We start from the raw sequence: 56,615 nt of genomic DNA, 5'->3' as shown, positions 1-56,615 counted from the left end.
CTACGGGGCGATCGAGGGCAGCGAGCGCCTGCGCAAGCTGGTCGCCGCCCTCTACGAGAAGCAGGCGGTGGAAAACGTCGTCATCACGCATGGTGCGATCGGCGCGAACGCGTTGGTGCACGGCACGCTCGTCGAGCGCGGCGACCGCGTCATCTCCGTGCTGCCGACCTACCAGCAGCATTACTCCATCCCGGAGAGCATCGGCGCCGACGTGCAGATCCTCCGGCTGACGGAGGCGACCGGTTTCCTACCCGATCTTGAGGAACTGAAGCGGCTGGCGACGCCGGGCACGAAGCTCATCGCCATCAACAACCCCAACAATCCCACCGGCGCACTGATGGATCGCGCCTATCTGGAGAAGGTCGTCGAGATCGCCCGGGCCGCCGGCGCCTGGATCCTCTGTGACGAGGTCTATCGCGGCACGGACCAGGAGGGCGACGGCATGACCGCCTCGATCGCCGATCTCTACGAAAAGGGCATCAGCACTGCCAGCATGTCGAAGACCTTCGCGCTTGCAGGTCTGCGTCTCGGCTGGATCGCCGGACCGGTAGACCTGCTGCACGCCGTCTCGATCCACCGCGACTACAACACGATCAGCGTCGGGATGCTGGACGACCACTTCGCCGCCATCGCGCTGGAGAACCGCGACAAGATCCTTGCCCGCAGCCGCGCCATCACCCGCAGCAACCTCGCAACACTTGCGGCCTGGGTCGACGGCGAGCCGCTGGTCTCCTGGATCAAGCCGAAATCCGGCACAACCGCGCTCCTGAAGTACCACCTGCCTCTCTCCTCCGTGGAGTTCTGTGAAGGGCTGCTGGCGCGCACCGGCGTGATGCTGACGCCCGGAAGCGCCATGGACATGGAAGGTTATGTACGGATCGGCTTCACCAACAACGGCACGGTGCTGGCGGAAGGGCTGAAACGCATCTCGACCTTCCTGCGGGAACAGCAGGCAGCGGCCGCCTGAGCAGGGCCGGGTGCCGATGTCGCCCTGCTCTGTCCAAGTGGACAATTGTCTCAATAGACGGCCTCGTCAGGTGTTTGCACCTTTTTCGGCATAGGCAGGCCCGCGCACGGCCGGCATAGAGCCGGTATGCTTGGAGAATTCGCCGATCGGTCGCGGCCGGCCGACGAGATAGCCCTGCACCTCCTGGCAATCTTCGGCGCTGAGGAAGGCGAGTTCTTCCGCCGTCTCCACGCCTTCCGCAAGGACCGGCAATTCGAGGCCGCGGCCAAGGCCGAGCACGGCCTTCACGATCGCCGCCGCCTGCCCGTTTCCGTCGACCGAGCGGATGAACGATGCATCGATCTTGATCTTGTCGAAGGGAAACGCCCGCAGGTTGGAAAGCGAGGAATAGCCAGTTCCGAAATCGTCCATGGCGATCCGGACCCCGAGAGCCTTCAACTGGCGTAGCGTCGCAAGGGCCCGGTTGAAGTCACGGATGAGAGCGGTCTCAGTGATTTCCAGTTCGAGGCGATGGGGCGCAAGGCCTGTCTGGAGCAGCGTTTCGTGCACCAGCTGGGCGAAATGGGCACTGTGGAGCTGGATCGGCGAGACATTGACGGCAATGCCGAGCGGATGCGCCCAGCCCGCCGCCTCCCGGCAGGCCTCACGCAGCACCCATTCGCCGATCGGCAGGATGAGCCCGCATTCCTCCGCGATGGGAATGAACACGTCCGGTCCGATACGACCCCGCTCGCGGCTGTTCCAGCGCAGCAGCGCCTCGAAGCCGACGACCTCCCGGTCCGCGGTACGGGCCTGCGGCTGGTAGACGAGAGAGAGCTCGCGCCGCACGATGGCGTGCCGCAGGTCGTGTTCGATGCGGCGACGTTCGCGCACCTGCTCGCCCATGGCGCTCTCGAAGAAACGGTAGATGCCGCGCCCGTCCGCCTTTGCGCGATAGAGCGCAGTGTCGGCATGGCTCATGAGCGACGTCCGGTCGGCCGCGTCCGCCGGAAAGAGCGCGATGCCGATGCTCGTCGAGATCAGGCCGTCCGTGGCGGAAGCATTCTCATTTTCCGTCCGCAATGCATCAAGCACGCTCTCGGCGATCCGCCCCGCCTGCATGGGATTGCTCAGACCAGGCGCGATGATGGCGAATTCGTCACCGCCAAGCCTTGCCATCAGCTGGCCCTTGCGCAGGACCCTTGAAGCCGACAGCGCCACCTTCTGAAGCAGCTTGTCGCCAGCGGCATGGCCGAAGAGGTCGTTGACCTCCTTGAAGCGATCGAGATCAAGGCAGAGCACCGCCAGATGCGACCCGCCCAGACGCCCGTTCGGCTGATGGGCGGCGATCTGCTCGTCGAGCTCGCTGTTGAAGCTGTTTCGGTTGGCAAGGCCCGTCAGGGTATCGTGGTGGGCAAGGAAGTGGATGTTGTTTTCGGCCTTCTTGCGGGCACGCAGGTCCCTGACGGCGATGGCGCTGTGCGGCGCGTTGGCAAAGCCGATCGGCCGGGAAACCACCTCGACATCGATCATTGCCCCGTCAATCGCGCGCAGCCGCGTTTCGAAAGCCGTGTTCGGCCTGTCCGCGAGCTGGCGACGGGCCGCCGCATCGGGCAGGAATGTCGCAAGCGCGGCGCCGATCACCTGCTCCTGCGGGCAGGCGACGAGTGTCTCGAAGCTGGCATTGGCCGAAACGACCACCCCCTGCCGGCAGACCAGAAGGCCCTCGAAGGCGGCATTGGCCAGTGCCCGCATGCGCTCCGATTCCCGCTCGGCAAGCCGGCGGTCGCGAATGTCGAGCGCCAGCGCGGCGAAGGTCAGAAGCAGGATGGTGAACGCCGCGATCGAGACCAGCACGGCCAGCCAGCCCGTCGGGATAGCCAGCGGGGAGACTTGATAGCGTGGATCGGGAACGATCGCCGCCGCGCCCATGGCCGTGAAATGATGGCTGACGATGGCAAGGGTCAACAACAACGCTCCCCCGGCGAGTGCCGCCTTGCTGCGCTCGCGCAGACCGACCGGCAGGGCACAGGCGCCGATCACCGTACCGAGTATGATTGAGGCGGCGACCAGCACCGGGTCCCACTCGATGCGGCCGGGAATTTCGAAGGCGGCCATGCCCGTGTAGTGCATCACCGCGATGCCGCCGCCGACAACTGCCCCACCCAGCCAGCGTGCAAACCGGATACGGGCCAGCGCGACCGAAAGCCCGAGGCGCGTCAGCAGGATCGCATCCAGCAGCGAGACCGCCGTGAGTGCGATGTTATAGCCGGTCGGCATGGCCGGGGAGAAGGCGAGCATTGCGATGAAGTGCGTGGCCCAGATGCCGAAACCCGTCGCCGTCGCGGCAACCCACAGCCAGATCGTCCGAAGCGGCCCCTGCGTACGCAGCACATGGTGCAGGAGGCTGATCGCAGCGAAGGAGGCCAGGGTGCAAACCAGCCCGGCGAGGAGCACGAGCCGCAGATCGTGCTCGTTCACGAGGCAGCCATATACCGTCAACATTCGCTAAAACTCCATCCTGTGCATGCTCGAGGTGACACCAACCGGCAATCCGCTGCCTGATGCGGCCTGCAACGAAGCCCGGGACCGGCATCCCTTTCGGGCTTGCCGGTCCCGGATATCTCAGAACTCCTGCCACTGATCGCCCTGTGGAGCATGGGCGAGGGCGGCAGAGCCGGAGAACGCACTTGCGACCTTGCGGGTCAGCGCCCGGACGGGAGAACTCCCGGAAGAGGGAACGACGGCAACCGGAGCATGCTCCCGCTCGTGCAGCTTGAACTGGGCCAACAGCTGAGAAAGAGCAGTGACATCGCTGGAGAGGCTGTGCGTTGCCGCCGTCGTCTGTTCAACCATGGCCGCATTCTGCTGCGTGCCCTGGTCCATGGAATTGACGGCCGTGTTGATTTCCGAAAGTCCGATCGACTGCTCACGCGCCGCCTCGACGATGGCGACGACATTGCGGTTGATTTCCTGTACCTCCGTCGCGATCGTGCCAAGCGCGGCACCCGTTTCGCGGACCTTCTGCACGCCAGCCTGCACCTGCTGGCTGGAAGCGCCAATGAGGTTCTTGATATCCTTGGCGGCCGCCGCCGAACGCTGGGCGAGTTCACGCACTTCCTGCGCGACCACTGCAAAGCCCTTGCCGGCTTCCCCGGCTCGGGCAGCCTCGACGCCGGCATTGAGCGCCAGGAGGTTCGTCTGGAAGGCGATCTCGTCGATCACGCTGATGATGTTGGTGATCTCGCCGGAGGATTTCTCGATCAGCTGCATCGCCTCGATCGCGTCGCGCACCACGATGGCGGAGCGCTCCGCCCCTTCCCGGGTGCGGGCCACGAGTGTGCCGGCCTCTTCCGCTCGACGGGCCGAATCCTTCACCGCGGTCGTGATTTCCTCCAGCGCGGCCGCCGTCTCCTCGACGGATGCGGCCTGCTGTTCAGTCCGGCGGGCGAGATCGTCCGCGCCCGAGCGCATCTCGTTTGCACCGGCATTGATGCTGCGGGTGCTTTCCTCGACCCGCTTCAAGGTGTTCTGCAGCTTGACCATCGAGTCGTTGAAGTTGGTGCGCAAGCCATCGAGATTGAGACCGAAGGGCTCGTGGGCGCGGTGGGTCAGATTGCCGTTGGACAGCTGTTCGAGGCCCGTGGCGAGCGCGTCCACGGCGGCCTGGATGGCGGCGGCCTCGCGTGCCTTCTGGGCCTCGCGCTCCAGCCGCTCGTTTTCCGAGAGGCTGCGGTTCGATGCCGCTTCCTGCTCAAGCCGGATGCGCTCGACGGCGTTGTCGCGGAACACCGCAACGGCGGCGGCCATCTGGCCGACTTCGTCCTTGCGGCCAAGTCCCGAAACCGGCGCTTCCGTTTCTCCGTCGGCAAGGCCCAGCATGCGCTGACGAAGGGCATCCACCGGCCGGGTAATGCCGTAGATGGTTATTGCGAGCGATGCGGCCAGTGCGGCCACCAGGACGAAACCGAGCGCTATGAGCGACGACTTGATCGTGAAATCCGTTCCATTCGCCAGGACTTCGGTCTGCGCATCGATGGATGCGGTGTTCTCATCGATGAATGTGCCGAGCATCTTGCGAAGCTCGATAATCGCGACGTCCTGCTGGGCGAGGATGGGGCGGGCCGCGTCATTCTCATTGCGCGAACCGAACTCAACGGCCTTGCTCAACTCTGCAAAAATCGCCTGAGCCTTGCCAATCATGCCATCAATAGCGGTCGCCGCTTCCGGCAGGCGCTGCTTGGCTGCCTCGAAGCGCTCGATCGCCTGCTTCGAACTGTCTGCAAAACTGCCGAGGAGTTGCTGCATTTCCGGTGCCTTCGCATCGTAAGCGAGGACCTTGTAGGCGACATAGGCCGCGGTGTGCACACTCGTATTGGCCCGCGACAGGAGCAGGGTCGCACGGTTGTCGCTCGAGACAAACGCGCTGTAACTCTCATCGGCGCGATGGTAACTCCAGGACAGGTAAGCAATGCTGGCAATGACGATCGCGCTTAGCGCGACGACTGGAACCAGCACTTTCGTTATGATCTTGGCATTCTGCAGAAAGGACATGAGTGCCTCGCGAGGATGGAAAAACGGTGGTGCAACCGCCTCATCCGCGCATCAACGAGCCGCCCGGCCCATCGCGGGCAGGCAACCAATGCCACATTGTTTTCGGGAAATGTGGAACTCCGACTGAGCAGATGGGGTAATCGACTAGGAAAAATATTACATCCATTTGTTAATTCGGGCTTAAACAGGAAATATTACTCGGAAAATACCATAGATTGCAAAAATTTAACTGTACATCTCATTGAACATTGAGTTTATCTCATTCACCTGAACCAAATTCACCGGTATAGAACAGCAATTTACTTCCTAAGATTGCATTATTATAAAAATACACGTATTCTGTCCGTTTCCACTACCAATGCGATCAAAGTCGACCTCATATTCCCGAAAAGAGGGAATGAAGGGTATCAACCGCGCCTCTACAGGGAATACAGAGTGGGGACGCTACCGGCGTGCAGTCTTGAGAACCCAGGAGCAAAACCCGTCGATCAGCGGCTCATGACGCCGGGCGTGTTTGATGTTCATGTAATAGGCCCGTCCCGAGGGCATGCGGTGGCGGGAGGCGAGCACGACCCGTCCCTTTTCCAGTGCCCGTTCCGCGAGAAAATCCGGAACCAGCGCGCTACCAACCCCGGCCATCGCCATTTCCAGCCCGAAGACATAGTGGCTGGAGCCGATGAACGTGGATCGATCCACGGGTGTCGGCCAGAGATTGCCGGCCGTGCGGGAAAAGGCCAGCCAGTCGTCTCCAAAGACCGCCTCCTCGACATCATGCGTGATGAGCTGACTTCCTCTCCCGTGCTCGGGGGAAACCGCGATCAGCGTCTCGTCAAACAGCTTGCAGGACCAGTAACCCGATTTCAGCGGAGTGGTCGAAAAGAACACGTCCGCGATGCGGTCGCTGAGATCCATGTCTTCCGCATCCATCTTGACCCGCAGATGGTTGCGCCAGCCGGCCTGTGCCGAGCCCTCCAGCCGCGGAATGAACCAGCCGAGCCCGAAGCAGCTGCACATGGTGACCCGCAGGAAGCGACTGGAAGCTGCAATACCGTTTCGGACGGAAGAATCGATCTCCGAGAAAGCATATTTCAGGCTTTCGGCGATCTGCCGCCCCCGATCGGTGAAGGCGATGCTGCGGCCCTGCTTGACGAAAAGCTCCTCGCCGATCTGCTCCCTGAGACTGCGCAGCTGATGGCTGATCGCACTCGAGGTTATGCCCAGCTCCCGTGCCGCGCCCGCCAGCGAGGCATGCCGGTAGACACATTCGAACACCTGCAACGACCGAATATTGTAGTGCATCCGCGAACCCGCTCTCCCCTCGCCCACCTAACGAAGGAGAAAACTATCCGGGATACGCCCTCCGACAATAGAGGAACAGAGCTTCACAGATGTTTTGCAGGATTTATTCCTTATTTATGAATATCTCACTCAACAGTTGAGTCGATATAACCACCCAGGCCGTGCCGGGATACCGATTTGCGCCCATAGCGTGCCAGATGAGCGGCATGCCTTGCTTCAAACGCAGCTGCCTGCCGACATCCTTCGCCGGAAGTTCGTCATCATCGTCCCCCGCCACATTCAGCCCGAAGCGCCCTTGCCTTCTGCACGGTCAGGAGGTGGCCGCCGCCTTGCGGTCCCTGCCTGCACCGGCAATGGTGGTCAGCGCCGAGCGGATGGCCGATGGCGACGATGCCTTTGCCAGCGCACAGGTGGCCGTGGCGAGCGAGCCGACGCGGATCGACTGGCCCCCACGGGCATTGGCAAGCGCGAACATGCTCTCATCCGTGAGATCGTCGCCGATCGCGATCGGCAGGCGCCCCGCAAAGGCAGGCTGTTCCAGGTAGCTGGCAACAGCTTCTCCCTTGTCGGCACGCGAAGGGCGGATCTCGAAGACCATCTTGCCGGGCTGCAGCACCCAGGCGCAACCCGCCTCCTCGGCAAAGTCGCGCATGATCCTCTCGAGCGCCGTGTCATAGGCCGGCGCAAGCCGGTAATGGGCCGCGACGGCAGCGCCCTTGTCCTCGATGAGCACGCCCTCCATCCACGCCGTCTGCTCGATGAGACGTTGCTTCAGCGCAGCGAAGGCCGGTGTCGCGGAGACGACCGACGTCGCTCCGTCCGCGCCTCTGAACTCCGCACCATGCAGGCCGGCGATGGGAAAGCGAAAGGGGGCAAACAATCCATCGGCGAAGGGAAGACTTCGCCCGGTAACCAGCGCCAGCGCGCCGCCAAGGCGGGCGGATACGGCATCAAGGTCCGCCGGCAGCGACAGGGGGACCTGAATGGCATCGGGTGTCGCGGCAAGGTCGAGCAGCGTCCCGTCAATATCGAGGAAAAGCGCCCAGCGCTCGGGCTCGTCGATGAGGCGGCGGACAAGATGACGGGCTGCGGCATCCGAAGGCCGCAATTTCTCCAGTTCGTTCATCGGCAAGCAAGTAGATCGCAACCGCCGCGAGGCAAGGGCTGACGCCGAAACGGCGACCGGAACAAGTCTTTCCCCGGCGCATTGTGCCTTCGCACCGGGCAGAGGAGCCGACATGAACAATCAGAAGAAGAAGCCGCGACCGATCGAAGAAAACAGCGCCCCCGTCGCTCATGGAGCCGATGACCTGCCGGTCGTCAGGGTGACGAGCTACAATCTCGAACTGCGCGACAAGGACGGCTTCATCGGCGACAAGGCCAACAAGGCCGCCTTCCGCAACACGATCGAGGCGTGGCGCAAACGGGTCCGCACCGGCGGCCCGGATCCGCTGGGCGACGTGCCGACGGACGGTCTTTCCAAGAAGGAGATCGACGCGCTGCTTGAAGAGGGAGAAACGGAGGCCGCTTCCCTGGTGCTGGCGGCAATCGACGACTTTGCGACGGAACTTGCCGGCATTCTTGCGCGCTATCTCAGGGAGGAGGCCTGGAAAGGCACGGAGCGGATCGTGGTCGGCGGCGGCTTCAAGGACAGCAAGGCGGGCCTCATGGCGATTGCCCGTGCCCAGATCCGGCTCAAGGCCGAGGGGCTGAAAGTCAATCTCGTGCCGATCGCGCATCATCCTGATGAAGCCGGGCTTATCGGCGCCGTGCACCTCATCCCTTCCTGGATGCTGAAGGGCCATGATGCGATCCTCGCCGTGGATATCGGCGGCACCAACATCCGGGCCGGCATCATCAAGCTCAATCTCGACGACCAGCCGGATTTCTCCAAGGCCAGGGTCTGGAAATCGGAACTGTGGCGGCACGCCGACGACGAACCCCGCCGCACCGCGACCATCGAATATCTCGTGCGGATGATCGAAGCGCTCATCGCCAAGGCGGCGAAGGCCAAGCTTGCCCTCGCGCCGGTCATCGGCATCGGCTGCCCCGGCATTATCGCCGCCGACGGGTCGATCGCGCGGGGTGGCCAGAACCTGCCGGGCGGCAATTGGGAGAGTACGCATTTCAATCTTCCAGAAGCCCTGCGCAAGGCAATCCCGGATATCGCCGGCCAGCCGACCTTCGTCATCATGCACAACGATGCCGTCGTGCAGGGCCTGTCGGCAGTACCACGAATGACGGATGTGGCGCGCTGGGCGGCCGTGACGATCGGTACCGGGCTCGGCAATGCCAGTTTTGCTCGCAAGGAAACCTGACGCCGTCCATGCGTGAATGCCGCGGCATCGCTGCAGACGCCATTATGGCTCGTCGGTCACATCGTCCAACACGGGAGCACCGCTTCGGGCGAGATCCCCTAGGCTGACCGCGCGACACCGCTTGCGGCGATCGTCCTGTCGCGGCCAGCGGCCTTCGCCGCCAGCAGCGCGGCATCGGCCCGTGTCACGAGTGTCTCGACCGAGCCGCCCTCGGGCGACGCCGCCACACCGATCGAGACGGAAACCTTTCCGAGGATATGACCCGCATGGGACAGCGCGACACTGCTGATCTTTTGCCGCAGCATCTCCGCAAGCTCGATACCCTGCTGTTCGCCGAGCGACGGCAGGAGGGTGGTGAACTCCTCTCCGCCGAAGCGAAAGGCATCGCCGACAGGCGCACAGGTATCGCGCAGCGTCTGCCCGACGAACTGCATGACGAGATCTCCCGCATCATGGCCGTACTGGTCGTTGAAGCGTTTGAAGTGGTCGATGTCGATCATCAGGCAGGCAAGTCGTTCGCCACCGTGCTTCCGGGCATGCCGATGCAGCGTTTCCTCCAGAAAGCGGCGGTTGAAGAGCCCGGTGAGCGGATCGCGGATCGCAAGCCTTGTCAGCTTCTCCCGCAACTGAAGGTTCGCGATCGCCAGGCCGACATTCTCGGCGATGAGTTCGAGATAGAGCCGCGGCCCCATCGCACCGAGAACCTCCCCACCCGGCTCCTCCAGATAGAGCAGCCCGATCATTTCACCCAATGCGGTCAGCGGAACGCAAAGGGCCGTCACACCGGGAGGGGCGACATGCTGGCAGGGAACGTCCGAGCCGCTGTCATTGCTGTGATGCGCCCGTCCACGGCGCAGCCCCCAGCATTCGGCGGCAGGAAATACCGCCGCCGAATGCTCAGGGTCGAGCCAGGCCCCCACGCGCATCAGGGAGGCATCTTCATCGCTGAGAATGTAGAGCCCGCCTGCAAGCCTGGGAAAGATCTGTGGCGCGAAGCGGACGATCACGTCCGTCAGCTCCTCCTGGTTCTGGCAGGCCTGCACGCGGTGCATCATCTGCAGGATCAGGTCCTTGGTATGCTGGTCCGCCCGCCGTTCGGCATCGAGCCTTTCCCGCTCGATCAGGTTCGTGCGGAAGACCTCGATGGCTTCGTTCATCTCGCCAATTTCATCCGCACGGCGGTCGATTGGAACCTCGACGCTGTAGTCCTGCCTGGCGAGCCGGCTCACGATCCCCGTCATTCGCCGCAGGGGCATTGCCACCCGTCGCCGCAGGACGAAATAGAGCACCGCGACGAACAGCGCGCCTGTCAAGGCCAGCATGATCTTGGCGACAAGGCTCCACCAATTGCTGCGCAAACGGGCGGCTTCGAGCTCGGATGCCGTCCGCGTCGCCGTCAGATCGCGAAAATGGGCGACCATCTGGAGCAGCTCTCCCTGGACCCGCTCGTGCTCCGGGCCGAACAGGGCCGTCTGGGCCGCCGCCTTGTCACCGCGCTGGAACGCCTCGACCGCCGCCGACTCGATCTTGTCCAGTGCCTCGGCATTCGCATCGACCGCCAGCAGGGCCTGCGCCTCGGCCGCCGTCAATGTCCGGGCGGCAAGCTTCGACGCCGCCGTCTCCCGCCGTCGCTCGGCCTGTTCTTCCGCATGAAACGCCTGCAGGTGGCGCTCCTCGCCACGCATCACATAAAGCCGCGCCTCGTCGCTCCTGACCTCCGCACCGAGCGCCAGTTCTTCGGCCAGCGTATCGAGCACGAGATGCTCCTCGGCCGCCGCGCGCTCCTGAAGCGCGCTGCGCGACGACATGATGAACGACGCACCGGACAGCGCCGTCAGGATGACGGTGATGCCGTAAGCCCAATTGGTGATTGTGGTTATCCGCATCCTCTTACAGTGTCAGGTGCTGCTTGAGCGAGGATTAAGGAAAGATAGCATTTATAGTAATCGGGCAGGCCAGTGGGCGGGGCCATTCCGCCGCACGGAAGGCCGAACGAGCGTCCGGCCTCCACGCTTCGGCGTCAGTTCGTGAACAGCAGCAGCGAGAACACGCCGAACAGGGTGAGGTGCATGAAGCCCTGCATGGCCGAGGTACGCTGGCCGAGATAGGTCAGCAGCGTCAGAACCAGCGTCAGGGCGAGGAGTACCGTTTCCGTCGGAGTGATGCCGAGCACGACGGTCTTGCCGGCGACTAGCCCCACGGTCAGCACCGCAGGCACGGTCAGGCCGACCGTCGAGACGAACGCCCCGAGGCACAGGTTGATCGCACGTTGGGTCTCGTTGTTGAACGCGGCCTTGACCGCCGTGATCGATTCCGGCGTGAACACGATGATGGCGATGAGCACTCCGCCGACCGCGACCGGCGCACCCGCGCTTGCCACGCCGTAGTCGATGACAACGGCAAGGTCATGGGCGAGAAGCACGATGGGCACCATCAGGGCGATGAGCAGCACCGCATGCACCATGTTCTGACGGCGGTCGGCGGCATCGCCGGGAGCAGGCTCGGCGGGAAGGCCCCGCGCCGGCGACAGACGGATGGAAAGCGCGCCCGCCTCCGGCTGCATGAAATAGCTGCGGTAGCGCCCCATCTGCAGCAGCAGGAATGCACCATAGAGCAGGACCGTGAACACCGAGAGAGCAATGGCCTGCGAGGGCCAGAAGGTTCCGTCGCCGGTGCTCAGCGTGTTAGGCAGAAGCAGGGCTGTTCCGACGAGCACGACGGTCATCGAGATGAAGGCCAGAGCCCCCTGCGCATTGTATTCCTGCTCACCATAGCGCAGCCCCCCGACGACGAGGCATATGCCGGTCACGAGGTTGAGGATGATCATCATGACGGCGAAGATGGAATCGCGGCCGATCGTCGGCGCCTCGTTCGGCCCCATCATCACGGCGGCGATCAGGATGACCTCGATGGAGACGATGGAGAGCGTCAGGATGAGCGTGCCGTAGGGCTCGCCGAGGCTGTGCGCCAATTCATCGGCCTCGCCGACGACACCGAAGGCAGCCATGAGGATTGTGGCAAACAGCACCAGAAAGCAGATGCCGGCCACGACCGGCGTCATGTCGGGCGAAAGCCAGGCCTTGCCACCGAGCTGGAAGGCGGCGACGACCAGCCAGGCCACGACGATCTTGAAAATGGTGTTCTTGGGAACGGAGAGGGAGGGCATTACCAGCGACCTTCTAAGGGGCCGTCCCCGATCGTGTCGTCACGGCCGGGTCGTCCCAGCCGAAGCCCTGCAGGCGCTGGCGACTGTTTACCGTTTCGCGCCGTCAGCGTCCATAGAAACTTGCGCATGGCACCCTCCCGGTATCGGCCGATCCCACGCTCAGTTTTCGAACAGCACGAAGGCGGCCCAGACAAGCGGGTCCTGCGCCGTGGGTATGCGGCCTTCGATGGCGTCGCGCCGGGTGCTGCGCAACGCTTCGGCATAGGCTTGCCCGTCCTTCAGGTGCTCGTAGAAGCGCACCATGAAATCGGCGGTGCCATCGTCGGCGACGGGCCAGAGCGTCAGCAGGGAGCGCCTGGCACCGGCGAGATTTGCCGCGGTCGGCAGGCCGCGCAGCCCCCCGACGAACGCCTCGTCGCCGCGCCCGGTTTCGCAGGCCGAGAGTACCAGCAGATCGAGGCCGGAGAGATCCCAGCCCATCAGTTCGAAGGCGTAGAGCCGCCCGTCCTTCTCGTCGCGACGCATGGCGCGCGTATCGCCCGACCGGGCGAGGATGACCTCGCTCTGCCACAGCGTATCGACATTGCTGGCACCGCCATTCTTCGCGCTGCCATAGGCGCCGTGCGTCGCCAGATGGGCGACGGTCGCCCCCGTCATGCGCTCGCGCAGTGCCGCCTCGCCAACAGCAGCTCCCGAAAGGGTCTCGATCCTCAAGCCCGGGCCGGACAGGACTTTGCCGATCGCCTCCACCTCGCGCAGCGTGCCCGGCAGCGGCATGGCACCCGCCTCCTCGCCCTTTGCGTAGTCGATGCCGCCCGCCAGCACGACCCGGCCCTCGGAGGGCAGCGCACGGTCCTCGACAGCCCGGTATAGCGCTTCCGGCTCGGTCAGCAGCCTGAGCGTGAAGCGCTCTTCGAGCAACCTGCCCGCAGGATCCTCGAGCAGGGAGAAGGGCAAGGCAAACAATTGTCCATCCGGCACGATGAAGACGGTCTTGGCACCGGCAATGTCGGCGTCGATCGGCGCGATCAGCCCGTCATGCAGCCGGGAAAAGGCGCGCTTGCTCGCCTGCACCAACAGCCCCCTGCCCTCCCCCGTGCTGCGATCGCGCGTCTGGAGCGCGGCCACCATATCCTCGCCGCCCACCAGCAATCTGCGCGGATCGCCGAGCCCCCGCAGGACCGGCGCCGCACCCTTGCGCCAGACGATGGCGTAAAGCCGCGCATCTGCGATCGGATCGGCGCTTTCACGGTCCACGCGCCACTTGCGGGTCGTGAAATACTGGACGAGCACCTGATCCCTGCCCAGGAGATCACCCGGGGTCGGCAACGGCTGGTTCAGAACCTTTTCTCGATCCAGCTGGTAGCGCGCAACGATACGCTCATGCAGCTGCTGCTCCAGCGCCTTGGTGTCGGAGAGATAGGCATAGGCGAGATCCTGCTCGACATCGGCGGCGAAGATTTCACGTGCAATGCGCGACAGGCGCGTGATGCGGTCAAGCAGGCGCACTGTCTCGGTATCCGAGCGATCAACCATGCGGGCAACTTTCAGCGCATTGTCCGCATCGGCAGTGGCGAGCGAGGGCCAGCGCCGGGCGGCATCGGCAAAGGCGGGTACGGCGGAGGTGTGCTGTTCGGCAAAGCGCGCATAATCGTAGAGCATGTCGTCCGCCATGGCGCGCACCGCCTCGCCGACCTCCCGACCGCCCGCCACGGAGACCTGCAAGTGCACCCAGCGCAGCATGTCCTGGTCGATAGCGGCGAATTCCTCCGCAGCCGTGGCGGGGTCCGTCGCGGCCTTCGCATTGGCAAGGGCGATGCGCCCGGCAACGGCGAGCGGGTGACCGGTGCTCATCTCGCCCCCGGCAATGCTGTAGGCCTGCTGCAGGTGCTTGATCTGCCGTTCCACGTTGCCTGCCTTGGCAAAATGATCCGCCAGCAAATTGGCCGCCTTCATGCTGAGGATCGCCGGATAGTTGGAATCGGTGACGAGCGCCTCGATACGCCCGAGCGCCGCCGCATCCATCGGTCGGGCGCCCGAGAGCAGATCGGTATAGGCAAGCCAGGCCTCCATGCCGGCAATCGTCACGGGATCGCCAAGCGCCTGCGATATCTCCAGGCACAGCGCGAAGTAGCGACGCGCCTCGGCATAATCGCCGAGATCGAGATAGTTCTGCGCGGTGTTGTTGGCACTCACCAGCGTGTTGAAATGGTTCTGGCCGTAGTGGCGGGTGCGGTTTTCCAGCACCTTCAGGTCGTATTCCAGCGCCCGGGAAGGCGAGCCCATGCCGCGCAGCATGTCGGCGAGATTGTTGGCGATGCGCCACGTGATGGTATCGTCGTCGCCAAGCGACTTCTGCGCGATTTCGTAGTTGCGCCGTTCGAGATCGATTGCCGTGCCATACTGCCCGACTTCCGACAGTGCGCTTGCCAGCTTGTCGGTTGCATGGATCAGCTCCGAGGATTCATGGCCGTAGAAACGCGCATAGAGATTGGTCGCCATGGAGTAGAGCGGCACGAAATGCTGTCCACTGTCGGGCACTGCGGTGCGGAACTCCGCATAGGCAAGGTAGAAGTCCGCAAGCTCCTTCACCTCGGCGCGGATGGCGGTTGTTTGCTCCGCCTCCCGGAAGAGCTCCGCTGCGTCGTCGTTGAGGCCGCTCGCCTGGAAGCTGCGTGCGGCCTGCGTATAGTGCCGCAACGTCACGGCATGCAGCTCCGTCCTCGCCGAAGCGGCCAGCGCAGCGCGCAGCCTTTTGCGGCCCTCCTCCAGGCGCTGGCTCTCCAGCAGGCTGTAGGCGGTGCGCACCCGGGCGTCGACGTCCTCCGCGCTGTCCCTGCCATGGGCCTTGCGAATCCGCTCTTCGTAGAGTTCCGCCAGCGCATCCTGCCGGTCCTTGTCGCCGAGCCGGCCTTTCGCGTCCATCAGAAGTTCAAGCAGGAGATTGGCCCGGGTTTCCTCCACCGGCTCGAGCGTTGCGAGCAGTTCCCCCATGCGCGGATAGTAGTCGGCATCGACGCGCGCCGCATCGCCCATGCGCATCGCATAATCGGCCGCCGAGACCGCATAGCTTGCGGCAAGCCAGGTCTCTCCCTCCGTTTTGAACTGGGCGCTCGCCGCCTCCGCCTTGCGGCGCGCGCCCTTCAGGTCGCCGCCCTCCGCAAGCGCCTTCATCTCCGCCGCGATGACGTCCGACCGCGCGATGGCCGCCTGCGTCGGGGCCTTTGCAGAAGCCGGCATGGCGAGGAAGATGAAAAGGACGAGGGAGAGAACGATACGGAGGGAAAGCTGCATGAGGACACTTCTTGACGATATCGAACGGCTTTGCCGGTCGCGGGCGCGACCCAGATAAGACGATCAACATAACCGGCTTATTTCAAATTCAAGACCGGAATGGATCTCGCTCTTCGTTTTCGGCAACGGTCAGGCGAGCCGCCGGTCTTCATGCTCGCGGTTCCGGCAGACGGTCAGGCAAGATGGCATCGTGTCGCTCGCGGGCGGGACGAAAAACAACGCCTGCCCCACCGAAGAGACTGCCGACCTCATCCGTTGAATAGGCAGTCGAAGCGAAATCGGCCTTGAAAGCACCAATGAAGTGCTTTATATATTTAGCTATGGCAACGAAGTTCACATCCAGCCTCAGGCTCGACCTTCAGCCCACCCCGGACATGCGCCGAGCACTGTCCGAGACGCTGGCGGCCTACCAGCAGGCCATGGCAATCCTGGACCGGACCAAGGGCGCCAATGTCGTGGCACTGCATCAGGCGGCCTATGAAGACATCCGCACCGCGACAGGGCTTCCCGCCCGCCTCGTGACACTCGCATTGCGCGACCACGGCCGCCGCAAGCCAGGAGAGATCGTCGCGGACGTCCCGCTCGATTCCAAGCTCTTCGCGGTCAAGGGCCCGGACAGCGTGAGCATTGCAACGCTCGGCGGGCGCATCGTCTTGCCCTATGCGGCAAGCGGTTATCGCGACGGCTGGGGGGATTTTGCCGAAGCGCGGCTCGTCTTTTCCGGGTCGTCCATCTGTCTCTATGCCGGCATCCAGGCCGGCATCCATTCGAAGAAGGAGGCTTCCATGTCCAACGAAGGTATCCTCGCCCGCCTCGGGCGCGTCATCGCCGGCGTCGTCAACACCGCAGTCGATGCCGCCGAGGCATCGAACCCGGTCGCCGTGGCACAGCAGGCCGTCCGCGAGATCGGCACGATCGCGGAGGAGGCCCGCGCCGCGCTCGGCGTCGCCATGGCCGCCGGCCACCGGCTGAAAGCCAAGGCCGACGACCTCGACGCGGAGATCCGCGACCTCGACGAGAAGATCAAGGTCGGGCTGGAAAGCGGCCGGGAAGACCTCGCCCGTGCCGCCACCGGCGTCCAGATCGACCTCGAAGCCCAGCGAGACGCCCTCTCCAAGGCCATCCTGGAAAATGCCGGCGAGATTGCCGAGGCCGAAGCGACGCTGCGCAGCATCGCCTCGGCCCGCGCCGATGCGATGAAACGGCTGGAGGATGCACGCCGCGCAGAGCGCGCCGTCCCACCGACCGCCACGCCCTCCCAGCGCAACGACCGGCGCCTTGCCGATGCGCTGGAGGCCGTCGAACGCGTCACCGGCGTTCCGTCCAAGCCGGCCATGGAAGGCACGGCGGAGGTGGAGGAACTGGGACGCCTGCAACGCCAGAAGGCGATCGAGGCACGCCTGGCCGCCTTCAAGCACGGTGAGCGCTGATGGATTCCATCGTCCACCCGGGCACCGCTCCCTTCTGGATCGCGCTTCTGACGGTGGCGGGCCTCGGCATCGTCGAGCTGGTCTCGGTGCTGCTCGGCGCGTCCGCCTCCGGACTGATCGAGGACGGCCTCGACTTCAACGGGCCGGGTGATGCGGAATCGGGTCTTCTCGGCGGGTGGATGTCCTGGCTCAATGCCGGCGGCGTACCGATCCTCGTGCTCGCCGTCATCCTGCTCTCCGCCTTTTCCGCTGCCGGCTTCGCCCTGCAGGCGGTCATCTCGCAGTTCCACGAACCGCTGCCGCTTTATGCCGCCGTCACCGGCGCGCTCGCCGTTGCCATTCCCGTCACCCGCTGGTCATCGCGCGGGCTGGCACGGATCATCCCGCGCGACGAGACCAGCGTGCAGGAACAGGCCGATTTCATCGGTCTCGTCGGCACGGTGACGCTCGGGCCGCTCGATCAGGGCCATCCCGGCACAGTCCGGATCAAGGATCGCTACGACAACATCCACACACTGCGTGCCCGGGCCGTGCCCGGGCACGTGATCGAGACGGGCGCGTCCGTGCTCATCGTCGACGGGAAGGACGGCCTCTTCGAAGCCATCCCCGCCCCCGCGGTGCTCGAAGACAGCCACTATCCCAACAACGGAGGGTAAACGATCATGGACTTCCTCTCGGTAGGAATCATCGCCGGGGTCATCGTGACGGCGGTCGTCGTCATCGGCATCATCATGACCTCGCTCTATACCCGCGCCACGCGCGACAAGGCCTATGTGCGCACGGGCCTCGGCGGCAAGAAGGTCGTGCTCGACGGCGGGTCGGTCATCCTGCCGATCTTCCACTCCTATTCCTGGGTGTCGCTCAGCACGCTGCGGCTGGAGGTCAAGCGCGCCGAGAACGAATCGCTGATCACCAAGGACCGCATGCGCGCCGACATCACCGCGGAATTCTATGTCCGCGTGAAGCCGGATTCGGAAAACATCGCCCTTGCCGCCCAGACGCTCGGCGATCGCACGAACGACGCGGATGCGCTGAAGACGCTGGTCGAGGCGAAGTTCGTCGACGGCCTGCGCTCGGTCGCCGCCACCATGTCGCTGCGCGACCTGCAGGAGCAGCGCGCCGAATTCGTCAAGTCGGTGCAGGCCGCGGTCGCACACGATCTGCAGTCGAACGGCCTAGAGCTGGAGTCCGTGTCGCTGACCCGTCTCGACCAGACCGACATCAAGCATTTCAACCCGAACAACAGCTTCGACGCCGAGGGCCTGACCGCGCTCACCAAGATCACCGAGGAGCGCAAGCGCGAGCGCAACCAGATCGTCCGCGACAACGAGGTGGAGATTGCCACCAAGGACCGGGAAGCCTCGCTGCGCCGCCTCACCATCGAGCGCGAACAGCGTGACGCCGAGCTGACGCAGGAACGCGATATCGCCAACAAGACCGCCGAGACGCGCGCGGAGGCAGCAAGGGCCGAACAGCTTGCGCGTCTCAGCGAGGAAACCGCCCGGCTCGATACCGAAAAGGGCATTGCCGAGCGCGACTCCCAGGCGCGCCAGGCCAAGGAAACCGCCCGCATCGACGCCGAGCGCGGCATTGCGGAACGGGAAGCCGAGGCCCGCCGGGTGACGGAAACCGCCCGTATCGACGCCGCGATTGCCGTGGCGGAGAAGAGCGAGCAGGAGCAGGCCGCCCGCGCCAAGGCGGACGAAGCCAAGGCCTCGGCCATCACCGCCGAAGAACAGGTAACGACCGCGCGGGAAGTCGAGATCGCCGAGCGCGCCAAGCGCATCGCCGTGCTCGATGCGCGCAAGGAAGCCGAACAGGCCGCGACCGCCATCACCGTGAAGGCCGAGGCCGAGCGGCAGGCTGCAGAAAACCTCGCCGCCGCGACGAAAATCCAGGCGCAGGCCGATGCGGAAGCTGCCAAGATCAAGGCGACCGGCGTTGTCGAGCTCGGTCAGGCCGAAGCTCAGGCCGAGCGCGCGCTCAACGAAGCCCGCAACGCCCTTTCGGCCAGCATCATCGAGTTCGAGCTTGCCCGCGCCCGCGTTGCCATCATACCCGAGGCGCTGGAACAGGCCATGAAGCCGATCGAGAAGATCTCGGACATCCGCATCTTCAGCGCCGGGGGCCTCGCCGGTGCGCTGGCCGGCAATGGCGGCGACGGCGCAGGAAATCCCGTCGGTGACCTCAGCAGCCAGCTTCTGAGCTTCACCGCGCAGAAACCCATCCTCGACGAGATCCTCGCACAGGCCGGCTTCAAAGGCACGGATCCGACACAGGCCCTGCTGGCCGCCTCGGTCGGCAACGCGGCGGCAAGGGTGCCCGCCGACCGCGCCAAGGACCGGGACGCCGATTGAGTATCTGATGAATGCAAGGCCGCCGGATGAACCCGGCGGCCTTGTCGCTCTGATGGAAGGAGACAAGCCATGTCAGCCATCCCTTCGATCCGGCGCCTCGCTCGCCATCTCGGCGCCGCGCTTCTCGCACTCGTGCTGACGACCGCACCCGCCCTTGCACAGGCTACCGACGTTCTCGGCATACCGGGCCCGATCGATTTCGAAGGCGACGCCTACAGGCTCGTCTGGAGCGCACAGCCCTCAGCAACCTACATCAAGCAGGAATATCTTCCGGCCGGACAGCACGCCGAGCGATATGAACAGATGATCCTGGTCGAAACCGTCACGAGCGGCATCACGGTCATGGATGCCGTCCGCGTCCAGGCAGCAATGCTGAACACCAGCGCAAGGCGACGGACCCCCTCGTCAACATGGAGGTCATCCAGAACACCCCAGCAGGCGAGGCACTGCTCGATTTCATCCTCAGCAGCAAGGATGCCGACGGACAATACATCGTCGAGTGGAACGCCTATCGCTATGCCCGCTACAGCGATGCCGGCGGCAAACCGGGCGTCATGCTCTTCGGCATCAGCCGCCGTGCCTATGGCAATGCAGCCGCCAAGGATCTGTTGACGCGGCTGAAAGCGCTCCGCCCCGGCAGGATCAAGGCGCTGACGCAGGTGCGTCTGCCCCAGCCCACACGGTGAAGCGACAGGGCCGCCTCGCGCGCGGCGTCTGCTGAAACTGCAGCCACGGCAAGGACGGCCGCGCTCGCCCTCGTTGCTCCTGCAACGCAGTGGGTTAAAGGAGCCTCCCTACCTAATTGAGCAGCCGCACGAGCGTCAGCGCAACGCCCGGCGACAGCGTGACGATGGCCAGCCGCACCAGATCGGAAATCACGAACGGCATCACGCCCCGGTAGGTCTGCACGATCGGAACGTCGGAGGCCAGCTTGTTGATGATGAAGACGTTGAGCCCGATCGGTGGGGCGGACAGGCCGATGCCGACGACGATGAGAACGAGGATGCCGAACCAGATGGCGACGTCGTCCGGCGGCATGCCGAAGTCGAGCGTCATCACGATGGGGATGAAGACGGGCAGCGTCAGCAGGATCATCGCCAGCTCATCCATCACCGCGCCGAGGACGATATAGGTCAGAAGCATGACGCAGATGACCGCATAGGGCGGCAGACCCGATTGCCCGACCATGGCGGCAAGCATCGCCGGCATCTGGGTGAGGGCGAGGAAGGCGCCGAAGACCTCTGCGCCAAGCAGGATCAGGAAGATCATCCCGCTGGTTTCCGCCGTCTGAAGCAACGCGTTCTTGAGCGCGCCAAGGCTCAGCGTGCGCTGCAGGAGGCCGATCACCAGCGTGACCGCGGCACCGACCGCGGCGCCCTCCGTGGGGGTAAACACCTCGCCATAGATGCCGCCGACAACCGTGACGGCAATGACGGCGGCGGGCACGATCGCAAAATCCGCGACAAGCAGGAGCAACCCGAAGATGGCCAGCAGAATCCCGCCGACCGTGCCGAGCGCACCCACCATCCAGCCGGCAAGACCGCCGACGAGCACGACCGCACCAGCCGGCCGGGCCCAGAACGGCCGGGGCGTCGCTGCGACATCGGCCACGCTCACCGGCGGGGCGACGTGCGGCTTGCGCCGGACGACCACCGCAATCGCGATTATATAGAAGGCTGCCGCCAGCAAGCCCGGCACGAGGGCCGCCTGGAACAGCTTGGCGATATTCTGCTCGGCCGTGATGGCATAGATCACGAGGATGACCGAAGGAGGAATGAGGATGCCGAGCGTACCGCCGGCAGCGATCGTCCCGGTACCGAAACCGGCATCGACCCGTGCGCGGCGCAGCTCCGGCAGCGCGGCCCGTCCGAAGGTCGCGGTGGTTGCGACCGACGAGCCGCAGATGGCGCCGAACCCCGTGCAGGCCGCGATCACCGCCATCGGCATGCCACCCTTGAACCGCCCGAGCCCGCGCTCCGCCACCCGGAACAGGGTCGCCGCGATCCCGGATTGTTCGGCGAGCGCGCCCATCAGGATGAAGAGCGGGATGACGGACAGCGTGTAGCTGGCAAACTGGCTGTAGGTGTTGGTCTGCAGATAATAGACCAGCGCATGCGGGCCGGAGAGATAGGCATAACCGGCGGCACCCACCGCGAGCATGGCAAGGGCGATCGGCATCCTGACGGCGATCAGGACCAGCATGGCCGCGAAACCGACAAAGGCAATGGCAAAGCCGCTCATCGGCCAGCTCCGATCTTCAACAGGGCGACGGACAAGCCAATGACGGATGCAAGCCCCGCCAGCACGGCGCAGACCAGATAGACGGGCCAGATCGGCCAGGGCAGCTGGATGAGCGTGGTTCCGTACTGCCGCGCCTCCAGACCACCGGTGAAGAGCCCCCAGGCGAAGAAGGCCAGGCATGCGGCCAGCAACAGGTCCCACAGGCCATCGATGCGCCGCGTGACACGCCCCGGCAGGGCCAGGGTGAAGGTATCGACGGCAATGTGCCCGTTGCGGGCCTGCGTGTATCCGAGGAACGAGAAGGCCGCGACGCCGATCGCGACCTCCACCAGTTCATAGTCGGCAGGCACCGGCCGATTGAAAAGCCACCGCCCGAGCACGCTGACCGTCACAAGCCCCGCGGCAAGGCAGAGCAGCACGCCGCCGATAAAGGCGAGGCAGCCAGCCAGCCGCTCGATCCCGCGGCGCAGCGGCGCAGCGGCCACCGCGCCCTCGTTTCCCATGTCTTCCGTCATTCCGGCCCCAGGTCTTGAGTTGCGATGGCGCCGGTCCGGGCGCGCACAGGACAGACGGCGCCGTCAGGCGCTCGAGTATTTCTTGACGAGCGCCTGCGCAGCGTCAATCAGGGCCTTGCCATCAAGATCCTTGGCCTTCATGTCCTCGATCCACTTACCGTGGACGGGCTGCGTTGCCGCCACCCATTTCGCCTTCTCCTCCTCGCTGATGGTGCCGATCGTGCCCGAGCCGGAAGACTCGATGGAAGCGCGCACTTCGGCGCCGACGGTGTCCCACATCTCGCCCGCCTTCTTTGCGAAGGTCATGCCGCTGTTGGCATCCAGAACCGCCTTCAGGTCAGCCGGCAGGCCCTCGTACTTGCCCTTGTTCATCGCCAGGAAGAACGTCGCGGTGTAGAGCGTCGGCGAGCCGGGGATTTCGGTGTGGAACTTGGTGAGCTCGTTCACCTTGATGGAGGGCACGACCTCCCATGGGATGACGCAGCCGTCGATCGCCCGCTGGGCCAGCGCTTCCGGCACCTGCGGCACAGGCATTCCGACCGGGGTCGCACCAAGCGCGGCCAGCGCCTCGCCGGCAAGGCGCGTCGGGTTTCTGAGCTTCAGGCCGGCCAGATCGGCACCGGACTTGATCTCCTTGTTGGTGTGGATAAGCCCGTGATCATGCGCCCAGAAGCACAGAAGCTGGGTGTCGCCCGCCTCCTTCAGGACATGGGTCTGGCCGTATTCCTGGCAGGCCTGCGCATTGACGGTTGCTTCTCTTGCGGCAAGGAAGGGAAGCTCGAACACTTCGGTAGACGGGAACCGCCCGGGCGTGTTACCCGGCAGGGTCCAGACGATATCGACAACACCGTTGGCCGCCTGGTCGTAAAGCTGCGGCGGCTTTCCACCCAGCTGCATGGCCGGGAAGATATCGACCTTCAGAGCACCGCCGCTCTGTTCCTCCAGGGCCTTGGCCCAGGGCATCAGAAGCCGCTGATGGACATTGGACGCCGGCGGGAGGAAATGGTGCAGCTTCAGCGTCACTGCGCTCTGGGCCCGGCCGCTTCCCGCACCGAGGATGAAGGGCGCCGCAAGCAGCGCACCGCCGGTCTTCATCAAGTTCCGTCTGCTCAGCATCGTAATCTCCTCCCTGTCAATCCGATGTCGACCCGCCCCGCAAGCCCATACTTCCGGCGGCGCCGGCCACGCCTGGTCCGATGAAGCGCCCGTCTCTCCTCATCAGGGCGCCAATCCATTAACATGTTAAGTTTATTCGTTGCGACCTGTCAAGTGCCAGCCCGCGACGGGCCTGATGCCCTGGAAAATGGCCCTTCCGAAAACAGAACACACAAATAGTTTCCCATCAAGGAAACAGTCTTGACAGGAGAGCTCGCCCTGATAGTTTCCACAACAGGAAACCAATGCAGGAAATGCCAGATGCTGCAACCCACGCTCGATCGCATGTTCCTGGCGCTGTCGGACCCCGGGCGCCGGGCCATGGTGGAACGCCTCAGTCTCCGGCCGGCGACGGTGAAGCAGCTTGCCGAGCCCCTGGGCATGCGCCTGCCCTCGGCCGTCAAGCATCTGAAAGTGCTGGAGGAAGGCGGGCTCGTCGCCTCGCGCAAGCGTGGCCGCGAGCGAACCTTCCGCCTGCAGGTCGAGGCCATGAGGACCATCAGCGAATGGGCCCACAGCCGGGAGGCGGCCTGGCATGCCGCCTTTGATCGCCTTGCCGCGGCCATGCAGGAAATCGACGAAGAGGAGAGACAATCATGATCCCGACCGAGCTGGAACATACGACATTCACGATCGAGCGCGACCTGCCCGGCAGCCCCGCCCACGCCTTCCGGTTCTGGGCGGATCCGCGGCTCAAGGCCCTCTGGAACGCCTGCCATGCCGACTGGACGGTGCTGGAGGAAGCATTCGACTTCCGGGTCGGCGGCGCAGAGCGCAAGCACTGGCGCACGCCCGAGGGCAAGGACCTGACGTTCCAGGCCTTCTATCTCGACATCGAACCCGGCCGGCGGATCATCTATGCCTATGAAATGACCTTTGGCGGGCAAAGGCTCTCGGCGTCCCTCGTCACCGTGGAGCTGAAGCCGCTCGGCGCGGCCACGCGTGCCACCGTCACCGAGCAGGCGGCCTTCCTGACCGGCGGCACCCGCGAACAGCGTATCCAGGGCACGGAGGAAGGCTACGACCGGCTCGTCGCCGCCGTCGAACGGGAAACGGTCCATGCGCATTGAGTGCGCGGCCAGGCGGAGCGCCGCCTACCTGTTCCTCGCCTTTGCCGCGCTTTCCACGGCAGGCTACGCCGCAAGGGCCGAGAGCAGCTATGCCCGGATCGGTCCGCTCAGGATGTACTACGAGGTGCATGGTAACGGCAGGCCCCTGCTGATCCTGCATGGCGGCGGGTCCACCATCCGGACCACCTTCGGCGCCATCCTCCCGGCGCTTGCGAAGAACCATACCGTGATCGCCCCGGAGCAGCAGGGGCACGGCCACACGGCAGACGTGGACCGGCCGCTATCCTTCCGGCAGATGGCGGACGACACGGCCGCCCTTGTCCGCAAGCTCGGCGTTGGTCCGGTGGATGTACTCGGGTTCAGCAACGGCGGCAGCATTGCCATGGAAATGGCGATGCGCCATCCGGGTCTCGTCCGGCGCCTGGTGGTGGCGTCGGTCTACTATCGCCGCGACGGCATCCATCCCGAACTGCTGCGGTCCTTCAGGACGGCGAACGCGGCGGATATGCCAGAGGTCTATCGCAATGCCTATCTCGCCGTCGCGCCAGACCCCGACGCCCTTGCCGAACTGACGCCGAAGCTGATGCGCAACATCCTCTCGTTCGAGGGGTGGACCGAGGCGAACCTCGCCACCATCAAGGCTCCCACGATGATCCTGCAAGCCAACCAGGATGTCGCGCCGGTCGAGCACATCGCCGCCCTCAGCAAGGCCATTCACGGATCCCAGCTCGTCGTCCTGCCGGGCGGGCACGGCGGCTATCTCGGCGAGGTGCTGGCCGCAAGGCCGGGCAGCAGGCTTGCCGACTATACAACCGGCATCATCATGGAGTTTCTGGACGCGCCGTGAACGATGCTCCGCCCCTTGCGGTGGTAATGATGAACCATTCGGCGGCGAGCGCCGAAACGGTGATCGAGCCCCAGATACTGACGATGTAGATCTGCTCGAACGAGAGCGACGGAACGAACGGCATGGCGACCATGCCCGCGATCAGGATCACACGCAGCAGCACGGCCGCGAAGGTCAGCGCATAGTTCCGGATCATCCAGATGCGATGATCGGCGAAGCGGCGCTCGCGCACCGCCCGATAGGCATGGAAGGCCGAATAGAGCCAGGCGACGACGAGAAGGCCGAACCCGACCTGCGCGGCAAACCCCGCCGTGGTCATGACCGTGACGGGAACGGCCGCGATCCCGCCTACCAGGATGCAGGCGAGGTAGACCCTGCCGCCCAGCCGATGCAGCTGTGGCCAGCGCGCGCGCAGGGCCGGATGAAACTGGAACGGACCGATCAACAGGGCGAGGCCGCCGGAGGCGGCATGGAGGAACAGCCAGCTCAGGTGCGAGGGGAAGGCCAGGTTGAGCGGTATGCGGCTCGACAGCGGATCGAGCAGAAGATAGGGCGGAACGGCATAGAGGCCGACGGCAATCGCCGCAGCCGCGACGAGGCCCCACCCCCAACGGCGGTTGAGGGAAAGTGGAAGCGGGGTGCCAGAGGATCGGCTGACGGACATGGTCTTGCTCCGAAGGGCGCTGTTGTTGGCTGCGGAGCACCATGCCATCACCGGCAACCTGAATAAAATTGCCAGATTTCCTTGAGCTGCTAGTATCTTTCTTATGAGCACGATCGTTTCCTGGGATCATCAGCGGGCTTTTCTGGCCGTGATCGAAGAGGGTAGTCTTTCCGGCGCCGCCCGGCGGCTCGGCGTATCGCAACCCACCGTTCGCGGCTGGATCGCCGGCTTGGAGGCAGCGCTGGACACGCGGCTGTTCAGCCGCTCGGTGAACGGCCTGATCCCGACCGACGGGGCGCGCGCACTCGTCGCGCCGGCGCGCGCAATGTCACTCGCCTCGGATGTGTTCGTTCGCCGGGCCAGCGCCCCGCCGGGCGAGATCGCCGGCGCTGTCAAGGTCAGCGTATCGGAGACGATGGGGCTTGAGGTGGTGCCGCCGATGCTCGTCGCCCTGCGTCGGGCCTATCCTGCCCTTACCGTCGAACTGCAGGTGTCGAACAGGCCGGCCGATCTTCTCGGCCAGGAGGTCGATATCGCCATACGGGCCTTCGCCCCGGAGCAGGACGCCTTGATCGCCCGGAAGGTCGGAGCGATGCCGCTCGGTTTCTTCGCAAGCAGCGACTATCTGGAACGGCGGGGCTGGCCGCAGACGATCGCCGACCTTGCCGGCCACGACATCGTCGGCCCCGATCGCACGGCCAGCGACCTGCAGCTCGGCAAGGCAGCAGTGCCTGACATCAGCCCGGCCGGCTACGCGCTGCGTACGGACTGCCACCCGGCACGGATCGCCGCCGTTCGGGCGGGGCTCGGCATCACCATCATGCAGATCGCCGTCGGATCGAAGGATCCGGGCCTGCACCGCCTCTTTCCCGATATGGTGGCGGCGTCCATGGACATCTGGATCGTCGCCCATGAAGATCTGAGGTCCGTGGCGCGGGTCGCGGCGGTGTTCGACCATTTCGTCGCCGCCTTCCTCGATTTTACAAGCGAGCAGCGGGAGCCGAAAGCTGCGCCGGATTCGCCCGTTCCCGGATGACACGATCGGGAAGAGAACCGCTGGCGCTGCGGCAAGGTCCTTCAGGGGGGTTGGCTACCCGACACGGCGAGGTAGACCGAATAGAGCGAGGCGGTCGCGGTGATGAAGAGCCGGTTGCGCCGCGGGCCGCCGAAGGTCAGGTTGGCGACGGTCTGGGGAACGCGGATCTTGCCGACGAGTTTTCCTGCCGGGTCGAAGCAATGCACGCCGTCGCCGGCGCTGGACCAGAGATTGCCTAGAATATCGGTGCGGATGCCGTCGGGAATGCCGGCATCAATGTGGCAGAAGACGCGGCTGTTCTGAAGGCGACGACCATCGATCACGTCGAAGGCGCGGATATGGCGGGGCAGCGCGGGGTCGTGGCTCGCGGCGGAATCGGCGACGTAGAGCGTTCGCTCGTCCGGCGAGAAGGCGAGGCCGTTGGGCTGGGCGAAATCGCTGACGACGGCCTCGATTGCACCGGTTTCCGGGTCGAGGCGATAGACGTTGCGCGCCGCCTGCTCCGGCTCGGCCCGGTAGCCCTCGTAGTCCGAGAGGATGCCGTAGGTCGGGTCGGTGAACCAGACGGAGCCGTCCGATTTCACCACGACGTCGTTGGGGGAATTGAGGCGTTTTCCCTGATGGCTATCGGCAAGCACGGTGACCGAACCGTCGATCTCCGTGCGCGTGACGCGGCGCAGGCCGTGTTCGCAGGAGACGAGGCGGCCCTGCGGGTCACGGGTGTGGCCGTTGGCGAAATTCGAGGGCTGTCGGTAGACGGAGACGCCGCCCTCCGGCGTCCAGCGCAGGATGCGCTGGTTGGGGATATCGCTCCACAGGAGCTGGTTGGCGTCGCTGAACCAGACCGGGCCTTCCGCCCAGCGGCAGCCGGTATGAAGCTCTTCCAGCCGCGCGCTGCTGACGATCAGGTGCAGGAAGCGCGGATCGTGGATTTCAAAAGGGGAATCGGAGGCCATGGCTGGGTTCCTGGATTACCGGGCGCCGGGTCGGCGGCCGCCCGCAAGCATGATGACGCTGATGATGATGAGACCGGTCATGATGAGGCGCACGCCGGCGCCGAGACCGTAGGTGTTGAGCATGGACACGACGAGGAACATGAAGAGCGAGGCGCCCCAGATGCCCGGCACGTTGGAATCGCCGCCCGCCACCGCCGTGCCGCCGATGACCACGACGGCGATCGACATCAAAAGATATTCCGAGCCCATGTTGAGCGCCGCGCCGCCGGAAAAGCAGGCGAGCAGGTAGCCGGCAAGCGCAGCGAGCACCGCGCATAAGACATAGGTGACGAAGCGCGTGCCATCGACGGGAATACCGGCCATGCGCGCCGCCGGCATGCTCTGGCCGATGGCGGAAATCCAGCGGCCGTACAGCGTCTTTTCGAGGAGCAGCCAGGCGGCAAGCGAGAGAACAAGCGCGATGAGCGCCACATTGGGCACGCCGAGGGTGCTGGCCGTGGTGAACTCGGCAAGGAAGGGCGGCGGCTTGATGCGTAGGCCCCGGTTCGTCCAGATCGCCGTCGACTGCACGATGAAACTCATCGACAGCGTCGCGATGATCGGCGGGATGCGCAGCGTCTTGATGAGCGCATAGTTGCCGATACCGACGGCGACGCCGATGAGGATGGCGACGAAGAGGCCCGGCAGGATCATGCCGTTCTCGACATTCATCAGCTTCAGCGCCACCGTGCCGGCAAGCGTCATGGTGGCGGGCACGGAGAGGTCGATATTGCCCGGCCCGAGCGTGATGACGAACATCTGGCCGATGCCGACGATGATGGAGAAGGCGGCGAAGGTGAGCGCGGCCTGGGTGAGCCCGATGGCACTCGCGCCGCCCGTCACGGAGATCGTCGCGAGCCAGACGACGAAGGCGGCGATCCACGACCAGATCCAGCTTTTTTGCGCAAGTCGGTGAAAAAGGGTCATCGCCGCGTCTCCCTCACCTCGATGCGGTTGAGGACGAGGCGAAGCGCCAGCACGACGATGAGGATCGCGCCCTGTGCGCCGATCTGCCAATCGGGCGAGATGCGCAGGAACGAGAGGAACGAGCCGGCCAGCGTCAGCGTCAACGCGCCGATGACGGCGCCGACCGGGGAGACGCGACCGCCGATGAATTCACCGCCGCCGAGGATGACGCCGGCAATCGAGAGCAACGTATAGCGCAGCGCAATGTTGGCGTCCGCCGAGGTGGTGAGCCCGACGAGCGCGATGCCGGCAAGCACGGCAAAAAGACCGGCAAGCCCATAGGCCGCCGCCCGGGCAGCAATCACCGACCAGCCGGCACGCTCGATGGAGCGCTGGTTGCCGCCGACGCCGCGCATGAGCACGCCGAGCGAGGAGCGCATGACGAGGAGATGGGCAACAACGGCGATGACGATGCTGGCGACGATCGCCATCGGCGCGACCGGCGGCTTCATCGTCATCAGCGCGCGCACCCAGTCCGGCGCCTGCCCGCCCGGCGCCGGCAGCAGCAGCACGGCAAGGCCCGCCCAGACAAAACTCATGCCGAGCGTGACGACGATGGACGGCAGGTTGCGCAGGTGGATGACGACGCCGATCAGCGCGTAGACTGAGACAGCCCCAGCGAGGATGAGAACGCCGAGGAGCGGCGCATCGCGCAGGAAGGTGGCGGTCACGCAGGCGACGAAGCTGACGAAGGCGCCCATGGAGAGGTCGAGATCGTTGACCGCCATGATCAGCATCTGCGCGATGGTGGCGAGCGCGATCGGAACCGCGAGATTGAACAGGAGGTTGAGGCCGACATAGCTCATCGCCCGCGGCTGAAGCCAGAAGACGGCGGCGAGAAGAACGGTCAGGGAGAGCGCCGGAATGAGAAGGCGCAGTGCATCATTGGACAACCTCATGCGGCCACTCCCTCGAAGGAGGCGGCGAGGATGTTGGCTTCGCTGACGGCGTCGCCCGAGAGTTCGGCGACGATTTTGCCCTCACGGAAAACATAGACGCGGTCGCAGAGGCAGACCTCCTCCATCTCCGTCGAATACCAGACGAAGGTGCGGCCGTTTGCGGCCTCCTGGCGCACGATCTCGTAGACCTCCTGCTTGGTGCCGACATCGACGCCACGCATCGGATCGTCCATCAGCACGACCGGCGCGCGGGTGACAAGCGCCCGGGCGAACAGCACCTTCTGCTGGTTGCCGCCGGAAAGCGACAGGATGCGGTTGCCCATATCCGGCGTGCGGATCTCGATGCGCTTCTTCCAGTCCGCCCCGCGCGCGTCCTCCTCGCCGGTCCGCACCAGACCGTTGCGCGTCATGTCACCGAGCGAGGCGATGGAAAAATTGCGCAGGATGCTCCAGAGCTCGAACACGCCGTTGAGGCGGCGGTCGCCGGCGACGAAGGTGACGGCGGGATCGCGTGCCGGCAGCCAGGCGCCGCTTCGCGCCGCATGCAGCGTCATCAGCATCTCGGTCTGGCCATGGCCGGCGAGGCCCGCAAGCCCGACGATCTCGCCGGTCCGCGCAACGAGCGGCAGGCCGCGCCCGCTCTCCTCCAGCACGACGGGCGCACCGGCAAGATCGCGCGCAGCGCGACGATGGGCCTCGCCCTTCACCACGCTGCCCATAGCCTCGACGAGGCTGCGTTCGGAGAAATCCGCTGCCGGCCGCTCCGCGACGATGCGGCCGTCCTTCATCACGACGATCCGGTCCGCGGTCGAAAGAATTTCGTTCAGGATGTGCGAGATGAAGATCACCGACCCGCCGCCCGCGACGAAGCGGCGGACATGGACGAGCATCTGTTCGGCAAGACTGGCATCGAGCGAAGAGGTCGGCTCATCGAGGATGACGAGACGTGGCGCGACGCCCGCATCGGAAAAGGCCATGGCGATCTCGACCATCTGCCGCTCGGCGATGGAGAGTTCGCCGACCGTGCGGTCGCTCGCAATGCCGTGGCCGGGGAAGATCGTGGCAAGGCTCGCCTCGATGACCGCCCGCGCCCGCCGCCGCCAACCGAAGCCACCGAGCGAACGGTGCACCAGCCGGACATTTTCGACGATGGTGAGGTTGGGGCACAGAGACAGTTCCTGGAAGACGCACCGGACACCGCGGGCGCGCGCCGCGGTGATGCCGTAGCGCACGATCGCCCCGTCCTCGCCCGCAACGCCGCCATCGTGCGGCGTCAGGCCACCGTTGATGACGCTGACGATCGTCGACTTGCCGGCACCGTTGTGGCCGACGAGACCGACGCATTCGCCCGGCAGGATCGACAGCGTCACGCCGTCGAGCGCCTTGACCGCCCCGAAACTCACCCGGGCCTCGGTGACCGCGATCACCGGTTTCCGCTTTTCACCCGTCATTGGCCATCGCTTCTGTGCTGGAAAAGACCGCGCGGCCAGGGCGACCGCGCGGCGCCGGGAGGCCTTACTTGGCGGCTTCGATGACCTTGATGGCGTCGGCCTGCGAATATTCCACATTCGCGACGCCGCCCGCCTGGGTGTTCGCGAGGTTGGCTTCGAGGTTGTCCTGGTCGATGCGCAGGAACGGCACGACGAGGTCTTTCTTGACCTCCTTGCCGTCAAGGATCTGCTGGGCGACCCAGAAGGCGAGCGTCGAAACACCGGGCGCGATGGAGACGGACATGGTTTCGTAGCCGCCCGCGTCCTTCTGTTCCTTCCACCACTTCAGCTCGTCCTCGCGGTTGCCCATGACGATGACCGGCATCGGCCGCTTGGCCGCGGCAATCGCCTGCGCCGCGCCATAACCGTCACCGCCCTGCGTGACGACGCCGGCGATCTCGGGCAGGCTCGGCAGAATGCCCGCGACGGCCTTCTGCGCGACGTCCTGCGCCCAGTCGCCATGCACCGAGCCGACGACCTTGAACTGCGGGAACTGCTTTACGCCCTCATGGATGCCCGCCGAGATCTCGTCATCGACGAAGACGCCGGCAAGACCGCGGATTTCGAGCAGATTGCCGCCCTCGGGCAGCTTCTTCGAGAGATATTCGACCTGGCTGCGGCCCATTTCCTTGAAGTCGACGGCGATGCGCCAGGCGCAGGGCTCCGTCACGATGCCGTCGAAGGAGACGACGGTGATGCCGGCATCGCAGGCTTCCTTGACCGCGCCGTTCAGCGCCGTCGGCGAGGCGGCGTTGACCACGATGGCGTCATAGCCCTGCAAGATCATGTTCTGGATCTGCGCGGCCTGCTCGGTCGCCTGATTCTCGGCGGTGGTGAACGGATCGGCGGCGGCAACCGCGCCAGCCTTCACGGCCTCGCCCGTCACCTTGTCCCAGCTCGTCAGCATGGCCTGACGCCAGGAATTGCCGGCATAGTTGTTGGAAAGGGCGATCTTCTTGCCCGACGTGTCGGCGAAGGCGGAAACGGGCATGGCGACGCACGCGGCGACGGCCGATGCCAGAAGCATCTTACGAATTCCCATCTGTCTCTCTCCCTCAGGATCCAGTTGGCCGGATCGAAATCGTTGTCCGCTGAGCTTCCTCCTCTCAGCAAAGGCAGGATGCGGGAGAACGAGGGGGCTGTACAGGCGCGGTTCGGCAAGACATTTGCGGGATTTGCGCGAGAAGTTGCGGGTTTCCGCAAGACGCGGCTATGCTTGTCGGCGCTTACTGGAGGGCGGCGACGGCATGGGAGGCCGCCGCCGGGAGGATTTTCGCCCATGCTGCAACTCGCGCCTGCCGCGCTTTTCGAGCACTATCTCGGCATTTCGCGGCTGCTCGCGGGCCAACTCGATTTCCGCTCGGCCATCCGTTCCGTCGCCAACGAGGTCGCGCATATCATCCCGCACGATCATCTCGACGTCTGCGTGCTGGTGGAGGACGGCAACTACCATACGGCCTACGAGACCGGCATCGACACCGCCTGGGGCGACCTCGAAGGCGCGCCCGTCGTCTACAGCCCCATCCGCTCCCTGCTCTGGAACGAGGTCGATTACCTTCTCAGCGACGACGCCACCGTCGATCCGCGCTTCCGCTTCGAGGGCGCCTTCCGCGCGCCGATCGACGAACAGTCGCTGCGCAGCCGCATCCATGTGCCGATGAAGGTGGAAGGCGCGATCATCGCCGCCCTCTCCTGTTCGTCGCGAACGGCCGGGCTTTATTCGCTCGACGACGTCGAGCACGCCCGCGTCATCGCCGACCTGCTGACGCCCTATTTCTTCGCGCTGCGCGCCGCCGAACAGGCGCAGCGCTCCGCCATCGTCGAGGCGGAGGCCCGCGCGCGGGAAGAGGGCCTGCGCCTCGGCGCGCTGCGGCTGACGGAGGCGCTCGAACAGGAACGGCAACGCATCGGCATGGACCTGCACGATCAGACCCTCGCCGATCTCACCCGCCTCGCCCGCCGCGTCGAGCAGCTTTCGCTGAGCGGCGAAATCGGCCCCGACGCCCTGGAGCCGGTGTCGCGCTCGTTGCAGCATTGCATGCATGATCTCCGCCAGATCATCGAGCAGGCGAAACCCTCCGTCCTCCAGCTCTTCGGCCTTGCGCAGGCCGTCGAGAACCACCTCGACCGTTCAGTGCGCGACAGCGGCATGCCGATCCGCTGGGCGCTCGCCGACGAGACGACCGGCGCACTCGACAGGCTGGAGCCGACCGTCAGCGTCGCCCTCTTCCGCATCGCGCAGGAGGCGATCAACAATGCCGTCCGGCACGCCCGGCCGGCGACACTCGCCGTACGCCTGCGCGTCGAGGCCGAAAGTCTCGTGCTCGACGTGACGGACGATGGCAGCGGCGTCGTGCGCCCGCGCGGACGCATCGGCAGCGGCGTCGAGAACATGAAGACGCGTGCCCGGCTGATCTCGGCGACCTGCACGATCGGCACGGGGCGCAACAACGGCGGCACGACCGTAACGGTCCGGCTTCCCCTCGCCCCGGAACGCGGCGCGGGAGCCCCATGTGAAGGAGGAACGGGTGATGAAAGTCCTGATCGTGGAGGATGATCCGCTGCATCGTTCCTACCTGCACGAGGCGGTGTGCTCGGCGCTGCCGGAATGCGAGACCGTCATCGAGGCGGAGAACGGTCTTTCCGGCGAAAAGCTCGCGCGCGACCACAAGTCCGCGCATATCGTCATGGACCTCCAGATGACGACCCGCAACGGCATCGAGGCGGCGCGCACGATCTGGAAGGAGCGGCCGGAAACGCGCATCCTCTTCTGGTCGAACTATTCCGACGAAGCCTATGTGCGCGGCGTCTCGCGCATCGTGCCCGACGGCGCCGCCTATGGCTACGTGCTCAAATCCGCCTCCGACGAGCGGCTGAAGCTGGCGTTGCGCTCGATCTTCGTCGAAAGCCAGTGCGTGATCGACCGCGAAATCCGTGGCGTGCAGCAAAAGAGCCTCGGCCAGACGAACGGCTTCACCGATTCCGAATACGAGATCCTTATCGATATCGCCCTCGGCCTGACGGATAGGGCCATCGCCCGCCGCCGCAACCTCTCGCTCCGCAGCGTGCAGAACCGTCTGCAGCAGCTCTACGACAAGCTCGACGTCTACCAGTCGACCGGCGAGGACAGCGAGGACGCCCGCTTCAACCTGCGCACCCGCGCCGTCACCACGGCGCTCCTGCGCAAGCTCCTGAACTACAGCGCACTGGAGAAGGCCGAGGCCGACCTCCAGGAGTGGCTGTCGAACCTCTAAAAATCCCGGCAAGAACGCCCAGCGATTTTGAGTTCGGATTTGCTTTGAGGCGAGGAATTACCCCCCAATGCCGTCCCGCTGGACGCGTGACGTTCAGAACCAGTCGCGTGGCCGGGCGGCCGTCGCGCCGGCTGTTCGCAACACCCGCTCGATCGCGCCACCCATCGACAGGACGTCTTCGTCGGCATAGCGCCGGCCGATGAGCTGAAGGCCGACCGGCATGCCATCGTCCGCCAGCCCGGCCGGCAGCGACAGGGCCGGGCATTGCGGCAGGAGATTGAACGGACAGGTCATGTCGAGACCGCGGAAACGCCCGTCCGGCAGGTCCGCGATATAGTCGTTGTCGTCGGCATCTGCCGCGGGAGCCGTGACGGCACAGGTCGGGCAGAGCAGTCCGTCATACCGGGAAAGCACTGCGGAGAGATCCTGCCACATCCGCGTGCGCAGCAGTTCCACCCGCTTGTACGCCACAGCATTCAAGGTCTGGCCACGCTCGATAAGTTCCACGACGATCGGATCCATCCGCGCGCGATAGTCCTCCAGCGCCTCGCCGAAGAAGGCCGCCATGAACACGCACCAGAGATCGTACCATTGGTCGTTGACGACCCGCGTCCAGCCAAGCTCGACGGGCTCGACCACGGCCCCCTCCGCCCGCAGCGCATCGATCGTCGAAAGGATCACCGCCCGCACCGGCGCATCGACGCTGTAGTAGCCAAGGTCCAGCGAGAAGGCGAAGCGGCGACCTTCCAGCGGGCGGGCTTGCGCCTTTTCCACAGAGAAGGAGAGAGGCAGCGAGAAGATATCCGCGTCGTCAGGCCCCGCCGCCGCGGCCATGAAGGCAACGGCATCACCGGTCGTGCGGGCAAGCGGGCCGAAATGCGAAATGCTGTCGAACATGCTGGGCAGGATGGTCATGGGAATGCGCCCGAGGCTCGGCTTGAGACCGACCGTACCCGTGAAGGCAGCCGGGATACGCACCGAGCCGCCCATGTCCGTGCCCTCGGCGAAGGGAACGACGCCGGCGGCGACGGCGACCGCCGAACCGCCGGAAGAGCCGCCGGAGGTGCGCGCCGGGTCCCAGGGATTGCGTGTGACGCCCCAGCGGGGGCTGGCGGTGAAGCTGGAATGGGCGAATTCCGGTGTCGTCGTCTTGCCGATGAGGATCGCGCCGGCCGCCTCCAGCCGCGCGATGCAGACGGCGCTTTCTCCGGGCACCCAGTCCCCGCGCGTCCAGGAGCCGAGCGTCGTGAGGTCGCCCCTGGTCGGCGTCAGGTCCTTAGCGGCAAAGGGCACGCCGAGAAGGGGCGGCAGCAACCCGCCCGCGGCCCTCTGCCGGTCCGCGGCGCGCGCGGCAGCGAATGCCGCCTCCTCGCGCAGCAGTGTGAAGGCGTTCAGCGCCGCATTGACGCTCCTTGCGCGCCGAAGGGATTCGACAACCACCGTCTCGGCCGAAAAATGCCCAGCACGGATGCCGGAGGCGATGTCCGTTGCCGGCAGGTCGAGCGGATGGCGGTGAGAAACTGTCTGCATGACGGCGGACTCCGTGCTAGGTCTTGGCTTCGATGAGCGGGGAAGGATCGTGGCAGCAGGGGCACAGGCCTATATCGACCAGTGGAACGCCAGCCTTGCCGCGGCTGTTGCGGTGCTCGGTGAGCCGGGTTTTCCCGCGGCGCTGGAACAGGCACTCCGCCACCTCGTCGCCTTCGAGATGATGAACGGCTTTGCCTATGCGCCGGGCGGCAAGGCCTTCGACCTCGACAACGACCGCATCGTCGGCGACCGCACCACCATCGTCGATCATTATCTTGCCGGCGCCTACATTCTCGACCCGTTCTACGATGCGGTCCGCAACAGCCCGCACCAGGGCGTCCTTATCATGCGGCGGCTTGCCCCCGACCGGTTTACGGAGACGGAGTACTACCGCCGCCACTACCAGGCGACGGGCATTGTCGACGAGATCGGCTTCGTCCTGAAACTGCGCCATGCCGATGCGGTTCTGTCGCTGTCGCGCATCGGTACGGTGACGGCATTCTCCCGCCGCGACATCACCCGGCTGGAAAGCGCGGCACCCGTCGTGCGCGCGCTTGCCGAGCGGCATTGGCACGGTCGTTTCACGCCGCCGGATGAAGACGCGAAGGCGGCCGCGGCGATCAGCCACCCGCTCCTGTCGAAGCGGGAGCTGGAAATCGTAACCCTCATCCTCAAGGGACACTCCACCTACTCCATCGCCGCCACGCTCGGCCTCTCGCCGAACACCGTGAAGGTGCACCGGCGCCAGGCCTATGCCAAGCTCACCATTTCCAGCCAGGCAGAACTCTTCCATCTCTTCCTAAGCCGTAACTGACTATTCGACGAACTCCACCTCCGGCGGGGTAAGCTGGAAGAAACGGGTGAGATAGGCAAGATAGGCGATGCCGATGGCAAGCCAGAGCACGCCGAGCAGCTTGGCATGGCTGTCGAGATTCCACAGCAGGAACAGGTCGCACAGCGCGCCCGCCGCAGGGACGGCCAACCCGAGTACAGGGCCGAGCGGCCGCACGGTGGCGTTACCCTTCAAATAAAGCGCGATGACCGAGACATTGACTGCAGTGAAAGCAAGGAACGCGCCGAAATTGATGAACGATGTCGACGTCGTCACATCAAGCGTCAGCGCAAGCAGGCCAACGACGCCGACGAAGACGAGGTTGAGCACCGGCGTGCGCCACGTCTCATGCAGCTTGCCGAAGAGGCCGGCGGGCAGGACGCCGTCACGGCCCATGGCGAAGAGCAACCGGCCGACGCTTGCCTGCGCAGCAAGGCCGGAGGTGAACTGCGCCACGACGAGCGTTGCGAGGAAGACCGTGACGAAAAGGTCTCCGCCGATCATCAGTGCGATTTCCGATGCAGCGGAATCGACCGAAGCGAAGGTGCCGCCCGGATGGGCAAGCTGCGTGATGTAGGCCGAACCGGTGAAGAGCAGGCCGCCGATCACGGCGATGATCATGATCGCCTTCGGCATGGTGCGGGTGGGTTCGCGTGTTTCCTCCGTCAGCGTCGAGACGGCATCGAAACCGAGGAACGAATAGGCCGCGATGGCCGCACCGGCGACGGATGCGCTGAAGGGCACACCGGCCTCGAAGAACGGGCGAACCGAGGCAAGCCCGCCCGCGCCGTTCAGCGCGGCGACATAACGGGCCGCAAGCGCCACGAAGGCCACCAGCACCGAAAGCTGCACCAGCATCAGCACGACATTGACCCGGTTCGCAAAGGCGATGCCGATCACATTGATGGCCGTGGTCAGCACGATGAAGCCGACGATCCACATCCAGGCCGGCACCGCCGGGAAGGCGGCGGTGAGATAGGCCGCGCCGATCAGCCAGATCACCATCGGAAGGAAGAAGTAGTCGAGCAACACCGCCCAGCCGACGAGGAAGCCGACGCCGGAATTCAGCGACCTGCGAGCATAGGTATAGGCGGATCCGGCAACCGGGTAGACCCTCGCCATTACGCCGTAGCTCGCCGCGGTCAGAAAAATCGCGAGGGCCGCGATGAAATAGGCCATTGCCGTGGTTCCCTGGCTTGCCGATGCCAGGGCGCCGAACGTGCCGAACACGATCATCGGCGTCATATAGGCAAGGCCAAACAATACGACGGACCACAGGCCAAGTGTCCGGTCGAGTTTGATCGTCTGTGTCATGTTCCCCTCCTCCAGGTAATCCGCGGAAGGGTCGGGGAAGAGCCGGCCAAAGCCAATAACCCCAGGGTGTTATGTGACGCCGCAAGGAATGCGGCACCCTATATCGCCTGACTTCCCGTCGGATCCGGCGGGCGATCGTGCCGATCGGCAGCCGCAGAGGCCGGGACTTTCCGCCGGCAGACCGTCGATACCGGCGGATAGGGTTCCTCTTCTACCAACTGATGGACCGGAGCGGCGTGCCGCTGCGCTGGGTCGTGCCGACGCCGGGAGCGACGCCCACCTCCGCATTGGAGGCCGCAAGCAGCGGCTTGCCGCGCACGATGTCCGAAGCGCGTTCGGCCAGCATGATCGTCGGCGCGTTGAGATTGGCATTCGGCTCGGTCGGGAAGACGGAACTGTCGATGACGCGCAGCCCCGTCAGGCCACGCACCTTGAGGTCGCTGTCGACGACCGCCATCGCATCCTCGCCCATGCGGCAGGACCCGCAGGGATGGTAGGTGCTTTCCATCGTCTCGCGCACGAAGGCGTCGATCTCGTCGTCGCTGCGCACGTCCTTGCCGGGTGCCATCTCCTCGCCACGGAACCGGTCGAAGGCCGGCTGGCCGACGATCTCGCGGGTGAGGCGCAGACAGCGGCGGAAGCCCTCGCGGTCCTCTTCTCGGTCGAGGTAGTTGAAGAGGATGTTGGGCTGCTCGTGCGCCTCCGGCGAGCGCAGGCGCACATAGCCGCGGCTCTTCGGCTTGTTCGGCCCGGTCAGCACCATGAAACCGTGGCCATCGAGCGGCTTCTTGCCGTCGTAGCGCATGGCGGCAGGCAGGAAATGGAACTGGATATCCGGCCATTGCAGCGATGCGTCGGAACGGATGAACCCGCCGCTCTCGAAATGGTTGGTGACCGAAAGACCCTTCTTGAACAAAAGCCACTCCGCGCCGATCAGGGCGCGGCTCAAAAGCCCCATCTTGCCGTTCAGCGTGATCGGCTCCTTGCAGGCATACTGGATGTAGACTTCCGAATGGTCCTGCAGGTTCTCGCCGACGCCCGGCAGGTCATGCAGCACCTCGACACCCGCCTTCTGCAGCACAGCGGCCGGACCGATGCCGGAGCGCTGCAGAAGATGCGGCGAGCCGATCGGGCCAGAGGAGATCAGCACCTCGCGGGTGGCCTTCGCCACGAGGCGGCGGCCGCCGAGTTCATATTCGACACCGGCGGCGCGCTTGCCTTCCATGAGCACGCGCCGTGTCATGGCATGGGTGACGACGGAAAGGTTCGGCCGACTCATCGCCGGCTTGAGATAGGCGTTCGCCGTCGACCAGCGCACGCCGTCCTTGACGGTCATGTGCATGGGGCCGAACCCCTCCTGCATGTGGCCGTTCGGGTCCTCCGTGGTGATGTAGCCCGCCTCCCGGCCGGCATCGACGAAGGCCCTGTAGAGCGGGTTCTTCATCCTGTTGCCGGCATTGGTGGCGAGAGGGCCGGAGGCGCCGCGATAGGCGTCGCCTCCATCCTGCCAGCTTTCGGCACGCTGGAAGTAGGGCAGGCAATTGGCATATCGCCAGCCGCGTGCCCCCTGCTCCTCCCATTCGTCGAAATCGCGGGCATGGCCGCGCATATAGACGAGCCCGTTGATCGAGGAGGAGCCGCCGATGACCTTGCCACGCGGGCAATGCACCCGGCGCCCGTCGAGGCCGGGTTCCGGCAGGGTCATGTATTTCCAGTTGTACTTGGTGCCGTTCATCGGAATGGACAGCGCCGTCGGCATCTGGATGAAGATCGACTTGTCGCTGCCGCCATATTCGAGGACCAGGACTTTTACGGCCGGATCTTCTGACAGGCGATTGGCGAGCACGCAGCCGGCCGATCCGGCGCCGATGATGATGTAGTCGTAGGTCTCGGTCATGGCTGATATCCAGAGGTTACGGGTAGAGGCCCCAGCCCCGCCCGCGGGCAAAGAGCCGGGTCAGGACATAGTGGACCGCGCCAGCCGCAAGGCAGGATGGCACGGAGGCGGTGAGATACTTGAAGGCCGGCAGGCTCGCGAGCGTCTGCGGATTGAAGACCAGAACATAGACGCCGAAGCCGACAGCCAGGGCGAAGAGCCCGATCGGGTTGAAGCCACCCCAGAAACGGTAGGGACCGTTTTCCTGTGGGCCGTGCAGGCTGCGCATGTCGAGCTTCTGGCGGCGCAGGAAGAAATAGTCGGCGATGCCGATGCCGGCGAGCGCGGAATTGAGCGCCGAGGTCCAGACGAGGAAGATGAAGAAGCCGTCGTACATTTGCGGATAGAAGACGACGAGGCCGAGCGGGATGAGGCAGAAGAGGAACAGGATCGTGCCCCAGGAAATGGCGCGGATGGACGCTGTTCCCACCTGCCGGAGGCCGACGATAGAGGTGTAGAGGATGTTCGCCATCGAGGTCATGTTGGCGAAGGCGACGAAGAGCAGCGCGATGATGCCGATGACGGGGCCGGCGATCTTGGTCATCCAGATGGTCGGGTCGGAATCTCCGAGGGCGACGGCGGCAAGCAGGCCGACGATCTCGCCGAGCGTGGCGGCGCCGAAGATGCCGATGACGTTCGGCCAGAAGGCGGTGCGTTCGTTCTTCGTCAGGCGCGCGAGGTTGCCGATATAGGGCCACCAGGAGAAACCGGCCGCAAGGTTCACCTCGACGGCGATGATGAAGTTGAGCGTGTTGTCCTCGAAGGGCGGGGAAAGCGCCGGCATCGCCAGAAGCTCGGAGAAGGAGCGGTGCTGGAGGATCAGATAGAGCATCACGATCATCAGGATCACCAGCGCGGGCGAGACGACCATGTTAAAGAACTTGATCGATGTCGGCCCCCTGGCGACGATGAACCAGGTGACGAGGATCGCGCCGACAGCGGCGATGATCATCTTGATGCCGGTGGGATTGGCGGCTTCCCCGGCACTGAGCGCCGCAAGGCCGTCGATCGACCGGCCGAACATCATGGCAAGCACCGCAAGCCAGCCCATGGTGAGCACGACCACGGCCAGCACGTAGACGACGCGGCTGCCGTTGTAGCCGAACTGGCTGCGCAGCGCGACGAACTGCTCGATGCCGTAGCGGCCGGACAGCGGCGTCGTGGCGAGCGCCGTCAGCATCACGCCGACAATGTTGCCGATGACGATGGCGGCAATGCCCTCCTTCGGCCCGACGAAGAGGCCCACCGCGCCGCCGATCAGGAAGGCCCAGGTGGCGATGGCAAGCGCCGAATTGGCGTAGGTGAACTCCCAGAAGCCCCAGAGCCGCTCGGAGGGCAGCAGCGGCGCGTCGCCGCGTTCGGCGGCGGCGCGGTTGCGCTCGGCCTCAGCCTGTTCCGTTTCGATGGCGGCAAAGCCGCCGTGGGTGACATGATCAGTCATCTCACGCCCCCCAGATCCAGAAGCCCGCGACCAGGGCGAGCGTGAGCGCGCTCATGCAGGCATAGTCGATGACGGACATGGCGCCCTCGAAGCGGTGTTCCGCTTCAATGCCCTCATAGATGCGGGCACGGCGCGCCAGTTCGTTTTGCCAGGCAATATCGTTTTCCATTGTCGCTCCCCTTTCGCGTCGCGCCTTCGGCGTCTTTCCGCGATGCATACGGCTCCATCAGCCGCCGATCATGCGGACGCGCAAAGCGCCCACGGTGAAGATACCGGCCGCCGATGGATGGCGGCCGGCGGATGTCATGGCAGGGTGATCCACACCGCCTTGGTCTCCATCAGATAGTCGAGCTGCTCGGGCCCGAGGTCCTTGCCGAAGCCGGAATCCTTGAAGCCGCCGAAGGGCATGGACGGGTCGATCGTGCTGTGCGCGTTGACATAGACGGAACCGGCATGAAGGCGCGGAATGAGGCCGTGCACGCGCGCGAGGTCGTTCGAATAGATCGCGGCGGCGAGGCCGAAGGGCGTGTCGTTCGCCAGAAAAACCGCCTCGTCGAGCGTATCGAAGGGGCTCGTCACCAGCACCGGCCCGAAGATCTCCTCACGCACGATGCGCATCTCCGGCTTGCAATGGGCGAAGATGGTGGGTTCGATGAAATGGCCCGGTCCGTCGAGGCTTGCGCCGCCATGCACCAGCTCCGCCCCTTCGCGGCGACCGGCCTCGATGTAGCCGGCAACGACTGCTTTCTGCTGCGCCGAGACCATGGGGCCGATGTAGCAGTCCCGGTCGAGGCCGGGCGCGATCTTGAGCGTGCGGGTGACCTTGACGAGTTCGTCGAGGAAGGCATCGTGCACCGCGCGCTGGACATAGACCCGGGTGCCGGCGTCGCAGACCTGGCCGGAATTGAAGAACACGCCGTTCGCCACCGCGAGCGCGGCGCTCGGCAGATCGGCATCGTCGAGAACGAGCACCGGCGACTTGCCGCCGAGCTCCAGCGTGACATGCTTGAGACTGCCGACTGCGGCGCGGCCGACGTCCTTCCCGACAGGCGTCGAGCCGGTGAAGGTAACCTTGTCGATGCCCGGATGCGTGGACATGGCCGCGCCGATGACGCTGCCGCGGCCCGTGACGATGTTGACCACGCCGTCGGGAATGCCGGCCTCCTGCACCAGCTCGGCAAAGCGCAGGGTGGAAAGCGAGGTCAGCTCGGCCGGCTTGACGATGACAGTGCAGCCGGCGGCAAGGGCGGCCGCAAGCTTCCAGGCCATGGTCTGCAGCGGAAAATTCCACGGCACGATGGCGGCAACCACACCCAGCGGCTCCTTGCGGGTATAGGCGAGGTAGTTGCCGGGAATGGACGGCTCGACGATGCGTCCGTGCAGCTTGGAGGGCCAGCCGGCAAAATAGCGGAACGTGTCGACCGTGCCCTGGATGTCAATGTCCCGGGCGAAGCTCACGGACTTGCCCATGTCGACGGCTTCGATTTCCGCCAGCTCGTTGCCATGCGTTTCGATGAGGTCGGCAAGGCGGTGCAGCAGGCGCTCGCGCTCGAGTGGCTTGAGGCGGCGCCACTCTCCGCCGTCAAACTGGCGGCGCGCGGCTGCAACAGCCTGGTCGAGATCCTCCGTCGTGCCGGACGGCGCGCTGGTGATCCGCCCGCCAGTGGACGGTTCGAAAACATCGAAGGTCACACCGTTGCCGCTATCGACCCACGCCCCGTCGATGAACATCTTCTGGGGCTTGGCGAGAAAACGCCGCGTTGCATCGCTGACGCCGTAGTGATCGAGATAGTTTCGGACGCTTTCGTCCATGTGCTGTTCCTCCTCAGCCGGCCGCCCGGACATGCCGGTCTTGCCCTGTTGTTCAGTCAGCGCCGCCGCGCCCATGCGTGCGGGATGTGTCCGGTGAAGGTCATGGAAACCCGTGCCACCCGGGTGAATGCGTCGCTGGCGGCAGCGATCCCGACGAGATCCACGCCGGTGAACGGCAGGGTTACGCATTCGGTCGCACGGGATTTGCTGGCCACGTCCCCTCCTCCAACGGTGAAGGGAGTGTGCCAAAGAAAGATACGTTTAAAAGTATCTATGATTGCATGTTCACTTGTGCATTAATCAATGAATGATCAACAAGGTCCGGCACCGCATTCTCAATCTCTCGCTTGGCGATGCAGAACTCAGGCTGCTGCGCGTTTTCGCCTCCGTTGTGCAGCATGGCGGCTTTTCCGCCGCACAGTCGGCGCTCGGCATGACGCAGGCGACGATCTCCACCCATATGCGCCATCTGGAGGAGCGGCTCGCCCTTCGCCTGTGCAGCCGCGGCCGCGGCGGTTTCCAGCTGACCGACGAAGGGCGGCTCGTCTACGAGGCGACGCTTGAGCTTTTCGGCTCGCTGGAAAAATTCCAGAGCCGCATCGGGGAGGCACAGGGGGAACTGACGGGCAGCCTCAGCTTCGGCACGGTCGACGCCATGATCACCAACCGCGGCCTCGACCTTCAGGGCGCCCTCGCCGCCTTTCACCGCGCGGCTCCGCGCGTACACCTGGAAATCGACGTCGCCGCGCCGCAGGTGCTGCATCAGGGCCTGCTCAACGGTTCCTACCAGATCGTGCTGATGCCCTTCGTCGGCAGCGTCATGCCGCATTTTCGCAGCCAGCCAGTCTTCTCCGAGGTCCAGAAGCTCTATTGCGCCGAGGGTCATCCACTCTTCGCCTGCCCCGATGCGGAACTGACCGACGAGGTGCTGGCAGCGCAGTCCTTCGCCGGCCGCACCTATATGCCGAATGAGACGATCTGCGGCGTGAACTTTACCTGGTCCGCTGCGACGCCGCATATGGAGGGCACGCTGCTTCTTCTGCTATCGGGCGCCTATATCGGTTTCCTGCCCGACCACTATGCCGAGGAATGGGTTCGCACCAACCGCCTGCGCGTGCTTTCGCCCGAGCGCATGCGCTTCGAGGACATGTTCCACATCGCCTATCCGCGCAACAAACCCTCCCGCGCTGCCGAAACGCTGGCCGAAGCGATCACCGCGAGCGTACGCAAGGCGCACTGATGTTTTCCGCCCGGCCCCGGCAGGCCAGGACCAGGCACAGCCTTCGTCCAGGACATGAAGGCACTCCGCAGGGCGGCGAACATGCCGCCGGCCTCGTCACCGCACCCGGACAGGCTCGGCATAGTAGGGCAGCCGGTCGATCCGGGGCGACCACAGCCCCTTGTCGACGACAGAGCGTACATGTGCCGCGATTTCCTCCATGGGCGCGAACCAGACGTCCCCCTGCGCAAGAACCTGTTCGAGGAAACGGTGCACCACGTCCCAGCGCGCAAGGCGGCCCGTGGCAAAGGGATGCACGACCGGCACCCAAAGCGCGCCATACCGCCGAGCAGCCTCGAACTCCTGTGCGAAGGCGGCAAAGCCCTGTTCTGGCGCGCGGATCGGCATCATGTAGTCGAGATCCATCGACTGGACATATTGCGGCCAATCGTCGAGCCCCCAGTGCGAGGGCAGCTCGACCAGCCGCCCGGCCTCGCATTCCAGAAGATAGGGAATGTCGTCGCCCATCAGCGAGGCGTCGTACTCGAAGCCGCGCGAGACCAGAAGGTCGGCCGAACGGTGCGAGAAGTTGTAGAGCGGCGCCCGCCAGCCGCGCGGTCGCCTGCCGCTCGCCTTGACGATCACCTCGATACCGCGGTCCAGCCAGTAGGCCTCGTCATCGTCGGAAAGCTCGCGCGGATGCTCGTGCAGGAAGCCGTGATGGGCAAGCTCGTGGCCGCCTTCCAGAATGGCCTCAATGGCCTCCGGATAGCGCTCGATGCACCAGGCCGGCACGAAGAAGGTCTGCCGGATGCCGAGCCGGCGATAGCTTTCGACAATGCGCGGGATCGCCACCTTCGGCCCGTATTGCAGCATGGAGATGCCGGCGACGCGGCTGTGGCCATCCTCCGGGTGGGCGATATGGATGAGGCTGTCCGCATCCATGTCGAAGGTGATGCAGGCGGCACATTTCGCACCGTTCGGCCAGGGAATGGGATTTCTGATCACGGCATGATGCTCCCGCCGTTGCTGCCGACACCCTGTCCGGTGAAGTACCGCCCGCCGGGACCGGCGAGGAACAGCGCGAGCTCGCCGATCTCCTCCGGCTGACCGAAGCGGGCAAGCGGAATAGCAAGTTCCCGCGCCCGCCATTCGGCGCTCATATTGGCCGCACCGAGCATTTCCGTATCGATCGGGCCGGGGCAGATGGCGTTGACGAGGATGCGCGGCGCGAATTCCTTCGCCCAGGAGCGGGTGAGGCCGAGCACGCCGTGCTTGGAGGCGACATAGGGCGAGAAGGTCTCGCGGCCGTAATAGGCCATGTCCGAGGCAATCAGGATCACCCGGGCCGGCGCTTCCACCGTTCCCTCCATCAGTCCGATCACCATCTTGCCGACGAGGAAACTACCCCGCAGGTTGATGGCGATCACCCGGTCGAAATCGGCGACCGGTGTTTCGAGCAGCGGCGCCTCATGGATGACGCCCGCACAGTGCACGACGACATCCAGTCCGCCGAACCTTTCCTTCACCGCATCGCCGACCGCAAGGACCGCAGCTTCGTCGGAGATGTCGCAGGCGAGCGCCAGCGTTTCCGCTGCGCCGGCCTTCATGGCCGCCGCGGCGGTTTCATCGGGCATGCGGATATCGGCGAGCGCGACACGCGCACCGGTTCCGGCAAAGGCAAGGGCACAGGCTGCGCCAATGCCGCGATAGGCCCCCGTGACGAGAACGCGCCGGCTCATGCCATCACCTCGCCGCGATCGAGCATCAGACCCTGACCCGTCATGTCCTTCGCCCCGTCGGAGGAAAGGAAGAGATAGGGCGCGGCAAGGTCTTCCGGTTCCAGCAGGCCGGGCAGAACCTGCGCGCCGACGATTTCGGCCAGCAGGTCCTCCTCGCTGCGGCCGGTGCGCAGCGACATGTTCTTCAGCGACAGCATGGCCGCTTCCGTGCGCACCCAGCCGGGGCAGACGGCGTTGACGCGAATGCCCTTCGGGCCGAGCTCCTTCGCCATCACGCGCGTGAAGCCGAGATTGGCGTGCTTTGAGGTGATGTAGGCGGCAAATTCCGGCACCGCGACACGGCTCCAGATCGAGGCTGTCACGATGATGCGGCCTCCCTCCACCATATGCGGCACGGCATTGCGGGTCACGTAGAACGTGCCGTTTGTGTTGATGTCGGTGATGCGGCGGAACGTATCCTCGATCGACGGATCGGGATCGAGCAGCGGCGTGATGCGCTCCAGCCCCGCATTGTTGACGAGCACGTCGATACGGCCGAGCGGCGCAAGCGCGGCCTTCACAGCGGCGCTGTCGGTGATGTCGCATTCGATCGCCGCGACCTTACGGCCGAAACGGGCCGACATTTCCCCGGCCGTTTCATGGATGCCCGAACCGGAGGAAAGGATCGTGACATCGGCGCCAGCGGCGGCAAAACCTTCCGCCACAGCCCGGCCGATGCCCCGGCTCGCCCCCGTGACGAGCACATGCTCGCCGGAGAAATCGTAATGAAGTCGTCCCATGGATCAGCCCTTCCTTGCGTGCATGATGCGTCCGATGAGGTTCATGAGAACCTGGGCGGCGAGGATGGCCGTGCCGCCGGTATGGTCGTAGTCGGGGGCAACCTCGACGAGGTCGATGCCGACGATGTCGCCGCGCTCGGCGAGCGCCGACAGGATTTCCAGCACCTCGTAGTAGATGAAGCCGCCATGCGAGGGTGTGCCCGTGCCCGGCGCGATCGAGGGATCGAAACCGTCGATGTCGATCGTCACGTAGTAGCGCACGCCAGCCGGGATGCGCTCTATCACCGCATCCGTGCCGAGCGCCCGGATCTGGCGAACAGAGAGGATATCGGAGCCCATGTTCCGCGCATCCTCGTAGCCCTCCTTGGCCGTCGAGGAGACGTTGCGGATGCCGAGTTGCGAGAGGCCGCTGACATAGGGTTTTTCCGCCGCGCGGCGCATCGGGTTGCCGTGGCCGTAGCGCACGCCATGGCGCTCGTCGACGAAATCGAGATGGGCATCGATCTGCACGATATGGATCGGGCCGTTTTTGGCGCAGTCCTCAGCAAAGGCATTGATGCAGGGGATGTTGACGGAATGGTCGCCGCCCAGCACCACCGGCAGCGCACCGGCCTCAAGGATCTTGCGCACCCCGAATTCAATGTTCGCGTGGCTCTTCATCGTGTCGGTGTGCACGATATCGGCGTCGCCGATGTCGACGATGGAGACCTCGCCGCTCGGAAGATAGCTGACGTCGTCCTCGTGGTCGTAGGCGCCGCCATGGCCGAAGGAGAACAACGTGGAGGCCTCGCGGATGGAGCGCGGCCCGAAGCGGGTGCCGGCACGCCACTGGGTGCCGCCGTCGAAGGGCGCGCCGAGGATCGCGACATCGGCGTTGATGGCGTTCCAATCCGGCTGGTAGGGGTATTTGCCGAAGGTGCAGATGCCGACGAATGGCAGGTTCAGGCGGCCGGTCTCATAGGAATTGCTGGTCATGGTCGTTCCGTTTCAGGTGGATGACAATCAGTTTGAAGGTTGCGCGCGCCTTCCGGCTCCGCGTCGTTCGGGGCGGCGGATCTCAGGGAAACCGCACACGAAATGGCCGGCTGCCGGCTCCTGCCGCCCCGGTCGGGCAGCGCCCTCGCTAGCGCAGGGAATGTCGGGAAATGCACATGCCGGCTCCTCCTAACCTTTATGTGATAAAAACTTTATGTCACTAAAAATTCTTGTCAACACCAATTTTGGTTGCACATCAAGGAAATCGCAGGCAAAAGCCATTGAGAGAGGCAGACGGGTGATATGGCCTTGATGGGACTGAGAGAACGGCAGAAGGCAAACCGCCGCGAGCGCATCCTGGAAGTCGCAAAGGCGCGCTTCCAGACGGATGGCTACGCGCCGACGACGATCGAAATGATCGCCAAGGATGCCGACGTCTCCGCCGTCACCGTCTACAATTATTTCGACACGAAGGCCGGGCTTCTCCTCGCGCTGGTCGGTGAGAGCGACCAGCTGCTGATCCGCCAGCTGAAAACGATGATCGCGCGCGAGCCGACGGATATCATCGACGCCGTCGCGACCTTCGGCCAGATCCTGCGTCGCCACGCCATGCGCTACCTGGAGAAGTCGACCTGGCGCGAGGTGCTTTCGGCCAGCATCCAGGAGGGCAGCAGCGACTTCGGCCGGACCTATCTGGAACTCGACCGCATTCTCATCGAGCTGATGCGCGCGATGATCCTCGCGTTCCAGAAGCGTGGCCTGATCGCGGAGAGCGTGGACAGCGAGGCGCTGGCCGATTGTTTGTTCTCCCTGCAGAACATCCGTTTCTTCCAGTTCATTGCCGACGACAACAGCGACGATGCGGAAATCGACCGCCGCCTGCGCAGCGACCTCACCGCCCTCAAGGGGCTGTTCTCCGCACGATAAACATCCCGACCGGCCTGCCCCATGCTGCCGTCTGGCCGTGTAAAACCCGCCGCATCGGACGATGCGACGGGCTGAACGGTTCTTAGATGCGCCGGCCGTCAGGCCGTCTTGCGCCAGAGCTTCGAGAGAGCCCAGAGGCCGACGGCAATACCGGCCAGCACCAGTTCGCCGATCAGGAAGTCGGTGGTCTGGGTCACGAGAGCATAGCCGGTGAAAGCGACGACGATGACGGGCGGAAGCGGCCAGAACGGCATTCTGAAGGGCCGGTGGACATGCTTCTGGGAGATGCGGCTCCAGAAGGCGGCGATCCCGACGAAGAAATAGACGGTCGCGATCATGGTTCCCGCGAACATGATGAGCCAGTCGAGGCTGGACATCATGATCAGGAAGACCGAGGGAACGAGCAGCGCGGCGACACCCCAGCCGGGCGAGCGGAAGCGGTTCAGTTCGGCAAGCCTGTTGCCGATCGCCGGCGGCCAGAGACCGTCACGCGCCGAGGCGAAGACACCACGGGCAAAATACATCTGGAGCGTGAGCGCCGCATTGAAGAGTGCCGCGATGACGCCGATGTTGACGATCGTGCTGGCCCAGGGGCCGAGCGCGCTTTCCACAGCGGAAACGATCGGCGCATCCGACTGCAGGAAGGCGACGAGATCCGGCGCGGCGATGACGCCGGCAAAGAGCGGGATCGTAATGAGGATCGAGGCGAGGATCGCGGCATAGATGACGGCCCGGCCGACATCGCGCGCACCGCCGACAAGCTCCTCGACGAAGCCGCAGACCGCATCGTAGCCGTTGAGGACGTTGAAGGCCGGAGCCAGCGTCGCCAGTGCGATACCAAGCGTCAGCGGCACGAGCTGGCCGTTCTCCAAAACGACAGGATGAAACACGATATCGACAGGGTCCTGGACCGGAGCGACGATCGCCGCCAGCACGATGAGCCCGACCACGACGAGCTGCACCAGGAGAATGGCGATGTTCACCTTCGCGCCGATTTCGACCTTCGTGATGGCGATGGCGCCAGAAATGGCCAGCAGCAGGAAAGCGATCACCTCATTGGGCACGGTAATCCACGGCAGCAGGTTCTTCAGGAAGATCGGAATGCCCAGCAGCAGCGAGGCCGGGATCACGATACCCTGCGTCACGAAGTTGAAAAGCGTGATCCAGGCCAGCGGTTCCGGCAGGGCACTGCGCACCATCGAATAAGAACCGCCCGTCGACGGGTAGGTCGAGGCGAGTTCGCCGAGGCACATCGCGATCAGGACCACGACGACGCTGAGGATCAGCATCGCCCCGACGCCAAAGGTTCCGCCCACCTGGAAGACGCCCGCCGTCAGCAGCAGCACAGCCATGGCCGGCGAGGCGTCGGCCATGGCCAGGCACACCACATGCGACACCTGGAGCCGCCGCCGAAGCGTATGCGCCTCTCCATCGGCCCCTTCAAACTCCGAGCTTTGCCCGGATCCTTCCATCACTTTTGTCGATGACATCGCTCACTCCCCCCTCTTTGCATCCGGCATGGATGCGACCGTCTATCCCTCGGCCCGACGTCCACCACGTCATAGGGCGGGCTCGATCCCTCCGATCGAACACGCCATGAAAGGCCCAATAATCTATAGCCGATTAAAACTTTTACTGAGTAAATTTTTTAGTCACGAAAACTTTCTTCGTCAACGGCGAATCTTCTGAAACACGCACGGACGGCCTGGTTCGCCGCTGGACTATCCGGCCAGGCAACGCCAAGCCCCTCCATCCGTGTACGCGGAGGAGCGGAACGAGAGAAGGATTTCAGGCTGCGGCTTACACGGCGGCCCGCCTGTCGTATCTGGCGATACGCGCGAGGAGGTAGTCGACCTCCGCCTTCGCCGTCGCGGAGAGCAGCTGGGCCGGCTTGCGCTGCGCGTCGGAGGACAGGACGCCGCGCCGCTTCAGAACGTGCTTCCGGATAGCAAGGCCGATGCCGAGCTGCTGCTCGTAGCGGATCAGCGGCAAATGGGCATCGAACAGGTCGTGCGCCTCGTCACGCCTGCCGGCCGCGAAGAGATCGACGAGCTCACACAACATGTCCGGAAAGCCGTAACCGGTCATCGCGCCGTCGGCCCCGCGTTCCGGCTCGAAATCCAGGAACAAGCCGCCATTGCCGCAAAGGATCGAGAAATCCCGAAGCGTGCCGGCCTTCTGCATGGCGCGAAGCTTCGAGACCTTCTCGAGGCCCGGCCAGTCCTCATGCTTCAACATTTGGCACGACGGATGGTCGCTCATGATCCTTGCGATCACTCCCGGCGTCATCACGACGGTGAGGGTGAGCGGGTAATCCTGCAGCACCCACGGAACATCCTCGCCCACCGCTTCGACGGCACCGGCGAAGTAGTTGACGATCTGGTCGTCCGTGCGCAGGGCCGGCGGTGGCGCGATCATCACGCCGGCCGCGCCGATCTCCATCGATTCACGCGCCAGCGAACGCATGGCAGCAAAACCCGGCGCCGAGACGCCCACGATGACGGGAACCGCGGCGCGCGACACGACGCGGCGGACGATGGCACGGCTTTCATCCGGCTCCAGCTTCGGTGCCTCCCCCATGATGCCGAGAATTGTGATGCCCGTGCATCCGCTCTCCACATAGAAATCCGTCAACCTGTCGATCGAGTCGAAGTCGATCGAGCCGTCATCGAAGAACGGCGTGGTGGCGATCGCATAGACGCCGCGGGATCGCGTATCCAATGTCATGTCCCGCCCTCCTGCCAGGCCTGATGCCGCTTCGTTGTCTCCGCATCCATCTGTCTCGTCCTCCCTGAAAGCGCCTCCGTGGAACCTTACCATCAGATTTCGGACGCGAGGACCGGTGTTGCGAACCATTCCGAAATCTTCCGTCTCCCTGCCCACGCACCTCGGCAAGAATCGGGTGGGCGCCCATTCGATTTGAGCGCAAGGATCGGAGTGTGGCCGCGACGGAACGGGAGCATGGTCGGGCTGGACCGATACGGGAAGACAACGATGACGACCGCCGCGCAACAGACCCCTGCCCTTCGCCTAGCCTCCCTGCCCGTCACGGAGGATCCTCGCTGGGCGCGTATCGTCAGCCGCGACAAGACCGCCGACGGTCAGCTCTGGTATTCCGTCTCGACGACCGGCGTTTACTGCCGCCCCTCCTGTCCCTCGCGCACGGCGAACCCGAAGAACGTCACCCTGCATGACACGATCGATGCTGCCCGGGCGACGGGTTTTCGCCCCTGCCGGCGCTGCAATCCCGACCGCCCCACGCTCGAATGCGAGAACGCGGCCCTGGTCGCCAGAGCCTGTCGCCTCATCGAGGGCAGCGAAGAGGAGCCCTCGCTGGAGGAACTGGCAGCAGCCGTCGAGCGCAGCCCGAGCTACTTTCACCGCCTGTTCAAGGCATCGACGGGCCTGACACCGAAGGCCTATGCCGCCGCCGACCGCGCGAAGAAGGTGCGCGAAGGCCTTGCGACCGGCAACAGCGTCACCGCAGCGATCTACGGTGCGGGCTTCAATTCGAGCGGCCGCTTCTACGAGAAATCGACCGGCCTGCTCGGCATGACACCGACCCGCTATCGCGCGGGCGGCGCAAACGAGGAGATCAGGTTCGCCGTCGGCGAGGCTTCCCTCGGCGCGATTCTGGTCGCCTCCAGTACGAGAGGCGTTGCCGCCATTCTTCTCGGCGACGATCCGGAGGCGCTGGTGCGCAATCTGCAGGACCGTTTCCCGAGGGCGCGCCTCATCGGCATGGATCGCGACTATGAGGAGCTGGTCGCCTGCGTCGTCGGCTTCGTCGAGGACCCCGGCATCGGGCTTGATCTCCCGCTCGATGTCCGCGGCACCGCATTCCAGCGCCGCGTCTGGCAGGCGCTGCAGGAGATTCCGGCCGGCGCGCGCATGTCCTATGCGGATGTCGCCCGCCGGATCGGATCGCCCAAGGCCACCCGGGCGGTCGCCGGCGCCTGTGCCGCCAACAATATCGCCGTCGCCATTCCCTGTCATCGCGTGGTGCGCAACGACGGTGCGCTCTCCGGTTACGCCTGGGGTGTCGATCGCAAGCGCGCACTGCTCGCGCGCGAAGACGCACGGATCGCCTGAAGCCGGAGAACTGCGAATGAACCTCCTTTCCCGCTACGATCAATCGGTCGCCTTCCTGTCCCGGCACGACGAGGACTGGGCGCGGCTGATCGACCTGGTCGGTCCCTGCCGGCACGATCCCAAGGCCGCCCGCGAACCGTATGAAGCGCTGGTGCGGGCCGTCGCCTATCAGCAGCTGACCGCAAGAGCCGGCGACGCGATCATCGGCCGTCTCAGGGACCGCTTCGAGGGGCGCGACTTTCCAGGCCCGGAAGATCTTGTCGAGGCCAATTTCGACCTGTTGCGGGCCTGCGGCTTCTCGGCCAGCAAGATCGCCACCATCAAGGCGGTCGCGCAGGGCGCCCTGGACGGCCTGGTTCCGACGCGTGCCCTTGCCACCGCCATGGACGACGAGACGCTGATCGCGCGCATGACCGGCATCAAGGGCATAGGCCGTTGGACGGTCGAGATGCTGCTGATGTACTCGCTGGAGCGGATGGACGTGCTGCCGGTCGACGATTTCGGTGTCCGCGAAGGATATCGCGTGCTGAAATCGCTGCCCGAACAGCCGAAGCCCCGGGTGTTGCGCGAGATTTCGCAGGCGTGGGCGCCGCATCGCACGGTGGCCGCCTGGTATCTCTGGCACATCCCGCGCGAACGCGGAAACGTGCTGTCCTGAATGCCGGGCAGGCGTTCTCCCAACGATCACCCGAACCCGAAAGGCCGCAGGATGCACGATCTGTTCGACGCACTCGTCCCGCCGATGCCCGCAGCCGAGGCCATGGCCGAGGGCGCCATGCTGCTGCGCGGCACTGCGCTCGCCTATGAAACGGATCTTCTTGCTGCGCTCGGCGACATCACCGCCCGGTCCCCGTTCCGCCACATGGTCACGCCGGGCGGCTTCACCATGTCCGTCGCGATGACGAATTGCGGCGCGGCGGGGTGGGTTACGGACCGCACGGGCTACCGCTACGACCGCAACGATCCGCAAACCGGCCGCCCCTGGCCCGGCATGCCGGAATGTTTCCTCGCCCTTTCCGTAGAGGCCGCGGCGGCCGCCGGCTATCCCGGCTTCCGTCCCGACGCCTGCCTGATCAACCGCTACGAGCCCGGTGCCCGTCTGTCTCTCCACCAGGACAGGAACGAGCGCGACTTTGCCAACCCGATCGTCTCGGTCTCGCTCGGCTTGCCGGCGACCTTTCAGTTCGGCGGGCTGAAGCGCACCGACCCCGTGAAGAAATTCGCTCTCCGGCACGGCGATGTCGCGGTCTGGGGCGGCCCGTCGCGGCTCTTCTATCACGGTGTGCCCGAACTGAAGGACGGCATGCACGAGACCGTCGGGCGCATGCGCATAAACCTCACGTTTCGCGGCGCCCTGTAGCTCCCAGCCAGGCGGTTTCTCCGATTTGAAAACAAGGATCGGAGTTTGGTGGTGCGGCACGGGCGATAGGTTCGATCATCAGCCCAGAACAAGGAGTGACGGTGATGAACCTGATGATCAGAACGAAGACGCTGCGGCCCAGGCTGCAGGTAAAATCCTCCTCGGCACCCGTCGACATGCTTTCCTATGCGATCGCCGCCAGCGCCTTCGGCAAGGTGCTGGTCGCGCGCAGCGGAAAGGGCGTCTGCGCGATCCTGCTCGGTGACTGCGCCGAAGACCTTTCGGCAGACCTTGCCGCCCGTTTCCCCCGGTCCACGCTGGTTGAGGACGGGGAGAGCGTGAAAGACGACATCGCGAAGGTGCAGCGCTACATGGCAATACCCGCACGCGGGCTCCATCTCGCGCTGGATATGCGCGGCACGCCGTTCCAGCGCCGCGTCTGGGAAAAACTGCAGACCATCCCCGTCGGCAAGACGGTGAGCTACCGGGAGCTGGCCGGCTGGATCAGTCCGCTTGCCAACCCCCGTGCCGTCGGCAGCGCCTGCGCCGCCAATCCCATCGCGCTCGCCGTCCCCTGCCACCGCGTCGTGCGTGGAACGGGCGAACTGGCCGGCTATCGCTGGGGCCTCGAGCGCAAACGCGCCCTCATCGAGAAGGAAGCCACGGCATGAACGGCGCTGCAATCGATATCCTCCCGACCTTCGCGGAGATGTCCGCGGAGGCACGGGTCGCTACCTGCGACTGGACGGCGCTTGCCAGCGACCTCGACCGCTATGGCTGCGCCGTCCTTCCGGGGCTTCTCGCCCCGGAGGAATGCCGCAACCTCGCCGCACTCTATACCGACGAAACCCATTTCCGCAGCCACATCGTCATGGCGCGGCACGGCTTTGGAAGGGGCGAATATCGCTACTTCAAATACCCGCTTCCCGGCCTGATCGGCGGCCTTCGCACCGCGCTCTACCCACGCCTTGCCGGCATCGCCAACGATTGGAACGGGCGAATGGGGCTGGACCGGCAGTTTCCCGAAGCACACGCGGCGTTCCTGAATCAATGCCATGCGGCCGGCCAGACCCGGCCGACGCCGCTCCTGCTGCAATATGTACCCGGCGACTTCAACTGCCTCCATCAGGACCTCTACGGCGATCTCTCATTCCCGATCCAGGTGGCGATCCTGCTTTCCGAGCCCGGCCGCGACTTCACCGGCGGCGAATTCGTGCTCACCGAACAGCGGCCGCGCATGCAAAGCCGTGTCGAGGTCGTGCCGCTGCGCCAGGGCGATGCCGTCGCCTTCGCCGTCCACAATCGCCCGGTCCAGGGCACGAAAGGCAGCTACCGCGTCAACCTGCGCCATGGCGTCAGCCGCGTCCGCTCCGGCCTGCGCCACACGGTTGGCATCATTTTCCACGACGCCCGCTGACGGCGCAGCCTGGATTTCCCACCCTCTGCCCGCCCGTCGCGCAATGCGCGGCGGGCTTTCCTGCCAGGTCCACAGCGCACACAACAACGCCGCGCCGGAGACCCGGCGCGGCGTCCGCAACGATTTTCTATCCGCTTTTCAGGGGGCTACCGGCTGCCGCTCTCGCGCCAGAAGAACGTGCTTGCGGCAGACGCCCCACCGATAGCCCGATATCGAGCCGTCCTTCTTGATGACGCGGTGGCACGGCACGATTACGGCGACTGGATTGCTGGCGATCGCAGCCGTCACCACCCGCGCATCGCGCGTGCCGAGCCTTCCCGCCAAAGCCCCGTAGCTGGTGGTCTGTCCTGCCGGGATCTCGCGCAACAACTGCCAGACCTGTTTCTCATAGGGCGTTCCGCGCAAGTCGAGCGGCAGGTTGCAGCCGGCGGCAGGATCATCAACGAGCCCGGCCACGATCGCCGTCATGCTTGCGATTCCCTCATCGCTGCGTTCCAGCACCGCCTGCGGGAATCGCATGCGCAAGGCGTCCTCCGTCGCCATGCGCGCGGAGCTGAATTCGAGGGCCACGATGCCCTTCTCGGATACGGCGAGCAAGAAGTCGCCAAGGGAGCTGATCCCCCAAGCAAAGCGGATGGTCTCGTGCATCGTCTGTTGCCTTCCCGGTTCGGTATCGGTCGAACATAGACGCCGGCACGACGGGCCTCTCTCCGTTCCTTGCTTTCAAATCGAAAGATCGATGG

50 protein-coding genes (1 of these 50 running past the window's edge) are annotated in these 56,615 nt (G+C 65.0%); 20 read left to right on the top strand and 30 right to left on the bottom strand.

Annotation, left to right across the window (positions count from 1 at the left end; genetic code table 11):
* On the top strand, positions 1-967 hold the 3' portion of the coding sequence (locus AKG11_RS18870; RefSeq protein WP_050745036.1) for an aminotransferase. The gene continues 167 nt to the left of window position 1, outside the view; the window shows 967 of its 1,134 coding nt (coding positions 168-1,134); its start codon lies beyond the left edge, outside the window; the stop codon is at positions 965-967.
* A 66-nt stretch (positions 968-1,033) separates the two neighbouring features.
* On the opposite strand, the gene AKG11_RS18865 is transcribed toward AKG11_RS18870, so the two are convergent.
* The 4 genes from AKG11_RS18865 to otsB form a co-directional block, all read right to left on the bottom strand.
* The gene (locus AKG11_RS18865) at positions 1,034-3,451 is read right to left on the bottom strand and encodes a bifunctional diguanylate cyclase/phosphodiesterase (protein ID WP_050745035.1); all 2,418 of its coding nucleotides are present in this window, start codon (positions 3,449-3,451) and stop codon (positions 1,034-1,036) included.
* Between the two features lie 120 nt (positions 3,452-3,571).
* On the bottom strand, positions 3,572-5,500 hold the full coding sequence (locus AKG11_RS18860; protein WP_050745034.1) for a methyl-accepting chemotaxis protein: 1,929 nt from the start codon (positions 5,498-5,500) through the stop codon (positions 3,572-3,574).
* 444 nt (positions 5,501-5,944) lie between these two features.
* The gene (locus AKG11_RS18855; protein WP_050745033.1) at positions 5,945-6,799 is read right to left on the bottom strand and encodes a LysR family transcriptional regulator; all 855 of its coding nucleotides are present in this window, start codon (positions 6,797-6,799) and stop codon (positions 5,945-5,947) included.
* Between the two features lie 310 nt (positions 6,800-7,109).
* Entirely contained in the window at positions 7,110-7,925 is an 816-nt protein-coding gene (gene otsB / locus AKG11_RS18850) for a trehalose-phosphatase (RefSeq protein ID WP_050745032.1), read from the bottom strand.
* 112 nt (positions 7,926-8,037) lie between these two features.
* Here otsB and AKG11_RS18845 point away from each other — a divergent pair, with 112 nt between their 5' ends.
* A complete protein-coding gene (locus tag AKG11_RS18845) occupies positions 8,038-9,117 on the top strand; it encodes an ROK family protein (protein ID WP_050745031.1) in 1,080 nt (359 codons plus the stop codon).
* 98 nt (positions 9,118-9,215) lie between these two features.
* Here AKG11_RS18845 and AKG11_RS18840 read toward each other — a convergent pair whose 3' ends face one another.
* From AKG11_RS18840 to AKG11_RS18830, 3 genes are all read right to left on the bottom strand, one after another.
* Positions 9,216-11,003: a diguanylate cyclase gene (locus AKG11_RS18840; protein WP_050745030.1), complete on the bottom strand. Its 1,788-nt coding sequence runs from the start codon at positions 11,001-11,003 to the stop codon at positions 9,216-9,218.
* 134 nt (positions 11,004-11,137) lie between these two features.
* Positions 11,138-12,283: a calcium:cation antiporter gene (locus tag AKG11_RS18835; protein ID WP_050745029.1), complete on the bottom strand. Its 1,146-nt coding sequence runs from the start codon at positions 12,281-12,283 to the stop codon at positions 11,138-11,140.
* A gap of 159 nt (positions 12,284-12,442) precedes the next feature.
* On the bottom strand, positions 12,443-15,577 hold the full coding sequence (locus AKG11_RS18830) for a CHAT domain-containing protein (RefSeq protein WP_050745028.1): 3,135 nt from the start codon (positions 15,575-15,577) through the stop codon (positions 12,443-12,445).
* 320 nt (positions 15,578-15,897) lie between these two features.
* Here AKG11_RS18830 and AKG11_RS18825 point away from each other — a divergent pair, with 320 nt between their 5' ends.
* The 4 genes from AKG11_RS18825 (at position 15,898) to AKG11_RS35435 (ending at position 20,050) form a co-directional block, all read left to right on the top strand.
* On the top strand, positions 15,898-17,007 hold the full coding sequence (locus AKG11_RS18825) for a PspA/IM30 family protein (RefSeq protein WP_050745027.1): 1,110 nt from the start codon (positions 15,898-15,900) through the stop codon (positions 17,005-17,007).
* On the top strand, positions 17,007-17,663 hold the full coding sequence (locus tag AKG11_RS18820) for an OB-fold-containig protein (RefSeq protein WP_050745026.1): 657 nt from the start codon (positions 17,007-17,009) through the stop codon (positions 17,661-17,663). The genes AKG11_RS18825 and AKG11_RS18820 overlap by 1 nt, the downstream gene beginning before the upstream one ends.
* Before the next feature lie 6 nt (positions 17,664-17,669).
* Complete coding sequence (locus tag AKG11_RS18815; protein WP_050745025.1) at positions 17,670-19,364, top strand: flotillin family protein; 1,695 nt, start codon at positions 17,670-17,672, stop codon at positions 19,362-19,364.
* 410 nt (positions 19,365-19,774) lie between these two features.
* Entirely contained in the window at positions 19,775-20,050 is a 276-nt protein-coding gene (locus AKG11_RS35435) for a hypothetical protein (protein ID WP_050745024.1), read from the top strand.
* Between the two features lie 112 nt (positions 20,051-20,162).
* On the opposite strand, the gene AKG11_RS18805 is transcribed toward AKG11_RS35435, so the two are convergent.
* The 3 genes from AKG11_RS18805 to AKG11_RS18795 all read right to left on the bottom strand — a co-directional run bounded on the left by AKG11_RS18805 (position 20,163) and on the right by AKG11_RS18795 (position 23,236).
* Positions 20,163-21,605, bottom strand: coding sequence for a TRAP transporter large permease (locus tag AKG11_RS18805; RefSeq protein ID WP_050745023.1), 1,443 nt, complete (start codon positions 21,603-21,605; stop codon positions 20,163-20,165).
* Positions 21,602-22,120: a TRAP transporter small permease gene (locus AKG11_RS18800; RefSeq protein ID WP_081870545.1), complete on the bottom strand. Its 519-nt coding sequence runs from the start codon at positions 22,118-22,120 to the stop codon at positions 21,602-21,604. The genes AKG11_RS18805 and AKG11_RS18800 overlap by 4 nt, the downstream gene beginning before the upstream one ends.
* A 63-nt stretch (positions 22,121-22,183) precedes the next feature.
* Complete coding sequence (locus AKG11_RS18795) at positions 22,184-23,236, bottom strand: TRAP transporter substrate-binding protein (protein ID WP_050745022.1); 1,053 nt, start codon at positions 23,234-23,236, stop codon at positions 22,184-22,186.
* A gap of 300 nt (positions 23,237-23,536) precedes the next feature.
* Here AKG11_RS18795 and AKG11_RS18790 point away from each other — a divergent pair, with 300 nt between their 5' ends.
* Genes AKG11_RS18790 through AKG11_RS18780 form a run of 3 tightly spaced genes read left to right on the top strand, consistent with a single transcriptional unit; the run spans position 23,537 to position 25,192 of the window.
* Complete coding sequence (locus AKG11_RS18790; RefSeq protein ID WP_050745021.1) at positions 23,537-23,875, top strand: ArsR/SmtB family transcription factor; 339 nt, start codon at positions 23,537-23,539, stop codon at positions 23,873-23,875.
* Entirely contained in the window at positions 23,872-24,345 is a 474-nt protein-coding gene (locus AKG11_RS18785) for an SRPBCC family protein (RefSeq protein ID WP_050745020.1), read from the top strand. Before AKG11_RS18790 ends, AKG11_RS18785 begins: the two co-directional genes overlap by 4 nt.
* On the top strand, positions 24,335-25,192 hold the full coding sequence (locus AKG11_RS18780; protein WP_082342524.1) for an alpha/beta fold hydrolase: 858 nt from the start codon (positions 24,335-24,337) through the stop codon (positions 25,190-25,192). Before AKG11_RS18785 ends, AKG11_RS18780 begins: the two co-directional genes overlap by 11 nt.
* Here AKG11_RS18780 and AKG11_RS18775 read toward each other — a convergent pair.
* Positions 25,167-25,856, bottom strand: a complete 690-nt coding sequence (locus AKG11_RS18775; protein ID WP_053190781.1) for a DUF2306 domain-containing protein — start codon at positions 25,854-25,856, stop codon at positions 25,167-25,169. The two genes, AKG11_RS18780 and AKG11_RS18775, sit on opposite strands and share 26 nt — an antisense overlap.
* Positions 25,857-25,959: 103 nt before the next feature.
* Here AKG11_RS18775 and AKG11_RS18770 point away from each other — a divergent pair, with 103 nt between their 5' ends.
* A complete protein-coding gene (locus AKG11_RS18770) occupies positions 25,960-26,892 on the top strand; it encodes a LysR family transcriptional regulator (RefSeq protein WP_050745018.1) in 933 nt (310 codons plus the stop codon).
* Between the two features lie 41 nt (positions 26,893-26,933).
* On the opposite strand, the gene AKG11_RS18765 is transcribed toward AKG11_RS18770, so the two are convergent.
* From AKG11_RS18765 to AKG11_RS18745, 5 genes are all read right to left on the bottom strand, one after another.
* Positions 26,934-27,848, bottom strand: coding sequence for an SMP-30/gluconolactonase/LRE family protein (locus AKG11_RS18765; RefSeq protein WP_050745017.1), 915 nt, complete (start codon positions 27,846-27,848; stop codon positions 26,934-26,936).
* A 15-nt stretch (positions 27,849-27,863) separates the two neighbouring features.
* Complete coding sequence (locus tag AKG11_RS18760) at positions 27,864-28,814, bottom strand: ABC transporter permease (protein ID WP_050745016.1); 951 nt, start codon at positions 28,812-28,814, stop codon at positions 27,864-27,866.
* Positions 28,811-29,752, bottom strand: a complete 942-nt coding sequence (locus AKG11_RS18755) for an ABC transporter permease (protein WP_050745015.1) — start codon at positions 29,750-29,752, stop codon at positions 28,811-28,813. The genes AKG11_RS18760 and AKG11_RS18755 overlap by 4 nt, the downstream gene beginning before the upstream one ends.
* On the bottom strand, positions 29,749-31,203 hold the full coding sequence (locus AKG11_RS18750; RefSeq protein ID WP_050745014.1) for a sugar ABC transporter ATP-binding protein: 1,455 nt from the start codon (positions 31,201-31,203) through the stop codon (positions 29,749-29,751). The genes AKG11_RS18755 and AKG11_RS18750 overlap by 4 nt, the downstream gene beginning before the upstream one ends.
* Before the next feature lie 64 nt (positions 31,204-31,267).
* Positions 31,268-32,284, bottom strand: a complete 1,017-nt coding sequence (locus AKG11_RS18745) for an ABC transporter substrate-binding protein (RefSeq protein WP_050745013.1) — start codon at positions 32,282-32,284, stop codon at positions 31,268-31,270.
* A 237-nt stretch (positions 32,285-32,521) separates the two neighbouring features.
* Between AKG11_RS18745 and AKG11_RS18740 the strand changes: the two genes are divergently transcribed.
* Positions 32,522-33,799, top strand: a complete 1,278-nt coding sequence (locus tag AKG11_RS18740; RefSeq protein WP_050745012.1) for a GAF domain-containing sensor histidine kinase — start codon at positions 32,522-32,524, stop codon at positions 33,797-33,799.
* Positions 33,774-34,496, top strand: a complete 723-nt coding sequence (locus tag AKG11_RS18735) for a response regulator transcription factor (protein WP_023516573.1) — start codon at positions 33,774-33,776, stop codon at positions 34,494-34,496. Before AKG11_RS18740 ends, AKG11_RS18735 begins: the two co-directional genes overlap by 26 nt.
* 93 nt (positions 34,497-34,589) lie before the next feature.
* Here the strand turns inward: AKG11_RS18735 and AKG11_RS18730 are convergent, their stop codons facing one another.
* On the bottom strand, positions 34,590-36,026 hold the full coding sequence (locus AKG11_RS18730) for an amidase (protein ID WP_050745011.1): 1,437 nt from the start codon (positions 36,024-36,026) through the stop codon (positions 34,590-34,592).
* Between AKG11_RS18730 and AKG11_RS18725 the strand changes: the two genes are divergently transcribed.
* Positions 36,025-36,840, top strand: a complete 816-nt coding sequence (locus tag AKG11_RS18725) for a helix-turn-helix transcriptional regulator (RefSeq protein ID WP_050745010.1) — start codon at positions 36,025-36,027, stop codon at positions 36,838-36,840. The two genes, AKG11_RS18730 and AKG11_RS18725, sit on opposite strands and share 2 nt — an antisense overlap.
* Here AKG11_RS18725 and AKG11_RS18720 read toward each other — a convergent pair whose 3' ends face one another.
* The 6 genes from AKG11_RS18720 to AKG11_RS34595 all read right to left on the bottom strand — a co-directional run bounded on the left by AKG11_RS18720 (position 36,841) and on the right by AKG11_RS34595 (position 43,576).
* The gene (locus AKG11_RS18720) at positions 36,841-38,172 is read right to left on the bottom strand and encodes an APC family permease (protein ID WP_050745009.1); all 1,332 of its coding nucleotides are present in this window, start codon (positions 38,170-38,172) and stop codon (positions 36,841-36,843) included. It lies immediately after the preceding gene.
* 211 nt (positions 38,173-38,383) lie between these two features.
* Positions 38,384-40,069 (bottom strand): choline dehydrogenase, encoded by a 1,686-nt coding sequence (gene betA, locus AKG11_RS18715; RefSeq protein WP_050745008.1) that lies wholly within the window; start codon positions 40,067-40,069, stop codon positions 38,384-38,386.
* A gap of 16 nt (positions 40,070-40,085) precedes the next feature.
* On the bottom strand, positions 40,086-41,549 hold the full coding sequence (locus AKG11_RS18710) for a purine-cytosine permease family protein (protein ID WP_050745007.1): 1,464 nt from the start codon (positions 41,547-41,549) through the stop codon (positions 40,086-40,088).
* A gap of 1 nt (position 41,550) precedes the next feature.
* Positions 41,551-41,718, bottom strand: a complete 168-nt coding sequence (locus tag AKG11_RS34600) for a hypothetical protein (protein WP_023516567.1) — start codon at positions 41,716-41,718, stop codon at positions 41,551-41,553.
* A gap of 134 nt (positions 41,719-41,852) precedes the next feature.
* The gene (locus AKG11_RS18705) at positions 41,853-43,361 is read right to left on the bottom strand and encodes an aldehyde dehydrogenase family protein (RefSeq protein ID WP_050745154.1); all 1,509 of its coding nucleotides are present in this window, start codon (positions 43,359-43,361) and stop codon (positions 41,853-41,855) included.
* Between the two features lie 56 nt (positions 43,362-43,417).
* Positions 43,418-43,576, bottom strand: coding sequence for a hypothetical protein (locus tag AKG11_RS34595; RefSeq protein WP_156334109.1), 159 nt, complete (start codon positions 43,574-43,576; stop codon positions 43,418-43,420).
* A gap of 92 nt (positions 43,577-43,668) precedes the next feature.
* Between AKG11_RS34595 and AKG11_RS18700 the strand changes: the two genes are divergently transcribed.
* Complete coding sequence (locus AKG11_RS18700; RefSeq protein ID WP_050745006.1) at positions 43,669-44,601, top strand: LysR family transcriptional regulator; 933 nt, start codon at positions 43,669-43,671, stop codon at positions 44,599-44,601.
* 96 nt (positions 44,602-44,697) lie between these two features.
* On the opposite strand, the gene AKG11_RS18695 is transcribed toward AKG11_RS18700, so the two are convergent.
* Genes AKG11_RS18695 through speB form a run of 4 tightly spaced genes read right to left on the bottom strand, consistent with a single transcriptional unit; the run spans position 44,698 to position 48,076 of the window.
* Entirely contained in the window at positions 44,698-45,588 is an 891-nt protein-coding gene (locus tag AKG11_RS18695) for a polysaccharide deacetylase family protein (protein WP_050745005.1), read from the bottom strand.
* Entirely contained in the window at positions 45,585-46,322 is a 738-nt protein-coding gene (locus AKG11_RS18690) for an SDR family NAD(P)-dependent oxidoreductase (protein WP_050745004.1), read from the bottom strand. The genes AKG11_RS18695 and AKG11_RS18690 overlap by 4 nt, the downstream gene beginning before the upstream one ends.
* Positions 46,319-47,101 (bottom strand): SDR family NAD(P)-dependent oxidoreductase, encoded by a 783-nt coding sequence (locus tag AKG11_RS18685; RefSeq protein ID WP_050745003.1) that lies wholly within the window; start codon positions 47,099-47,101, stop codon positions 46,319-46,321. The genes AKG11_RS18690 and AKG11_RS18685 overlap by 4 nt, the downstream gene beginning before the upstream one ends.
* 3 nt (positions 47,102-47,104) lie before the next feature.
* Positions 47,105-48,076: an agmatinase gene (gene speB, locus AKG11_RS18680; protein ID WP_050745002.1), complete on the bottom strand. Its 972-nt coding sequence runs from the start codon at positions 48,074-48,076 to the stop codon at positions 47,105-47,107.
* A 312-nt stretch (positions 48,077-48,388) separates the two neighbouring features.
* On the opposite strand from speB, the gene AKG11_RS18675 reads away from it, so the two are divergent.
* Positions 48,389-49,003 carry a TetR/AcrR family transcriptional regulator gene (locus tag AKG11_RS18675; RefSeq protein WP_245290176.1) on the top strand — a complete coding sequence of 205 codons (615 nt, stop codon included), beginning with the start codon at positions 48,389-48,391 and terminating at the stop codon, positions 49,001-49,003.
* Between the two features lie 98 nt (positions 49,004-49,101).
* Here the strand turns inward: AKG11_RS18675 and AKG11_RS18670 are convergent, their stop codons facing one another.
* Both AKG11_RS18670 and AKG11_RS18665 read right to left on the bottom strand, forming a co-directional pair.
* Positions 49,102-50,493 (bottom strand): APC family permease, encoded by a 1,392-nt coding sequence (locus AKG11_RS18670; protein WP_082342522.1) that lies wholly within the window; start codon positions 50,491-50,493, stop codon positions 49,102-49,104.
* A gap of 310 nt (positions 50,494-50,803) precedes the next feature.
* Positions 50,804-51,730: a dihydrodipicolinate synthase family protein gene (locus AKG11_RS18665; RefSeq protein ID WP_050745000.1), complete on the bottom strand. Its 927-nt coding sequence runs from the start codon at positions 51,728-51,730 to the stop codon at positions 50,804-50,806.
* 267 nt (positions 51,731-51,997) lie between these two features.
* Between AKG11_RS18665 and ada the strand changes: the two genes are divergently transcribed.
* From ada to AKG11_RS18640, 5 genes are all read left to right on the top strand, one after another.
* On the top strand, positions 51,998-53,095 hold the full coding sequence (gene ada, locus AKG11_RS18660) for a bifunctional DNA-binding transcriptional regulator/O6-methylguanine-DNA methyltransferase Ada (protein ID WP_050744999.1): 1,098 nt from the start codon (positions 51,998-52,000) through the stop codon (positions 53,093-53,095).
* Positions 53,096-53,111: 16 nt separating this feature from the next.
* The gene (locus AKG11_RS18655) at positions 53,112-53,753 is read left to right on the top strand and encodes a DNA-3-methyladenine glycosylase family protein (protein WP_050744998.1); all 642 of its coding nucleotides are present in this window, start codon (positions 53,112-53,114) and stop codon (positions 53,751-53,753) included.
* 51 nt (positions 53,754-53,804) lie between these two features.
* Positions 53,805-54,455, top strand: a complete 651-nt coding sequence (alkB, locus tag AKG11_RS18650) for a DNA oxidative demethylase AlkB (RefSeq protein ID WP_050744997.1) — start codon at positions 53,805-53,807, stop codon at positions 54,453-54,455.
* A gap of 104 nt (positions 54,456-54,559) precedes the next feature.
* Entirely contained in the window at positions 54,560-55,126 is a 567-nt protein-coding gene (locus AKG11_RS18645) for a methylated-DNA--[protein]-cysteine S-methyltransferase (protein ID WP_050744996.1), read from the top strand.
* On the top strand, positions 55,123-55,872 hold the full coding sequence (locus AKG11_RS18640; protein WP_050744995.1) for a 2OG-Fe(II) oxygenase: 750 nt from the start codon (positions 55,123-55,125) through the stop codon (positions 55,870-55,872). The genes AKG11_RS18645 and AKG11_RS18640 overlap by 4 nt, the downstream gene beginning before the upstream one ends.
* Before the next feature lie 138 nt (positions 55,873-56,010).
* Here AKG11_RS18640 and AKG11_RS18635 read toward each other — a convergent pair whose 3' ends face one another.
* Positions 56,011-56,520 carry a methylated-DNA--[protein]-cysteine S-methyltransferase gene (locus AKG11_RS18635; protein WP_050744994.1) on the bottom strand — a complete coding sequence of 170 codons (510 nt, stop codon included), beginning with the start codon at positions 56,518-56,520 and terminating at the stop codon, positions 56,011-56,013.
* Between the last annotated feature and the right edge of the window lie 95 nt (positions 56,521-56,615).

Origin of the sequence: Shinella sp. SUS2 (genome assembly GCF_001262505.1) — a bacterium.
In the GTDB taxonomy this organism is placed as follows: Bacteria; Pseudomonadota; Alphaproteobacteria; order Rhizobiales; family Rhizobiaceae; genus Shinella.
This window is presented reverse-complemented; position numbering and strand designations above follow the sequence as displayed.

Coding starts and splice junctions, on each gene's coding strand:
- AKG11_RS18865 (WP_050745035.1), bottom strand. CDS start 3,451: ATGTTGACGGTATATGGCTGCCTCGTGAACGAGCACGATCTGCGGCTC.
- AKG11_RS18860 (WP_050745034.1), bottom strand. CDS start 5,500: ATGTCCTTTCTGCAGAATGCCAAGATCATAACGAAAGTGCTGGTTCCA.
- AKG11_RS18855 (WP_050745033.1), bottom strand. CDS start 6,799: ATGCACTACAATATTCGGTCGTTGCAGGTGTTCGAATGTGTCTACCGG.
- otsB (WP_050745032.1), bottom strand. CDS start 7,925: ATGAACGAACTGGAGAAATTGCGGCCTTCGGATGCCGCAGCCCGTCAT.
- AKG11_RS18845 (WP_050745031.1), top strand. CDS start 8,038: ATGAACAATCAGAAGAAGAAGCCGCGACCGATCGAAGAAAACAGCGCC.
- AKG11_RS18840 (WP_050745030.1), bottom strand. CDS start 11,003: ATGCGGATAACCACAATCACCAATTGGGCTTACGGCATCACCGTCATC.
- AKG11_RS18835 (WP_050745029.1), bottom strand. CDS start 12,283: ATGCCCTCCCTCTCCGTTCCCAAGAACACCATTTTCAAGATCGTCGTG.
- AKG11_RS18830 (WP_050745028.1), bottom strand. CDS start 15,577: ATGCAGCTTTCCCTCCGTATCGTTCTCTCCCTCGTCCTTTTCATCTTC.
- AKG11_RS18825 (WP_050745027.1), top strand. CDS start 15,898: ATGGCAACGAAGTTCACATCCAGCCTCAGGCTCGACCTTCAGCCCACC.
- AKG11_RS18820 (WP_050745026.1), top strand. CDS start 17,007: ATGGATTCCATCGTCCACCCGGGCACCGCTCCCTTCTGGATCGCGCTT.
- AKG11_RS18815 (WP_050745025.1), top strand. CDS start 17,670: ATGGACTTCCTCTCGGTAGGAATCATCGCCGGGGTCATCGTGACGGCG.
- AKG11_RS35435 (WP_050745024.1), top strand. CDS start 19,775: ATGGAGGTCATCCAGAACACCCCAGCAGGCGAGGCACTGCTCGATTTC.
- AKG11_RS18805 (WP_050745023.1), bottom strand. CDS start 21,605: ATGAGCGGCTTTGCCATTGCCTTTGTCGGTTTCGCGGCCATGCTGGTC.
- AKG11_RS18800 (WP_081870545.1), bottom strand. CDS start 22,120: ATGACGGAAGACATGGGAAACGAGGGCGCGGTGGCCGCTGCGCCGCTG.
- AKG11_RS18795 (WP_050745022.1), bottom strand. CDS start 23,236: ATGCTGAGCAGACGGAACTTGATGAAGACCGGCGGTGCGCTGCTTGCG.
- AKG11_RS18790 (WP_050745021.1), top strand. CDS start 23,537: ATGCTGCAACCCACGCTCGATCGCATGTTCCTGGCGCTGTCGGACCCC.
- AKG11_RS18785 (WP_050745020.1), top strand. CDS start 23,872: ATGATCCCGACCGAGCTGGAACATACGACATTCACGATCGAGCGCGAC.
- AKG11_RS18780 (WP_082342524.1), top strand. CDS start 24,335: ATGCGCATTGAGTGCGCGGCCAGGCGGAGCGCCGCCTACCTGTTCCTC.
- AKG11_RS18775 (WP_053190781.1), bottom strand. CDS start 25,856: ATGTCCGTCAGCCGATCCTCTGGCACCCCGCTTCCACTTTCCCTCAAC.
- AKG11_RS18770 (WP_050745018.1), top strand. CDS start 25,960: ATGAGCACGATCGTTTCCTGGGATCATCAGCGGGCTTTTCTGGCCGTG.
- AKG11_RS18765 (WP_050745017.1), bottom strand. CDS start 27,848: ATGGCCTCCGATTCCCCTTTTGAAATCCACGATCCGCGCTTCCTGCAC.
- AKG11_RS18760 (WP_050745016.1), bottom strand. CDS start 28,814: ATGACCCTTTTTCACCGACTTGCGCAAAAAAGCTGGATCTGGTCGTGG.
- AKG11_RS18755 (WP_050745015.1), bottom strand. CDS start 29,752: ATGAGGTTGTCCAATGATGCACTGCGCCTTCTCATTCCGGCGCTCTCC.
- AKG11_RS18750 (WP_050745014.1), bottom strand. CDS start 31,203: ATGACGGGTGAAAAGCGGAAACCGGTGATCGCGGTCACCGAGGCCCGG.
- AKG11_RS18745 (WP_050745013.1), bottom strand. CDS start 32,284: ATGGGAATTCGTAAGATGCTTCTGGCATCGGCCGTCGCCGCGTGCGTC.
- AKG11_RS18740 (WP_050745012.1), top strand. CDS start 32,522: ATGCTGCAACTCGCGCCTGCCGCGCTTTTCGAGCACTATCTCGGCATT.
- AKG11_RS18735 (WP_023516573.1), top strand. CDS start 33,774: ATGAAAGTCCTGATCGTGGAGGATGATCCGCTGCATCGTTCCTACCTG.
- AKG11_RS18725 (WP_050745010.1), top strand. CDS start 36,025: ATGACGGCGGACTCCGTGCTAGGTCTTGGCTTCGATGAGCGGGGAAGG.
- AKG11_RS18730 (WP_050745011.1), bottom strand. CDS start 36,026: ATGCAGACAGTTTCTCACCGCCATCCGCTCGACCTGCCGGCAACGGAC.
- AKG11_RS18720 (WP_050745009.1), bottom strand. CDS start 38,172: ATGACACAGACGATCAAACTCGACCGGACACTTGGCCTGTGGTCCGTC.
- betA (WP_050745008.1), bottom strand. CDS start 40,069: ATGACCGAGACCTACGACTACATCATCATCGGCGCCGGATCGGCCGGC.
- AKG11_RS18710 (WP_050745007.1), bottom strand. CDS start 41,549: ATGACTGATCATGTCACCCACGGCGGCTTTGCCGCCATCGAAACGGAA.
- AKG11_RS34600 (WP_023516567.1), bottom strand. CDS start 41,718: ATGGAAAACGATATTGCCTGGCAAAACGAACTGGCGCGCCGTGCCCGC.
- AKG11_RS18705 (WP_050745154.1), bottom strand. CDS start 43,361: ATGGACGAAAGCGTCCGAAACTATCTCGATCACTACGGCGTCAGCGAT.
- AKG11_RS18700 (WP_050745006.1), top strand. CDS start 43,669: ATGATCAACAAGGTCCGGCACCGCATTCTCAATCTCTCGCTTGGCGAT.
- AKG11_RS18690 (WP_050745004.1), bottom strand. CDS start 46,322: ATGAGCCGGCGCGTTCTCGTCACGGGGGCCTATCGCGGCATTGGCGCA.
- AKG11_RS18685 (WP_050745003.1), bottom strand. CDS start 47,101: ATGGGACGACTTCATTACGATTTCTCCGGCGAGCATGTGCTCGTCACG.
- speB (WP_050745002.1), bottom strand. CDS start 48,076: ATGACCAGCAATTCCTATGAGACCGGCCGCCTGAACCTGCCATTCGTC.
- AKG11_RS18675 (WP_245290176.1), top strand. CDS start 48,389: ATGGGACTGAGAGAACGGCAGAAGGCAAACCGCCGCGAGCGCATCCTG.
- AKG11_RS18670 (WP_082342522.1), bottom strand. CDS start 50,493: ATGTCATCGACAAAAGTGATGGAAGGATCCGGGCAAAGCTCGGAGTTT.
- AKG11_RS18665 (WP_050745000.1), bottom strand. CDS start 51,730: ATGACATTGGATACGCGATCCCGCGGCGTCTATGCGATCGCCACCACG.
- ada (WP_050744999.1), top strand. CDS start 51,998: ATGACGACCGCCGCGCAACAGACCCCTGCCCTTCGCCTAGCCTCCCTG.
- AKG11_RS18655 (WP_050744998.1), top strand. CDS start 53,112: ATGAACCTCCTTTCCCGCTACGATCAATCGGTCGCCTTCCTGTCCCGG.
- alkB (WP_050744997.1), top strand. CDS start 53,805: ATGCACGATCTGTTCGACGCACTCGTCCCGCCGATGCCCGCAGCCGAG.
- AKG11_RS18645 (WP_050744996.1), top strand. CDS start 54,560: ATGAACCTGATGATCAGAACGAAGACGCTGCGGCCCAGGCTGCAGGTA.
- AKG11_RS18640 (WP_050744995.1), top strand. CDS start 55,123: ATGAACGGCGCTGCAATCGATATCCTCCCGACCTTCGCGGAGATGTCC.
- AKG11_RS18635 (WP_050744994.1), bottom strand. CDS start 56,520: ATGCACGAGACCATCCGCTTTGCTTGGGGGATCAGCTCCCTTGGCGAC.